The sequence below is a fragment of the Sphingosinicella sp. LHD-64 genome, from assembly GCF_031157375.1.
In the GTDB taxonomy this organism is placed as follows: Bacteria; Pseudomonadota; Alphaproteobacteria; order Sphingomonadales; family Sphingomonadaceae; genus Allosphingosinicella.
This window is the reverse complement of sequence record NZ_JAVIFV010000001.1, coordinates 787,485-844,277: the sequence shown is the minus strand read 5'-3', so window position 1 is coordinate 844,277 and position 56,793 is coordinate 787,485. Positions and strand designations below refer to the sequence as shown.

At 67.5% G+C, this 56,793-nt stretch carries 50 protein-coding genes and 1 pseudogene (2 of these 51 running past the window's edge); 26 read left to right on the top strand and 25 right to left on the bottom strand.

What is annotated here, in order from left to right; all coding sequences use genetic code 11:
* From RCO27_RS04070 to RCO27_RS04035, 8 genes are all read right to left on the bottom strand, one after another.
* A protein-coding gene (locus RCO27_RS04070) for a hypothetical protein (protein ID WP_309001353.1) crosses the window boundary here: on the bottom strand, positions 1-290 show its 5' portion. The gene continues 49 nt to the left of window position 1, outside the view; only the first 290 of its 339 coding nucleotides appear in the window; its start codon is at positions 288-290; the stop codon falls past the left edge of the window.
* 65 nt (positions 291-355) lie between these two features.
* Positions 356-1,348: a type II secretion system F family protein gene (locus RCO27_RS04065; RefSeq protein ID WP_309001352.1), complete on the bottom strand. Its 993-nt coding sequence runs from the start codon at positions 1,346-1,348 to the stop codon at positions 356-358.
* Positions 1,349-1,358: 10 nt separating this feature from the next.
* Positions 1,359-2,333 (bottom strand): type II secretion system F family protein, encoded by a 975-nt coding sequence (locus RCO27_RS04060; RefSeq protein ID WP_309001912.1) that lies wholly within the window; start codon positions 2,331-2,333, stop codon positions 1,359-1,361.
* A 21-nt stretch (positions 2,334-2,354) separates the two neighbouring features.
* Positions 2,355-3,635: a pilus assembly protein CpaE gene (locus RCO27_RS04055; RefSeq protein ID WP_309001911.1), complete on the bottom strand. Its 1,281-nt coding sequence runs from the start codon at positions 3,633-3,635 to the stop codon at positions 2,355-2,357.
* A 1-nt stretch (position 3,636) separates the two neighbouring features.
* A complete protein-coding gene (locus RCO27_RS04050; RefSeq protein ID WP_309001351.1) occupies positions 3,637-4,293 on the bottom strand; it encodes a CpaD family pilus assembly lipoprotein in 657 nt (218 codons plus the stop codon).
* 32 nt (positions 4,294-4,325) lie between these two features.
* Complete coding sequence (locus RCO27_RS04045) at positions 4,326-5,846, bottom strand: type II and III secretion system protein family protein (RefSeq protein WP_309001350.1); 1,521 nt, start codon at positions 5,844-5,846, stop codon at positions 4,326-4,328.
* A 1-nt stretch (position 5,847) separates the two neighbouring features.
* Positions 5,848-6,876: a Flp pilus assembly protein CpaB gene (cpaB, locus tag RCO27_RS04040; protein ID WP_309001349.1), complete on the bottom strand. Its 1,029-nt coding sequence runs from the start codon at positions 6,874-6,876 to the stop codon at positions 5,848-5,850.
* 54 nt (positions 6,877-6,930) lie between these two features.
* Entirely contained in the window at positions 6,931-7,413 is a 483-nt protein-coding gene (locus RCO27_RS04035; RefSeq protein WP_309001348.1) for a prepilin peptidase, read from the bottom strand.
* A 51-nt stretch (positions 7,414-7,464) separates the two neighbouring features.
* On the opposite strand from RCO27_RS04035, the gene RCO27_RS04030 reads away from it, so the two are divergent.
* Complete coding sequence (locus tag RCO27_RS04030; protein ID WP_309001347.1) at positions 7,465-8,394, top strand: alpha/beta hydrolase; 930 nt, start codon at positions 7,465-7,467, stop codon at positions 8,392-8,394.
* On the top strand, positions 8,391-9,503 hold the full coding sequence (locus RCO27_RS04025; protein ID WP_309001346.1) for an FAD-dependent oxidoreductase: 1,113 nt from the start codon (positions 8,391-8,393) through the stop codon (positions 9,501-9,503). The genes RCO27_RS04030 and RCO27_RS04025 overlap by 4 nt, the downstream gene beginning before the upstream one ends.
* Here RCO27_RS04025 and rnhA read toward each other — a convergent pair.
* Positions 9,479-9,928, bottom strand: coding sequence for a ribonuclease HI (gene rnhA, locus RCO27_RS04020; RefSeq protein WP_309001345.1), 450 nt, complete (start codon positions 9,926-9,928; stop codon positions 9,479-9,481). The two genes, RCO27_RS04025 and rnhA, sit on opposite strands and share 25 nt — an antisense overlap.
* Positions 9,929-9,948: 20 nt before the next feature.
* Entirely contained in the window at positions 9,949-10,899 is a 951-nt protein-coding gene (ispH, locus tag RCO27_RS04015; protein ID WP_309001344.1) for a 4-hydroxy-3-methylbut-2-enyl diphosphate reductase, read from the bottom strand.
* A 192-nt stretch (positions 10,900-11,091) separates the two neighbouring features.
* On the opposite strand from ispH, the gene RCO27_RS04010 reads away from it, so the two are divergent.
* Complete coding sequence (locus RCO27_RS04010; RefSeq protein ID WP_309001910.1) at positions 11,092-11,682, top strand: hypothetical protein; 591 nt, start codon at positions 11,092-11,094, stop codon at positions 11,680-11,682.
* 171 nt (positions 11,683-11,853) lie between these two features.
* On the opposite strand, the gene RCO27_RS04005 is transcribed toward RCO27_RS04010, so the two are convergent.
* From RCO27_RS04005 to RCO27_RS03990, 4 genes are read right to left on the bottom strand one after another with little or no spacing between them, the layout of a single operon-like run.
* Positions 11,854-16,113 carry a hypothetical protein gene (locus RCO27_RS04005; RefSeq protein ID WP_374990352.1) on the bottom strand — a complete coding sequence of 1,420 codons (4,260 nt, stop codon included), beginning with the start codon at positions 16,111-16,113 and terminating at the stop codon, positions 11,854-11,856.
* 4 nt (positions 16,114-16,117) lie between these two features.
* The gene (locus RCO27_RS04000; protein ID WP_309001343.1) at positions 16,118-18,178 is read right to left on the bottom strand and encodes a hypothetical protein; all 2,061 of its coding nucleotides are present in this window, start codon (positions 18,176-18,178) and stop codon (positions 16,118-16,120) included.
* Positions 18,175-20,142 carry a heme-binding protein gene (locus RCO27_RS03995; RefSeq protein ID WP_309001342.1) on the bottom strand — a complete coding sequence of 656 codons (1,968 nt, stop codon included), beginning with the start codon at positions 20,140-20,142 and terminating at the stop codon, positions 18,175-18,177. The genes RCO27_RS04000 and RCO27_RS03995 overlap by 4 nt, the downstream gene beginning before the upstream one ends.
* Positions 20,139-21,518, bottom strand: coding sequence for a multiheme c-type cytochrome (locus tag RCO27_RS03990; RefSeq protein WP_374990351.1), 1,380 nt, complete (start codon positions 21,516-21,518; stop codon positions 20,139-20,141). The genes RCO27_RS03995 and RCO27_RS03990 overlap by 4 nt, the downstream gene beginning before the upstream one ends.
* Positions 21,519-21,781: 263 nt before the next feature.
* Here RCO27_RS03990 and RCO27_RS03985 point away from each other — a divergent pair, with 263 nt between their 5' ends.
* The 4 genes from RCO27_RS03985 to vapC all read left to right on the top strand — a co-directional run bounded on the left by RCO27_RS03985 (position 21,782) and on the right by vapC (position 25,650).
* Complete coding sequence (locus RCO27_RS03985; protein WP_309001340.1) at positions 21,782-23,428, top strand: acetolactate synthase large subunit; 1,647 nt, start codon at positions 21,782-21,784, stop codon at positions 23,426-23,428.
* A 100-nt stretch (positions 23,429-23,528) separates the two neighbouring features.
* Positions 23,529-24,962 (top strand): aldehyde dehydrogenase family protein, encoded by a 1,434-nt coding sequence (locus RCO27_RS03980; RefSeq protein WP_309001339.1) that lies wholly within the window; start codon positions 23,529-23,531, stop codon positions 24,960-24,962.
* A 95-nt stretch (positions 24,963-25,057) separates the two neighbouring features.
* Positions 25,058-25,237 carry a type II toxin-antitoxin system VapB family antitoxin gene (vapB, locus tag RCO27_RS03975; protein WP_309001338.1) on the top strand — a complete coding sequence of 60 codons (180 nt, stop codon included), beginning with the start codon at positions 25,058-25,060 and terminating at the stop codon, positions 25,235-25,237.
* A complete protein-coding gene (gene vapC / locus RCO27_RS03970; protein WP_309001337.1) occupies positions 25,237-25,650 on the top strand; it encodes a tRNA(fMet)-specific endonuclease VapC in 414 nt (137 codons plus the stop codon). Before vapB ends, vapC begins: the two co-directional genes overlap by 1 nt.
* A gap of 4 nt (positions 25,651-25,654) precedes the next feature.
* Here vapC and RCO27_RS03965 read toward each other — a convergent pair whose 3' ends face one another.
* Positions 25,655-26,341, bottom strand: a complete 687-nt coding sequence (locus RCO27_RS03965) for a cyclic nucleotide-binding domain-containing protein (protein ID WP_309001336.1) — start codon at positions 26,339-26,341, stop codon at positions 25,655-25,657.
* Between the two features lie 167 nt (positions 26,342-26,508).
* Between RCO27_RS03965 and RCO27_RS03960 the strand changes: the two genes are divergently transcribed.
* The 3 genes from RCO27_RS03960 to RCO27_RS03950 all read left to right on the top strand — a co-directional run bounded on the left by RCO27_RS03960 (position 26,509) and on the right by RCO27_RS03950 (position 31,595).
* On the top strand, positions 26,509-28,659 hold the full coding sequence (locus tag RCO27_RS03960) for a M3 family metallopeptidase (protein ID WP_309001335.1): 2,151 nt from the start codon (positions 26,509-26,511) through the stop codon (positions 28,657-28,659).
* 132 nt (positions 28,660-28,791) lie between these two features.
* Positions 28,792-30,894: a TonB-dependent receptor gene (locus RCO27_RS03955; protein ID WP_309001334.1), complete on the top strand. Its 2,103-nt coding sequence runs from the start codon at positions 28,792-28,794 to the stop codon at positions 30,892-30,894.
* Between the two features lie 44 nt (positions 30,895-30,938).
* Positions 30,939-31,595, top strand: coding sequence for a phosphatase PAP2 family protein (locus tag RCO27_RS03950; RefSeq protein WP_309001333.1), 657 nt, complete (start codon positions 30,939-30,941; stop codon positions 31,593-31,595).
* Between the two features lie 210 nt (positions 31,596-31,805).
* Here RCO27_RS03950 and RCO27_RS03945 read toward each other — a convergent pair whose 3' ends face one another.
* From RCO27_RS03945 to RCO27_RS03935, 3 genes are read right to left on the bottom strand one after another with little or no spacing between them, the layout of a single operon-like run.
* Complete coding sequence (locus RCO27_RS03945) at positions 31,806-32,489, bottom strand: hypothetical protein (RefSeq protein WP_309001332.1); 684 nt, start codon at positions 32,487-32,489, stop codon at positions 31,806-31,808.
* Positions 32,490-32,496: 7 nt separating this feature from the next.
* Positions 32,497-34,512 carry an adenylate/guanylate cyclase domain-containing protein gene (locus tag RCO27_RS03940; RefSeq protein WP_309001331.1) on the bottom strand — a complete coding sequence of 672 codons (2,016 nt, stop codon included), beginning with the start codon at positions 34,510-34,512 and terminating at the stop codon, positions 32,497-32,499.
* 39 nt (positions 34,513-34,551) lie between these two features.
* A complete protein-coding gene (locus RCO27_RS03935; protein WP_309001330.1) occupies positions 34,552-35,622 on the bottom strand; it encodes a phosphotransferase in 1,071 nt (356 codons plus the stop codon).
* Between the two features lie 301 nt (positions 35,623-35,923).
* Here RCO27_RS03935 and RCO27_RS03930 point away from each other — a divergent pair, with 301 nt between their 5' ends.
* From RCO27_RS03930 to RCO27_RS03910, 5 genes are all read left to right on the top strand, one after another.
* The gene (locus tag RCO27_RS03930) at positions 35,924-36,058 is read left to right on the top strand and encodes a hypothetical protein (RefSeq protein ID WP_309001329.1); all 135 of its coding nucleotides are present in this window, start codon (positions 35,924-35,926) and stop codon (positions 36,056-36,058) included.
* 71 nt (positions 36,059-36,129) lie between these two features.
* Entirely contained in the window at positions 36,130-37,128 is a 999-nt protein-coding gene (locus RCO27_RS03925) for a HEAT repeat domain-containing protein (protein ID WP_309001328.1), read from the top strand.
* Positions 37,116-38,054, top strand: a complete 939-nt coding sequence (locus RCO27_RS03920; protein ID WP_309001327.1) for a transposase — start codon at positions 37,116-37,118, stop codon at positions 38,052-38,054. The genes RCO27_RS03925 and RCO27_RS03920 overlap by 13 nt, the downstream gene beginning before the upstream one ends.
* A gap of 89 nt (positions 38,055-38,143) precedes the next feature.
* Entirely contained in the window at positions 38,144-38,698 is a 555-nt protein-coding gene (locus RCO27_RS03915) for a tetratricopeptide repeat protein (RefSeq protein WP_309001326.1), read from the top strand.
* Between the two features lie 124 nt (positions 38,699-38,822).
* Positions 38,823-39,449, top strand: a complete 627-nt coding sequence (locus RCO27_RS03910) for a superoxide dismutase (RefSeq protein WP_309001325.1) — start codon at positions 38,823-38,825, stop codon at positions 39,447-39,449.
* A gap of 110 nt (positions 39,450-39,559) precedes the next feature.
* Here the strand turns inward: RCO27_RS03910 and RCO27_RS03905 are convergent, their stop codons facing one another.
* The 6 genes from RCO27_RS03905 to dapF are packed head-to-tail and all read right to left on the bottom strand — an operon-like array spanning position 39,560 to position 44,957.
* A complete protein-coding gene (locus tag RCO27_RS03905; RefSeq protein WP_309001324.1) occupies positions 39,560-40,327 on the bottom strand; it encodes an ABC transporter permease in 768 nt (255 codons plus the stop codon).
* The gene (locus RCO27_RS03900) at positions 40,324-41,256 is read right to left on the bottom strand and encodes an ABC transporter ATP-binding protein (RefSeq protein ID WP_309001323.1); all 933 of its coding nucleotides are present in this window, start codon (positions 41,254-41,256) and stop codon (positions 40,324-40,326) included. Before RCO27_RS03900 ends, RCO27_RS03905 begins: the two co-directional genes overlap by 4 nt.
* Before the next feature lie 14 nt (positions 41,257-41,270).
* Positions 41,271-41,909, bottom strand: coding sequence for a septation protein A (locus RCO27_RS03895; protein ID WP_309001322.1), 639 nt, complete (start codon positions 41,907-41,909; stop codon positions 41,271-41,273).
* On the bottom strand, positions 41,906-42,805 hold the full coding sequence (ftsY, locus tag RCO27_RS03890; protein WP_374990363.1) for a signal recognition particle-docking protein FtsY: 900 nt from the start codon (positions 42,803-42,805) through the stop codon (positions 41,906-41,908). Before ftsY ends, RCO27_RS03895 begins: the two co-directional genes overlap by 4 nt.
* 23 nt (positions 42,806-42,828) lie before the next feature.
* Positions 42,829-44,169 (bottom strand): tRNA (N(6)-L-threonylcarbamoyladenosine(37)-C(2))-methylthiotransferase MtaB, encoded by a 1,341-nt coding sequence (gene mtaB / locus RCO27_RS03885; protein WP_309001320.1) that lies wholly within the window; start codon positions 44,167-44,169, stop codon positions 42,829-42,831.
* Entirely contained in the window at positions 44,166-44,957 is a 792-nt protein-coding gene (gene dapF, locus RCO27_RS03880) for a diaminopimelate epimerase (RefSeq protein ID WP_309001319.1), read from the bottom strand. The genes mtaB and dapF overlap by 4 nt, the downstream gene beginning before the upstream one ends.
* Before the next feature lie 112 nt (positions 44,958-45,069).
* On the opposite strand from dapF, the gene RCO27_RS03875 reads away from it, so the two are divergent.
* The 11 genes and pseudogenes from RCO27_RS03875 (at position 45,070) to RCO27_RS03825 (ending at position 56,716) form a co-directional block, all read left to right on the top strand.
* The gene (locus RCO27_RS03875; RefSeq protein ID WP_309001318.1) at positions 45,070-46,980 is read left to right on the top strand and encodes a CHASE3 domain-containing protein; all 1,911 of its coding nucleotides are present in this window, start codon (positions 45,070-45,072) and stop codon (positions 46,978-46,980) included.
* A 155-nt stretch (positions 46,981-47,135) separates the two neighbouring features.
* The gene (ffh, locus tag RCO27_RS03870; protein WP_309001317.1) at positions 47,136-48,605 is read left to right on the top strand and encodes a signal recognition particle protein; all 1,470 of its coding nucleotides are present in this window, start codon (positions 47,136-47,138) and stop codon (positions 48,603-48,605) included.
* Positions 48,606-48,712: 107 nt separating this feature from the next.
* Positions 48,713-49,246 (top strand): annotated as a pseudogene (rpsP, locus tag RCO27_RS03865) (30S ribosomal protein S16); the annotation flags it as partial.
* A gap of 258 nt (positions 49,247-49,504) precedes the next feature.
* A complete protein-coding gene (rimM, locus tag RCO27_RS03860) occupies positions 49,505-49,990 on the top strand; it encodes a ribosome maturation factor RimM (RefSeq protein WP_309001316.1) in 486 nt (161 codons plus the stop codon).
* Between the two features lie 60 nt (positions 49,991-50,050).
* Positions 50,051-51,580 carry a serine hydrolase domain-containing protein gene (locus tag RCO27_RS03855; protein WP_309001315.1) on the top strand — a complete coding sequence of 510 codons (1,530 nt, stop codon included), beginning with the start codon at positions 50,051-50,053 and terminating at the stop codon, positions 51,578-51,580.
* 144 nt (positions 51,581-51,724) lie between these two features.
* Positions 51,725-52,066 (top strand): hypothetical protein, encoded by a 342-nt coding sequence (locus RCO27_RS03850; RefSeq protein ID WP_309001314.1) that lies wholly within the window; start codon positions 51,725-51,727, stop codon positions 52,064-52,066.
* A complete protein-coding gene (trmD, locus tag RCO27_RS03845) occupies positions 52,063-52,809 on the top strand; it encodes a tRNA (guanosine(37)-N1)-methyltransferase TrmD (RefSeq protein ID WP_309001313.1) in 747 nt (248 codons plus the stop codon). The genes RCO27_RS03850 and trmD overlap by 4 nt, the downstream gene beginning before the upstream one ends.
* Entirely contained in the window at positions 52,806-53,192 is a 387-nt protein-coding gene (rplS, locus tag RCO27_RS03840; protein ID WP_309001312.1) for a 50S ribosomal protein L19, read from the top strand. Before trmD ends, rplS begins: the two co-directional genes overlap by 4 nt.
* Before the next feature lie 162 nt (positions 53,193-53,354).
* Positions 53,355-55,583, top strand: a complete 2,229-nt coding sequence (locus tag RCO27_RS03835; RefSeq protein ID WP_309001311.1) for a S9 family peptidase — start codon at positions 53,355-53,357, stop codon at positions 55,581-55,583.
* A 189-nt stretch (positions 55,584-55,772) separates the two neighbouring features.
* The gene (locus tag RCO27_RS03830; protein WP_309001310.1) at positions 55,773-56,390 is read left to right on the top strand and encodes a PadR family transcriptional regulator; all 618 of its coding nucleotides are present in this window, start codon (positions 55,773-55,775) and stop codon (positions 56,388-56,390) included.
* 2 nt (positions 56,391-56,392) lie between these two features.
* Positions 56,393-56,716, top strand: coding sequence for a DUF2218 domain-containing protein (locus RCO27_RS03825; protein ID WP_309001309.1), 324 nt, complete (start codon positions 56,393-56,395; stop codon positions 56,714-56,716).
* On the opposite strand, the gene RCO27_RS03820 is transcribed toward RCO27_RS03825, so the two are convergent.
* On the bottom strand, positions 56,713-56,793 hold the final stretch of the coding sequence (locus RCO27_RS03820) for a glycosyltransferase family 1 protein (protein ID WP_309001908.1). It continues 1,098 nt past the right edge of the window; 81 of the gene's 1,179 nt are visible here — the last part of the coding sequence; its start codon lies beyond the right edge, outside the window — the gene reads right to left on this strand; its stop codon occupies positions 56,713-56,715. The genes RCO27_RS03825 and RCO27_RS03820 overlap by 4 nt on opposite strands.

Here is a 56,793-nt window from a genome sequence, read left to right as displayed (position 1 = left end):
TCCGCAGCACGACGGTCCGCGACCCGCCGCTCGCCGACCCGCCTTTCCTTGGCCACCTCGTCGGAGTGGCGCCGGTCGGCATCGCGGGCGGCGGCGCCGCGCAGCGAGTCCATTTCCGCCGCGTCACGGCGCAGCTGGGCATTCTCCGCCTCGACCTCCTCGCGCCGCGTCACCTCCTCGCGGTAGCGCCGCTTCCATTTCGGGCTGGCGAGAAACGCCATGCCGAGGAACAGGCCGAGCAGGAAGACGAGCAGCAGGATCAGCCACTGGTCGGGTGTGAAAGCGAGCATGACGGTCTCCTCCGTCGATCGTTACGGAGGTTCAACTGATCGCGTCGCGCGATGGTTCCCTTGGCTTAGGAGAGCAGCGCGTCGTTGATCGAGCAGGCTGCCGGGCCGAGGATGACGATGAACAACGTCGGCAGGATGAAGAGGATCAGCGGCACAGTCATGATCGCCGGCAGACGGGCCGCCTTCTCCTCGGCACGCATCATCCGCTCATTGCGGAACTCGGCGGAAAGGACGCGCAGGGCCGACGCGAGGGGGGTTCCGTATTTCTCGGTCTGGATCATCGTCGTCACGACCCCGCGTACGGCATCGAGATCGATGCGGTTGGCGAGATTCTCGAAGGCGAGGCGCCGATCTGTGAGAAAGCCCAGCTCGATCGAGGTCAGTGCGAATTCGTCGCCGAGCTCCGGATAGGCCTTGCCGAGCTCGCGCGCGACCCGGCCGAAGGCGGCGTCGACGGTGAGGCCGGCCTCGGCGCAGATCACCAGCAGGTCGAGCGCATCGGGCAGGCCCTTGCGGATGGCGTGGGTGCGCTTCTGGATCTTGTTCTTGAGCCAGATATCCGGCGCCTTGTAGGAAAGCAGCAATGTGCCGGCGACCAAGCCGTATTTCTTGAGCGCGCTCCAATCGGGAAACCAGTCCAGGACATAGACGCCCACGACGGCGACCGTGCCGAAGACGATCGGCAGCACGAGACGCGCGAAAATGACGACGAAGGCGAGATCCTTGGAGCGGATGCCGGCCTGAACGAGCGCGCGCTGCGCTTTGACGACCTGCTCGTCCTGCAAAACTTTCAGCGAGGCAAGGAAGCTCCTGACCTTGTCCGCCATCTCGTTGCGGTTGGTGATGTTCTTGCGCCGCTTGGAGGTGGAGGCGACGATGCCGGCCTTCAGCTGCTCGCGCCGCTCGTTGAGGGCGCGCACGCGCTTGGTCATGGGATCGCGAACCGTCGTCGCGGTGTAAAGGGCGACAAGCACGGCGAAGGTCGCGATCGCGGAGAGCGCGCTCGCCACCATCACCATGTCGATGCCCATGATCGTCGGTCCGGTCGAGGGGGCCATCACGTGTTTCCTAGATCTCGAAGTTGATCATCTTGGCCATGATGAAGGCGCCGATGCCCATCCAGACCACCGCGCCTGCACCGGTGATCATCAGCCGGGTATCGATGAAGAAGCCCTGCATGTACGAGCTGTTGATGGTCCAGATCAGGCCGAAGACGACGAACGGAAGCGCGCCGATGATGTAGGCCGATGCCTTCGATTCCGAAGACATCGCGCGAATCTTGAGTTTCATCGCGGCGCGCTTGCGCAGCACGTCGGCGAGATTCGACAGGGTTTCGGCGAGATTGCCGCCGGTCTCACGCTGGATCTGCAGCGAAATGACGAAGAACTGGAACTCGGGCGTGCCCAGGCGATCGGCGACGTCCTGCAGCGCGGCCTCCATCGTCCGGCCGATCTTCATCTTGTCGGAAACGTTGCGGAATTCGGTGCCGACGGGATCCCCCAGCTCCTGGGCGACGACCCCGATCGTCTCGGAGATCGGCAGGCCCGAGCGCAAGCCGCGTACCATCAGCTCGATCGCATCCGGGAAACGCGCGGTGAATTTGTTGATGCGCCGCTTGATCAGGATGCCGACGACGAAGTGCGGCAAGCCGATGCCAGCGAACAGCGCCAAAGGTAGAGCGAGAAGGGCCGGAATCCCCCTGAGCAGAAGCAGCGCACCGACCAGCAAGACGATGCCCGCGCAGGCCATCGCATAGTGGCCGAGTGTCCAGGTCCGGCCGGTCTGCTCCAGCCTGAGGCGCAAGAGGGCTGGATTCGGAATGAACCGCTGAGCGAGGCTCTCCGCACTGCTCTGGCGTGCCGCGAAGAGGCGCTTCATCTGCGCCTGCGCGGCAACTTCGGACGACTTGCTGTGGCGCTCGCGCACGCTCTCCAGCCGCTTCGCCTGCGCACGAGCAGTCGATGGGCCGGAAAAGGCGGCCACGAACAGAAGCAGCGTGACCAGCGCCCCGCCCGCCAGGATCAAGAGCTGAAAACCAGGCATCATGCCTCCGTGTTCGTCGAATCAGGCTGCCTCGGCTTCGCGAGGCTTCTTCGAGACAAGCGCCTTGAAGTTGCCCAGCTTGCCGAGCAGCGAGCTGGAGGCCGGGCCCGCCTGCGTGCTATCTTCGCCAGCCTGTTCAAGCGCCGCCGTCAGCAGCTGATTGAAGGGCTGCGACAGCTTGGCGGCCTTGGCCGACTTGGCCAGCGGCTGGCCGAGCTTGGCGGCCTGCATCGCAGCCTTCGGATCGAAGGGCAGTGCGACATCCACCTTGCGTTCGATCGAATGCTCAAAGTCCTTGCGGGTCACTTCCTGTCCGGCGGCCAAGGATTTGTTGGCGACGACGATCACCTTCGCCTGCGGCGCGTTGGCCTTGAGCCAGGACAGAATCCGGATTGCATCGCGGGTCGCCGCCAGGGTGAACTCGACGACGACGACGACCGCCTGGACATCGTTGAGCAGGTGCGGGAACTGCACGAGCATGTTGCGCGGCAGATCAACAACCGTGCCTTCGAATGCGTGACGAATCTCTTCCTGAAGCTGGAAGAAGGCCGATCCGTCGGTCAGCATCGCCTGGTTGATAGGGGCCTCGGCCGAGAGCACGCAGAGTTTGTCGCTCGCTCGCACCATCGCGCGCTCGATGAACAGGCCGTCGATGCGGCTCGGATTCTCGATCGCATCCGTGAGGCCCCGGCCAGGCTCGAGGTCGAGGCCGAGCGCCCCGGTCCCGAAATGCACGTCGAGGTCGAGCAGGGCAGTCGAGCGGCCTGCCTTGTCGCCCATCAACCAGGCGAGCGACGAGGCGATCGTCGAAGCTCCGACGCCGCCACGCACGCCGATCACGGCCGCCATCACGTTCGGCTTCTCGCTGGCCGCTTCGCTCACCCGCGGCCCGGAAATGGTGAGCTGCGCGTTCGCGAAGGCGTCGCGAAGCTGATCGGGGCTGAACGGCTTCAGGAGGTAGTCCTGGATGCCGCTGGCAACCAGGTCGCGATAGAGGCGCACGTCGTTGACCTGGCCGGCCGCAATCACGACCGTCCCCGGCTCACAAACCTCGGCAAGCGCGTTGATGTCGCTCAACGGATCGCCGCTCTCGGAGAGGTCGACGAAGAGGATGCTCGGGCTCGCCGACACGGAAAGGGTCTGAACCGCATTCCGGAGGCCGCCCTTGTTCACTTTTTCGGGCGACCAGCCGTGCTCCACGGCGATCGGGCGCAGGAGATCGGCAGTCGCCTCGTCGCAGACGAAGGCGGTGAAGGGGTCACGAAGCGAGGCCGTACGGCCGGTACTGGAGGGCGCGTTCATCTTAGTTCCCTCTCGTGGTGGAGGTTTGCTGGAGACCTTGGGTGCCGGTCGGCTGGCGCTCGCGATAGACCCGGATCGCGCGTGCCGCCGTGCGGGAGCCGCTCGCAACCGATCCGTCCTGACCGGCGACGAGATCATCGGGGTTGGCGACCATGCCGGCCAGATTCGAGTTCGTCGCACAGCCGAAGTTGGACGAGGTCGTGCTGACCGGCGCGATATCCAGATTGTTCCAGACCGGGCACCCCGACACGCTGGCCGAGGCGCGGCTCGCAATCACACGCACGGTTCCCGGTTGAACCGCGCCGGCGGTGACCGGGGCGCCGTCGCCCAGGAGAAGGCCGTAACGGCCCGCAACATTCGAAATGTCGTCTCGCGCGCGGACGCTTTCGTAACCGGCGGCTTCGTCGATCGTGACGGTGTCGCCATATCGCAGGTGGATCGACGCGAACCAGGCATCGAGCCTCGCCTGCTCCGGCAAGGACAACCCGCCATCGCCCGCCGACGCGTCGAACACATAGTCAGTGCGCTGGACCACCGGCTGATGGACGGAATACAGCGTCGGATTGTTGAGGGCGCTGACATGATCCTGCACCGGGGTGCAGCCGGTCGCGCCGATCCCGAGCAGGGTTGCGGCCAAGGCATGTTTGCTGCGGACCATGATCGTCATGTCCTTTCTCGCTCGGATTTCCATCAGAAGTCGAAGCCGGGCTGGGCGGCCGGCACCGAAGCAAGGCGCTGTGCCTCCGCTGCCGGCGCAAGCGCTGCAGGCTGGACGCTTGCCCCCTGCTCGATGCCCGGACCAACCGTTGCCGGCGGCGCGGCAACCGGCATGGGACGCCGCTCACCGGTCCGCCCGTCGTGCGACTGATCGCCGAGCAGCCGCTGCGCGTCATTGGCCGTACGGAAGCCGTCCGTGGGCAATGCGATCTGATTGGCCGAAACCGGCCGGACGAGATAGGGCGTCACCACGATGACGAGCTCGGTCTCGTCGCGCCGGAAATTGTTGGAGCGGAACAGGGCGCCGATGATCGGGAGGCTACCGAGAAACGGCGTACGCTCGACGGAGTTGTTCGCGTTGTTGCGCATGAGCCCGCCAATCACGAGGCTCTGGCCGGAGCCGAGCTCCACCGTCGTTTCGGTCCGACGAATGGTCAGGGACGGAACCTCGAACCCGTTGAACTCGATGGCGCCTGCGGACGACAATTCCGACACTTCGGGCCGAACGCGCATCGAAATGCGGCCGTTTTCGAGGACGAAGGGTGTGAAGGCGAGCCCGACGCCATATTGACGATACTCGACCGTCACATTGCCGAGCGACTGGGAGATCGGAATGGGGAACTCGCCGCCAGCCAGGAAGCTGGCCGTTTCGCCGGAAAGCGAGGTCAGCGTCGGCTCGGCGAGGATGGTCACCAAACCGTTATTCTCCTGGAGGTCGGAAGCCACCGCCCCGCTAAGGCCGAACAGATCGGAGATGTTGGCGACCGCCGTCGTGCCGTTGCCGGAGGCGGCAACGACCTGACCGGCATCGTTGAGGAAGTCCCGGCCGCGCGCGAAGAGGAAGTCCCCACTGGAAAGCTGGAAGTTCATGCCGACGTTGCGGACAAGCGAGCGGCTGACCTCGGCGATCGTGACCTTCAGCATCACCTGCTGGGGCGTGGCGATCCGGAGACGATTCACCGGCAGGATCGGGAAGGGGCCGTTCGAGGACGGATCGACGCCGGGATTGAGAATGGTGCGCACGAGCTGTTCGGCCTGCGCACTATCCTCCGGCGATCCGACCGTCCCGTTGAGGACGGCGAGTTGCCCGACATTCGTCACCGTGATGTCGGACTCAGGCATCGCCGCCCGCAGCATCTCGCTGACCGAGCTTATGTTCTGGCTTACCCGGACACGGGCGCCATAGACCACACGGCCGTCGGCGGCAGTGGCGATTACCGTCGCTTCGCCGGCGGTCTTGCCGAACAGACCGATCTGCCGCGGCGTGTTGACCTGAACATCCGCCACCTCGGCATTCGAGGTCCAGACATTCGCCACGTTGCGCGGAAGCGAGATCAGTTCGCCTTCGCCCACGGACAGCAGCACGTCACGGGTCGGACGATAGGCGGTCGGGCCTTGCGCGGCTGCCGGCACCGTCGTGACGGCCGTGGCGGCAATTGCCCCGGCAAGGGCCGTGCCGAGCGCCGCGCGCTTGAACATGTTGAACTTCGACATCTTAGCGTGCTCCCACCGGAACGACCGTCACGTTGTTGCCGCGCGCAACACGGACAACCGGTCCAAGCGGCCGGCCTTCCGAATCCGTCGGGACGGTCGTGCCCCCCTGTCCGGCATTGTTGTTTTCGCCGCGCGGGCGTGCCGGAACGGTGCCGCGCTGGAAGCGTGAGACGTCGGAACCGACGGTATAGGTCGGATTGGTGTCGATCGGCCGGTTGGCGATCGCGAGCAGCATCCGCCGCTCGGCGCGCGGATCGTCGCTTTCCGGGACCTGCACCTCGCCGGACGCGATCGCGCGCTCCAGCTCGGCGGTATTGTCCGCGAGCGAGCGGAGCGACAGCGAGAGCTGCCCGATCTGCTGCGCCACCGCGATCTTCTCGGTGATCCTGGGGGTCGCCTCGAAGGTGACGGTCGACGTGCTCTGCGCCACCTGATTGCCCTCCTCGTCGCGCGCGTTGATGCGCTGGTCGACGGCGAGGACGCGGATGTTGCGGATGATCGTCTCGGAAACGCGGAGCGGCGCGCCATCGCCGCCGCCCGCGACGTCCTGGGTAAGCACCAGATCGACGCGATCGCCGGGGAAGACGAAGCCGGCAACGCCGCTCGTCGCGGAGACCGCGACGGTCACGGCGCGCATCCCGGGTCCGAGCGCAGCGGCAAGGAAGCCGCGTTCGCCCGGGCGGACGAGCGAGCCCTGGCTGAGCGGCTGGCCAGCCGCGACCTCGGTCCGTACGACGGTGCCAATCAGGCTGGAGGGATCGGTCGAGCCTTCGCCGCCGCGGATGAAGTAAGCGTCCTGCACAAGGCCTTCGGGCCAGGGCTGATAACGGAGGGCTTCTGCGTCGATGATGGTGCCGACGGGCAGCGCCCGGGTCGCGACGAGCACCTGCGGTCCTTCCGCAGCCGGAGTCATCGGGCCGGCCACCGCCTGCGGTGCCGAGGCGCCGGAGAACATGTTCTTCGCCATCACGGCGGTAACGCCGGCGATGATGAGCGCGCCGATCAGCAGCGCGATTTTCTTGACGTCCATGGCGTCTGTCGCCTCCCCCACTGGGCTCGAGAGAATTTCAGCTCAGCCCACTCATCATCCAAATTGGTAAAGAATCCGTTCGCTAAGGACGGGGGCGATGACCCACAGGCCTCCGAAAGCGATCGCCACGCCGTACGGCACCTCGATCGGCGTCTCGCTCCGCGCGAGCTTCCGGCGGATCAGCAGCGCCACCGTCAGCACTCCGCCGGCGATCGACATGATGACCAGCATCACGAGCAGCGCCTGCCACGGCAGCCACAGGGCAAGCGCGCCGATCATCTTCACGTCGCCGCCGCCCATTGCGCCCAGGGCAAAAACCCCTGCGAACAAAGAGAAAATCAGGAGAGCGACACCGATCTGCAGCACCGCGTCCGGCCAGAGCGGCAGGTTGCTCGCCCACCAGAACGGCACCGCCAGCACGGCGATGGCGAGATTGAGCCAATTGGGGATCGTGCGGGAGCGCAAATCGGTCCAGGTCGCGACGAGCAGAAGCGCGGCGAGCAGGGCCAGAAGCCCCCATGGCAATATGGTTGACATGGCGGCAAGCCTCTAGACGCTCATGCTTTCCAAACCGTAACCATGTTGGCCATGAACGACCTTGCCGCGCCGCGACGCACCCGCCCATCGGACGCGGTTTTCAGCCAGTGGCGGGCTCAGGACGGCTGGCCGCTGCGGCGGATGGATTGGGCGCAGCCGCCTGGCGTCGAGGCCCGTGGAAGCCTGATCTTCGCGAGTGGGCGCGGGGACTTCATCGAGAAATATCTGGAGATCTACGGCTGGTGGCATTCGGCCGGCTGGAACGTGACCGCGTTCGACTGGCGCGGTCAGGGCCATTCGCGCGGGGACATCGTCGGTGGCAATCTCACCGATTTCGGCCCGTTGATCGAGGATTTCGGCGCGCTGATCGCGGACTGGCGGGCGGGTTCGCCGGGGCCGCATGTGGCGGTGGGCCATTCGATGGGCGGCCACCTGCTGCTGCGCACCCTGGTCGACAAGCGGCCGGCGCTCGACGCGGCCGTGCTGATCGCGCCGATGCTGCTGGTCAACAGCAAGCCGATCCCGCCCGTGCTCTCGCCCTGGATTGCCGGCTTCATGAGCCTCATCGGACGGCGCGACCGGCGGCTGGCCAGGGCACCGACCCATGGTCCGCGCCGCCAGCGGGCGCTGACCGGCAGCTCGCCGGAACGCTACGAGGACGAGACCTGGTGGTGGGGCCAGGAGCCGGCGTTCAACATCGGCGTGCCGAGCTGGGGCTGGCTGCGCGCCGCCTTCCGGTCGGCCGCCGCGACGTTCACGCCCGCGAAGCTCGCCGAGGTCGAGCTGCCGGTGCTCATCCTCGCGACCGAGATCGACCGGCTGGTCTCGATCGGTGCGATCCGGCGCGCCGCAGCGCTGCTGCCGCAGGCCGAGCTTCATGTCTATCCCGACGCCGCGCACGAGATCCTGCGGGAAGGCGATCCGATCCGGCTGGATGCGCTGGAGCGGATCGACGCCTTCCTGGCCGGGCGTGCGCGATGAAGCGCTGCGACGTCGCCATTGTCGGCGCCGGCATGGCGGGCGCGAGCCTCGCGGCGGAGATTGCCGGCGAGGCGTCGGTGCTCTTGCTCGAGGCGGAATCGCAGCCGGGCTATCACAGCACCGGGCGCTCCGCGGCCTTCTGGTCGGAAACCTATGGTGGACCGTTCGTCCAGCCGCTGACCTCCGCATCCGGCCCCTTCCTCGCCGATCCGCCAGCCGATTTTTCCGAGCGTCCATTCTTGGGGCCGCGCGGCGCCGTGCATATCGCGCGCATGGAGGGAAAGACCGCGCTCGACGCCTTGGCCGGGGAGTTCGCTGCTGCGGGCGTCTCCCTGGGCAGGATGGGTCGCGCCGAAATCGAAGCCGTCATCCCCGAATTGAAACCGGGCTGGGATCATGGTCTGTCGGAGCCGACCTGCGCCGACATCGACGTGGCGGCGCTGCATGTGGCCTATCTCAGGCGTGCCCGCGCCCGAGGGTCGATGCTGGTCCCGGAGGCCCGCGTGCTGCGCGGCCGGCACGACAGGCACTGGCGGCTGGAGACGACGGCGGGGATATTCGAAGCAGAGGTCCTCGTGAACGCCGCCGGCGCATGGGCGGACGAGCTGGCCGGGGCGGTTGGGGCGCGGCCGGTCGGCATCCGGCCCTATCGCCGGACGGTCGTGCAGCTGCGCACCGATCCTCCTGCACCGGCGGGGCTGCCGCTGGTGATCGACGCGCTCGGGCGTTTCTATTTCAAGCCGGAGGCGGGAGGACGGCTCTGGGTCAGCCCGCATGACGAAACGCCCTGCGATCCGGGCGATTGCGCGCCGGAGGAGATCGACGTCGCGATCGCGATCGACCGGCTAGAGACCGTCGTCGACTGGCAGGTCGACCGGGTGGAACGGAGCTGGGCCGGCCTGCGCAGCTTCGCGCCCGACCGGCTGCCGGTCTACGGCTTCGATCCGGACCAGCCCGGCTTCTTCTGGTTCGTGGGGCAGGGCGGTTTCGGCATCCAGACCGCGCCGGCGGCCGCCAGGCTCGGCGCTGCCCTGCTGCTCGGCCACGCCCCGGATCCGATGGTCGCCGGGATCGACCCTGCGCCTTATGCGGCGGGGCGCTTCGCCTGAGCTTCGGCAGCGGCGCAGGCAAGAGCATCGGCGCGTTCGTTCTCCGGATGGCCGGCATGGCCCTTCACCCAATGCCATTCGATCCGGTGCGGCGCCGCCGCCTCGACCAGCTCCTGCCAGAGCTCGGCATTCTTGACCGGCTTCCTGTCTGCGGTCCGCCAGCCGTTCCTGCGCCAGCCGTGGATCCATTTGGTGATGCCGTCGCGCACGTACAGGCTGTCGGTATAGAGCTGCACCCGGCACGGCCGGGTCAGCGCCTCCAGCCCGCGGATCGCCGCCATCAGCTCCATCCGGTTGTTGGTGGTCAAGGGCTCGCCGCCCGACAGCTCCTTCTCGCGCGCACCCGCGCGGATGACGACGCCCCAGCCGCCAGGGCCCGGATTGCCCTTGCAGGCGCCGTCCGTGAAGATCTCGACCTCGGTCACCTCGGGATCGCTTGCCTGGATCAGGCGGCCTGGAGGCCGGCGGGAAGCTTGAACACCATCCGCTCCTCGACGCCGTCCATCGGCTCCTCATGCACGTCGTAGCGTTCGGCGATGCGGTCGACGACCTCGCGGACCAGGACCTCGGGGGCCGAGGCGCCGGCGGTGATACCGAGCGTGCGCACGCCTTCGAGCCAGCCGAAATCGACGTCGCTCCCGCGGGCCACCAGGCGGGCGCGAGCGCCCTCGCGCTCGGCGACTTCGACGAGGCGCAGCGAATTGGAGCTGTTCGACGCGCCGATCACCAGCACCGCGTCGCAGCGCCGGCCGATCGCCTTCACCGCGGCCTGCCGGTTCGAGGTCGCGTAGCAGATGTCCTCGCTGCGCGGCACCAGGATGGACGGGAAGCGCCGGCGCAGGATCTCGACGATCTCCGCGGTGTCGTCGACCGACAGCGTCGTCTGGGTCAGGAAGGCGAGGTTCTCCGGGTCGGCCGGCACGACGGTCCCGGCGTCGTCGGCGGTTTCGATCAGGGTCATCCGCCCTTCCGGCACCTGGCCGAACGTGCCGATCACCTCGGGGTGGCCGGCATGGCCGACGAAGAGGATGTGGCGGCCGTTGCCGATCAGCCGCTCGGCCTGGCGATGGACCTTGGAGACGAGCGGGCAGGTCGCGTCGAGATAGTTGAGGCCGCGTTCCTCGGCCTTGGCCGGCACCGCCTTGGGGACGCCATGGGCGGAGAAGACGACCGGGACGCCGTCCGGCACCTGATCGAGCTCCGGCACGAAGATCGCGCCCTTCGCCTTGAGCGTCTCGACGACATATTTGTTGTGGACGATCTCGTGCCGGACATAGACCGGCGCGCCGTAGCGTTCGAGCGCGAGCTCGACGATGCGGATGGCGCGGTCGACGCCGGCGCAGAAGCCGCGCGGCGCGGCGATCAGCAAGGTCAAGGGCGGCTTCTGGTCGACCATTCCGGGCGCTCTACGATGAATGGGTGGCCGCGTCCACCGGAGCCGACCACCCGCTTGCCTGCACGAAACCCGCTTCCTATGATCCCGCGCCTGCCCTAGGGCAGGTGGGTATTCAGCAGCTGAAGTTCGAGAGGTCCCTTGCGCCCGTATCATCTCAAAGCGGCTGCGGCCGTGCTCGCCACTCTCGGCCTGATGGGCTGCGCCCGCGAAGGCGACATCTTCCAGACGGGTATCCTCACCAGCTACACGGCCTGCCCGGCGGTCGCGATTCCGGCGCCGACCGGCGACGTGACCCTGTTCAATCCCGAGAACAGCACCGACGCGAGCGCGATCGACGTCGTCGCCAACATGACCAACGTCCGCAGCACCTGCGACGAGACCGGCGAGAACATCGTCACCACCGCCAGCTTCGACGTGCAGGCCCGGCGCAGCAATGCGAGCGGCGCGCGCGAGGTCGTGCTGCCCTATTTCGCGGTCGTCGTGCAGGGCAACAGCAACGTCACCGCCAAGCGCGTCAGCCGCGTGTCGCTGCGTTTCGAGGACGGCCAGTACCGTGCCTCCACGAGCGCCCAGGCGACGAGCCAGGTGCTGCGCTCGGCGGCGACCCTGCCGGAGGACATCCGCCGCCAGATCACCCGCGAGCGTCGCCCGAACGACCCGCAGGCGGCGATCGACCCGCTCTCCGATCCCGCCGTGCGCGCGGCGGTGGACCGGGCCAGGTTCGAGCTGTTCATCGGTTTCGAGCTGACGCCCGAGCAGCTGCGCTACAACGCCACGCGGTGAGATAAAGGCGCCGTTTCGGCCGCGCCGCTAGAGTCGGATTACCGCCGTTCGCCCTGAGCCTGTCGAAGGGCTGCCTTTTCTTTCGACAGAAGGGAAAAGCAGGGCCTCGACAAGCTCAACCCGAACGGAATTGGTGATTCAACCAGGCAGACACAGACGCCAGCCGGCGCCTCAGCGCGCTGCCAGGCGCGGGCCGACCCAGTCGTTCATCGATCCCCGGTCGCTGACCCGGTAGGGCTGGCCGCTCCGGTTGAGGAACAGGCGCTCCATCTCCTGACGGTTGAACGGGCGCGAGCCGAGGCGGCCGAACACCGCGATCTGGTGGCCGGTCTCGTCGACGGCGCGGTCGCGGTCGAGGCCCTTGGAGAGAGCGATCGCCGGCGTCGGCGTGCGGGCCCAGGCGATGAGCTCGGGGATCGGCCGGGGCGAGAAGCCGTAGACCTGGTTCGAGGTGGCGAACGAGGTCAGCTGCAGCACCTTGAGGCCGTTCCGCCCGTCCGCGACATAGGCATAGAGCGCGGCGTTGGTGGAGCCGACGACCACGTCCTCGACGTCGTTCATCTGCCCGTCGAGAGTGACGAACATCGGCGGCTGCGGGCGCAGCGGATTGGTGACGTTGATGATCGCCAGGCCTTGGCTCTTCGCAGCGACATAGGCGTAGGTGCGGGCGAGGTAGATGCGGCGGGCGTCCTGCAGCGGCACCGTCGCCGACGGCACCGCGACCGGATCGGCCATGCGGGTCACGTCGAACAGCTTGAGGCCGTCGGCGTCGGTTACCCAGAGATAGCGGAACTGGATCACCGAGGCACGGCCGTCGTTGAGCGGCCGGGTCGCGACGAGGCGCGGCGTCAGCGGCTCGTTCAGGTCGACGACGACGAGGCCGGCATCGGCGATGATGTAGGCATAGGTGCCGGCCAGCGTGATGTGGCGGGCGCCGGTCAGCACACCGTTCTCGTTCCACGCGGTGCCGCCGGTGGTGAGCTCGGCGCGGCGCAGGAAATTGTCGCGTGGCTCGCCGTTCGCCATCGTGTCGACATTGACGAGGATCAGGCCCTCCTCGGCGTCGGTCACCACCGCATAGCGGTAGAGCTCGTGCATCCGCTGCTCCTGATTCTCCTCGAGCAGGCTGATCGTCGTGCCGTTGGGCTGCGGCCGCTGGGTCTCGGCCATCATGTCGTTGCGGTCGGGCCGGATCGGCTGGTTGGTCGGCAGTGCCACGCAGGTCGCGTTGCTTGAGCGGACCCGGGTGTTGTGACCGAGGCGCGAGAACGGCCCGGTCAGGATGCGCTCGGACACGCCCTTGTTGCCGATCGAGGCGATGTCATAGACCATGAACCCGCCCCGGCCTTCCGCCACGAACATATATTCGCCGCGCGCCTGCAGGCAGCGGACCGGATCGCGCGTGCCCTGGACGATGTTGGCGAACTGCTCGAAGCCGCCCGGCTCGCCCGAGAAGTTGCGGTCGAACGCACGGCCGCGGGTCCAGTTGATGAGCTCGCGGTTGTTCCGCTCGACATGCATCCGGTAATAGTCCGGATAGGCATAGCGGTGGAGGTAGGAGCCGAGCACCGCCTGCGGCTCCTCCCATTCGGTGACGCGCACCGCCTCGAACCCGCCCTCGAGGCCGAGCCAGGCGTGCATGCCGACGAAGTTCACGAAGTTCGTCCCATGGAGCAGCAATTGCGCCATGATCGCATTGTTGTCCTCGTTCTCGCTGATGTGGCAGTCGGTACAGGTCTTCGTCTCCGTCCGGCGCACGGTGTGCGGGAAGTGCGGCGCGAACGCCTGGGACGAATAGCCCGACGCCGCGATCGGCGGCTGCTGGACGTAGATCCGCTCGCGGTTGACGTTGGTCGAGGACAGGATCAGCGCCGAGGTCGACCGGATCGGGGCGATGATGTTGCCCTTGGTGGTCTGGTGGCGGCCCAGCTGGAACATCTCGTCGCGCGCGACCTGCGGGTTGTAGGTCGCGAAGTTGCGTGTCTCGTCGCCGTCATAATGATGGATGACGGTGCGGTTGTTCGCCTCGATCGGCAGGTGGCAGCCGGCGCAGCTCGTGGTCCACGACAAGTGGCAGGTGAAGCAGGCCATCTCGCTGTCGGGGTGGGCGAGCTCGGTGTCGGGCACGCCCGAGCCGAAGACGAAGCGGCCGGTCTCCGCGCCGGTGCGGCTCATCAGCTTGGCGCGGGCGGAGAGCTGGTTGAAGCAGGGCCCCGGCGTCGCCTGGTCGCCGCGCGCCTCGCAGGGCGGCAGGCTGGCGTCGGCGCTGTCGCGGACCTGGCTCACCTCCCATTCGAGGTTCGGATCGACGATCGAGCGCTGGATGAGGACGCGGCGGCCCTCGCGCTCGACCCATTCGAAGCGGCGGCGGCCGTCCTCGTTGCGGATCAGCTCGAGATTGGTGCCGGCCGGCGGCGCGGCGAGATTGGAGGTCCTGAGGTTGGCATAGTCGCGCACCGTGCCGTGGCAGTCCTTGCAGCCGATCTCGATCGCATTGGCGACCTCGCCGTAGAGGAAGCCGTTGCCGTGCGCATCGCGGGCGAAGTGGCAGTCGGCGCATTGCAGGCCGCGCTCGGCGTGGATGTCCATCATATGGACCGACCGGCCTGGATTGACGCCCACGGGCACGAACAGGCCCTCGCCTTCGCGGCGGAAGATGTCGGGATCGTCCGGCGGGATGATCTGGCCCTCGGCGTCGACCAGATTGCCCTCGCGATCGCGGCGGAAGATCGCGCGGAAGTTCCAGCCGTGGCTGTGATAGTCGGCGAACTGGGTCTGGCGGGCGAGCGGGTTCACCCGGTCATAGACCTCGCGCAGGAATTCGGGATCGGCCCACAGGCCACGCTCGGCCGCGGCCTCCGGGTTGCGGTCGAGGATCTCGTGCCGCACGTCCTCGGTGGGATAGCTCTGGTTGCGGAAGGCGCGCTCTTCCCCGGCATTGCGTGCCGGCAGGCGGTTCTCGGGCCCGGGCCACATCAGGTCGGCGTCGGACTCATAGTCCCACATCGTGTAGCCGAGATAGGAATTCAGGAAGATGTTCGGCTGGTGCATGTGGCAGCTCATGCACTGCGAGGTCGGGATCGCCCGGGTGAAGACGTGGCGCAGCGGATGGCCGCGCTCGCGGACGGCGGCGTGGTTGGCGTCGGCGGGCGCCTCCGCACCCGGCCGGGTCTGGCGGTTCTCGTCCGCGGTGTCGTCGCCGCCGACCGGCTCCTCGGCCGCTTCCTCGCTATGGGCCTCCCCCTCGCTGTGCGCCGCCTCGCCTTCGCCATGCTCGCCGCGCGGGGTGAGGCGGGCGATGACGGGGTCGACGGTCGCGGTCTGGCCGTCACGGCCATATTGCGCATAGGTCAGGCTGTGCCTGGGCTCGCGGTCGTTGGCATAGACGACGTGGCAGCCCGCGCAGCCGGAATGGCGATAGTCGCCCGGCTGGTCGTTGGTGCCCATGAACCACATGAACGGGTCGTTGAGGCGGGTCTTGTGGACGTTGAGGACCGGGATCGAGACGCGAAGGCCGGTGCCGGCGCCGCGGTTCGACTGGCGGATGTCCGGACGCCCCGGCTCCTCGAGGCGCTGGATGATGCCGGTCGGGTTGGGAAGGCCCACTTCGGCGAACTGGGTGTTGATGTTGCGGCCGCCCCGCTCGAACACGCGGAAGACGTCGCCCGGTGGCACGACGTGCCATGTCGGCAGCGGATACATCGACGCGATGACGCCGCGGGCGCGCTGCTCCTCGGTGATCTGGCCGCCCACCGGCGACTGGATCAGCGCCGGCAGGCCGTCGCGGGTATAGGCCTCGCCCAGCAGGTAGTTTTTGAACGGCACGATGCCGTTGTTGTAGGAGGCGCCGCCCCACAGCATCGCGCCGGTGGACATCAGCGACCGCTCGGCCGCCTCGATGATCTCCATATGACAGGCGCCACAGGAATCGCGCACGGCGCGATAGTCGGACGGGTTGACGAAGCGCACATATTCGGGCGCCTCGACGTTGAGCAAAGTGTAGGTCCGGCTGGGATTGGCCGAGGAGGGCCAGTGCCAGGTTTCCGGATAGCGCGGCAGGACGTGGGCCGCGTCGCGTGCGGCGACGTAGGCCGGGTCGCTCGCCGATTCCGGGGTCGAGCCGGCGGGCGCGACGACCTGCGGGTTGCCGCCGTGGCAGTCGGTGCAGCCCAGGATCACCGCCGGCGAGCGGTGCATGGTGTGGGCGTCGCTGGAAGTGTGGCAGGACTGGCAGCCGGCGCTCTTCGTCTCGGCCTCGTTCCAGTCCTGCGTGCGTGGCGCCGGCGCGGCGCGCACCAGGCTGTAGTCGCGCACCACCGGCTTTTCCTTGGCGGCGGCACCGAGCTGGGTCGCGCCCATGAAGGCGGAGGCCGCGAGCGCAGCCCCGATGAACGCGGTCTTCGCAATCTGGCTGACGCGCATCACCCCCATCACCTCAGTACGTCAGGATCGCATTGAACAGGACAGAATAATAGCGCTCGTCGCGCCGGGCATTCTCGAACAGGTCGCGGAAGCCCTCGCCGGGCTGCAGGATCGCGCCGGAGAGCCGGAACACGACGTTCTGGATGAAGGTCGGGCGCCAAATCACTGCGGCGGATAGGTCCCACCCGATGTCGCGGTTGATGTTCTGCTGCTGGCGCAGCACTTCGAGCACGCCGGTCCGGTGGAACCAGAGATGGTTGGCGTTGACCGACAGGCGCACCGCCGGCGTGATGTCGAAATCGGCGCCGACGCCGAGCAGCATCGTGCCCGGATTGACGAAGTTCGACTGGCCCTGCTCCTTCGACGACCTCAGATCGTTGAGGATGCCGTTGCGCCCAGAGAGATTCACCGCGCGGGCGCCGCCGATCAGCGGGATCGACTGGCGGATCCAATAGCTGGTATCGGCGCCGGCGAAGATCGGATTCTCGAAGATCGCATCGAAGCCGCGCTGCACATTGTCGAACGGATTGTCGTCGCCGCTGGCAAACAGCGCCGCGCCGCGGACGCGGATCCAGTTGAAATCGTAGGACGGTTCGGCCGCGGCGAAGAAGGATTCGAGCCGCGCCTCCTCGCCGGTGAAGTTGCTGTTCCGGTCCGATCCGAACAGCGCGTAGCCAAAGGCGGTGAGGTTCAATCGGCCGATGCGGCCGTCGACGCCATAGCCGAAATACCAGGCGTCATAGTCGCGCGGCTGGAGGTTGCCGATCAGCGCGGGACGGACCGGGAAGCCGTTGTCGTCGACCTCGATGCTGTCGCGCTCGCGGTTGATGTTCCAGGTGACGCTGAGCTCGCTGGTGAGGCCCACCACCGGAAAATCCTGGCGGTAGACGTTGCCGTGCAGAATCCAGTCCTGCCGCGGCGTCTGGAACAGGTTGTTGAGGCCGGAATTGGTATCCTTCTCCAGCCGCCAGATCGCCGCCAGGTTGAACTGCCAGCGGTTGTTGTCACGATTGCCGAACAGGCGGAAGCCCAGGTTACTGTCCTGGAACAGGAAGCCACGGAAATCGAGCTGGAACGGCTGGATGCCGACGCGGATCGACCAGAAATCATAGCGATAGGAGGTGTTGATGACGTGATAGTCGAGGAACGCCTCCTGGACGCCCAGCGCATAATCGAAGCGGTTGGAGCTGACCGACGGACGCACGTCGAGGATGCGCCGGTCGGGCACGTCGACATAGTTCGCCTGCGCGGCCAGGGTGATGCGCCATTCGACGTCGGGCGGCTTGTAGGCGGTCGAGCCCTTGATCAGCGCGGCGCTGAAGATGAAGGTCTGGACCGCGACGAGGCTGTTGTTGCGGCCGAACACGTCGTTGCCGCCCGGCCGGTCGGTGTTCTGCTCGCCGCCCGGCAGCGGGAAGGTGCGCGGCTCGATGACGGTGTCGGAGACGGCGCTGCCGACGAAGAACCAGTCGGGGCCGGTGAGGCCGAGAAGGCGCGGGGTGCGGCAGGGTGCGCTGCCATAGGGCGCGGGCTCGCCGCGGGCGGCGGCCTCCTCGCGCAGCTGGCGCCGGCGCTCCTGCTCCTCGTCACTCGGGATGCAGATCGGGCGGTCGCCTTTGTAGGTGTTCTGGTTGTAGGGGTCCCACCAGCGCTCGCGCACCAGGCCGAGCGACTGGATCAGGCGCCAGCGGTCCGGGACCGGAAGATGGTCCGTCGGGAAGGCCTGGGGCGGCGGCGAGCGGATCGCGCCGGGATTGAACTGTTCGATCTCGCCCGGCAGCGGCCGCTGGATGTCGGGGCGGCGGCGGCCGTCGATCAGCTCCTGCTCGACCGGCGTCGCCGGCGGTTCGCCGCGCTCGTTGACCTGCGGCGGCGCGGCCGGCTCGACTTGGGCCGGCGCAGCGGCTTGGGTCTCGCCCTCCGGCGGGACGTCCTGCAGGACGCCCGCCAGCCAGGCCATGGTGAGGGTGCTGGCCGCGCTCGGCGCAGCCAACGGCTGCGCCGCCGGCTCGGCCGCGAGCGCCGCCGGTCCCGCCGTCGTCATCAAAGAGAGGAAGGCGGTGGCGAGCGTCATTTGCCCTGGCACACATTCTGTTCGTTCGAGCCGACGAACGGCGCGAATGGGCAGCGGACATAGCGCAGGTTCGAGGTGCCGCCGTTGCCAGCCGGCACGAATATGCGATCGGCGCGGATGCTGGTCGGCGCGTTGCCGATCGCACCGCCCAGTTTCAGGCCGGCATTGTGGAGGCCGAGGAAGGCGATCATGTCGCTCTGGTCGTTGCCGTCGCCCGATGCGGCGATCGCGCCGACGAGCGTGCCGTTGCGGTAGATCGGCACGCCGCCCGCGAAGAGAGTGAGGCCGTTGTTGAAGCGGTTGAAGCCGGGCCGGATCGTTGGCGCATCCGAGCAGGTCTGTGGCACGTCAGCCGGGTTGAGCCCAAGGATGAAGCGAATGTGCTGGATGATGTCGTCTTCGATCAGCTGCGACTGGAGGCCGGTCGAGAAGATGTTGAACCGGTCGATCGGCACCGACAGCGGCCCGGGCGGGGTGGCGAGCTCGCCGTCCGGGAAGTAGGGGCGGGCGAGGTTGCCGATCGAGCGCAGCGCGAAGGCGGTGCCGCCGGTCAGTGCATTGGGATCGCCGAGGAAGGTGCGGACCGCAGCGACATAGGCCCGCACCTCGGGATCGGGATGCGCCTGCAGGTAGGCGGCCGCGCTCGGGCTCGAGAAGAAGACGGTGGTGCGCGCCTTCTGCGGCACCGCGTCGATCGCGTCCGGCAGCGCGTCGGGACCGCGCACCAGGCCGAGGATCTCGCCATTGGTGTCGACGACCACGATCGTGTTCTGGGCGCGCGCCTCGGGCTCGCCCGGCGCCTCAATGCGCAGCTGCGCACGGGCGGCGCGCTGCACCTGAAAGGCTTCCTCGAGCATGGTCCGCACCTCGGCGGCGCTGAGCGCGCCGGCGCCGTCGGTGCCCGGGCGGACGGGGAAGCGGTTGTTGCCGGCGCCGTCGCTGACCACCCAGACTTCCGGGACGCCATATTCGCCGGCCGCCGCCGGGCGCACGCCCGATTCCTCGGTGCCGTAGATCGTGCCCTGCACGACGCCGGCCGCCGCGTCGTAATAGCCGGGCACCGAGACGAGGTTGCCGGCCGTGCCGTTGATGGTGGCAAAGGCGGGCGCGCTCGCCGGATTGCTCCGGAAATCGGCAGGGGTCGCGTCGGAATAGCGCAGCAGGAAGCCGTCGACCGTGATCCGGTTGGCGCGGATCTCGGGCCTCGGCTCGAAGCCGGTCGTCGCGGCGAGCGCGATCGTCTCCTCGATGCTGCGATCGTTGTCGCGATATTCCCGGTCGAAACCGTAGACACCGTCGCCGACCACCGCGACCGCGCCGACCACCGCGCCGTTCTTGTAGAGCGGGAAGGAGCCCGGATCGGCGCCCGCGCCCAGTGGCCCGCGATGGGTGCCGGCCCGGTTCGGGAAGCGCGACGAGACATCGGAGCAGGGCAGCTGGCTGAACTGGACGCTGAACAGCGGGCCGCTCTCGAGCCCGCCGGTGGCGCCCGACGGCGGCAGCGTCTCCTGGACGATGTCGTTGGCGGTGCGGGTCGAGAAGGCCGCGCCGACCGAGGAGAAATAGGAGGAGGTCAGCGCCTTGGAGATGCCGCCGGCCAGCGCCGCCGGCGCCGGCAGGTTGAGGCCCTGGAGCGCGTCGTTCTGGCCGTTCGGCGCCTGCGGCGTGCGCAGCGTCAGGTTGGCGCCGTTCATCGCGAACACGGCGAGCACGTTGCCGACGCGGTCGATCACGACGAAGCCGGAGGGCTGACCCTGCGCCTGCGCTTCAGCGACGCCCTGGGCGATGATCCTCTGGATGTCCGCAACGGTCAGCCGCTCGAGCGCCGGCGTCTGGAAGGACGCGGCCGGCGGTGGCGGCGGCGGCGCGGGCGGCTGGGGGGTGTTCGAATCACCACCTCCACCGCCCCCGCAGGAGCCGACGATAAGAGCGGCAATGGCGATACTGGATACGCTACGCTTCACCTGAGTCTCCGGATGGCCGCCGCGGCGCGGCCAAGGCTGGCACGGAAATCCCCCGGACTGTAGGCATTGGGGTCGCGCACCGCGCGATAGGCCCCGTTGATGTCGGCGCGAATGGTGTTGGCGGTCGCCTCGGACACCTCGCCCTGGTTGACCAGGGAGGAGAGCAGGGTGTCGGTCGCCATCACCGCCTGCACGCTGCCCGCATAATCGGTGAAGCGCGGATTGATCGCGTCGCTGGTGATCGAATCGATGATCGCGAAGGTGGTCTGGCGGGTGACGTTGGCGGAGGTGAAGGCCTCGACCATCGCCTGCGCAGTCTGGCGCAGGCGCCCGGCGGCGACCACCGCGGAGCTGCGCTCGCGCGCGATCGCCTGGTGGAAGGCGCGGCTGTCGCGCTCGAACTGCTGGGCGAGGCCCGGCGCCATCACCCGCGCCGCCGCCGCCAGCATGATCATGTTCTCGTCATTGTAGGGCGGCATGCCCGACGGGATCGGGCGGCCCGGATTGGCGACCGCGGTCGGGCGGTAGTTCACGTCGTCCGAAATCTGCCGGTGGCAGGAGTGGCAGTCGAAGAAGTAGAATTCGGGGAACATCCCCTCCATGCCGCGGCGCTGGCTGGCGAACAGCGAGAGCGAGCGCTCCAGCGCCATCGCCTGGCCGACCGCCCAGGTGCGCACCGCATCGGCGCGGCCCTTGCGTGTCCGGTAGTCGTCGTCTTCCTGATGGTGCGCCTGCAGCGTCGTGAACAGGTCGAGCTCGAACGAGATGCGCGGATGGCCGGCGGCCATGATCCGGTGGGTGACGAACTGGCCCTCGTCGGCGCTGCCGAAATGGCAGTCGAGGCAGACGCCGGCGCGCACCCGCGGGTTCTCAAGCGGGATCAGGCCGCGCGCCACGTTGTTCGCATGGGTGCCGCCGACCGCATAGTGGCTGGAGAGCCAGCCCGAGGCGGCACCATGGCACGATTCGCAGCCGACGCCGTCGGAGAGCTGGAAGCGGGTGCCGCGCTGGCCGGCGGGCGTCGCGTGACAGCCGAGGCACATCGGCGCGCTGGTCGCCTCGCCGATGCCGAGCCGCTGGGCGATCACCTGGCTGCGCGGATCCTGGAGCACCGCATAAGCGCGGCTGTGGGCCCCCGCAGCGCTCGACGGATCCTGCCAGAGCATGATCTCGTCCTGGCGGACGACCGGGCCGTCGGCCTCGCTGCGGCCATGACAGGTCGAGCCGCCGCAGGTGGCGACGCCGACGAAGGTCGCGCCGCTCGTCTGGTCCTGCAGGGTCGCCTCGGCGCCCTGCGGATGAAACAGAACAAGAAGAAGCGCCGCGAGGATGCCCGCAGCGCCCAACCCGACGGCCAAATTCCGCCTGCCCCCCATTTGCCCTCCATGCCGCCCCTGTACAGCGCGGACGGTCAAAGATGCCTAGGCGAGGTTATGGACCGAAACAACGCCTCCATGCAACCGCAAAGCGGGCATGACGTGCCTGAAAGGCGGTCGAAGCGGCGGCGGCGAAGCCGTTGGTGACAGTCGAAACAATCCCCGGTAGAGCTAAAGTTTCATGGGGGGCACGCAGCCGGGCGTCACGGCCCGGTCACGTGCCGGCATCATCCGCGCAAGAAAAGCAATCGGAGCCGGCGAAAATGACCAAAGCCTCGGACCTGTTCATCCAGTGCCTAGAAGAGGAGGGCGTCGAATATATCTTCGGCGTGCCCGGCGAGGAGAATCTGGACATGCTGGATTCGCTCTCGCGATCCAGGCAGATCAAGCTCATCCTCACCCGCCACGAGCAGGGCGCCGGCTTCATGGCCGCGACCTATGGCCGTCACACGGGGAAAACCGGCGTGTGCATGGCGACGCTCGGGCCCGGCGCGACCAACTTCGTGACGGCGGCGGCCTATGCGCAGCTCGGCGGCATGCCGATCCTGATGGTGACCGGCCAGAAGCCGATCAAGAAATCGAAGCAGGGCCGGTTCCAGATTCTCGACGTCGTCGCGATGATGGGCCCGATCACCAAATATACCCATCAGCTCGCCTCGGCCGACAATATCCCGAGCCGCGTCCGCGAGGCCTTCCGCCTCGCCGAGGAGGAGAAGCCGGGCGCGACGCATCTCGAATTTCCCGAGGACGTCGCCGACGAGAAGACCGATTCCACGCCGATCAAGCCGAGCCTCGCCCGGCGCCCCTCGGCCGAGCCCAAGGCGGTGCGCGCGGCGGTGAAGCGGCTGGAGGATGCCAAGGCGCCGGTGCTGGTGATCGGCGCGGGCGCGAACCGCAAGATGACCGGCCGGATGCTGCTCCAGTTCATCGAGAAGACCGGCATCCCCTTCCTCACCACCCAGCTCGGCAAGGGCGTGATCGACGAGCATCACCCGCTCTTCCTCGGCTGCGCGGCACTGTCATCCGGCGACTTCGTCCACAAGGCGATCGAGGCGTCGGACCTCATCGTCAACATCGGGCACGACGTGATCGAGAAGCCGCCCTTCTTCATGAGGAACGGCGGCACCGAGGTGATCCACATCTCGACCCGTTCGGCCGAGGTCGATCCGGTCTATTTCCCGCAGATCGAGGTGATCGGCGACATCGCCAACGCGATCTGGCAGATGAAGGAGGACATCGTCCCCTCAGGCCGGTGGAATTTCGACAAGATGCTGAAGGCCCGCAAGGCCGAGGTCGAGCACACCGCCGCGATGTGCGACGACATGCGCTTTCCGCTCTTCCCGGCCTGCCTCGTCAAGCAGGTGCGCGAGGCGATGCCGTCGGACGGCATCATCTGCCTCGACAACGGCGTCTACAAGATCTGGTTCGCCCGCAACTATGCGGCGCGCCAGCCGAACACGGTGCTGCTCGACAATGCGCTGGCGACGATGGGCGCGGGCCTGCCGAGCGCGATGGCCTCGGCGATGGTTTATCCCGACCGCAAGGTGATGGCGATCTGTGGCGACGGCGGCTTCATGATGAACAGCCAGGAGATGGAGACGGCGGTCCGCCTGAAGCTCAACATCACCGTGCTGATCCTGAACGACAGCTCTTACGGCATGATCCGCTGGAAGCAGGCGAACATGGGCTTCGAGGACTGGGGACTGGAGTTCGGCAATCCCGACTTCGTGAAATATGCCGAAAGCTACGGCGCGTTCGGCCATCGCGTGGAGAGCGCCGAGCAGCTGCCCGGGCTCTTGAAGCACACGCTGGACACCCCCGGCGTCCACCTGATCGATTGCCCGGTGGACTATTCGGACAATGACCGCATCCTCAACAACGAGATCAGGGAACTGAGCGCGAAATTGTAGGGCTCGTCATCCCGGCGAAGGCCGGGATCCCGGGACCAGAATGTACAGCCCGTCTCCACGAGACCCCAGCCTTCGCTGGAGTGACGGTCGGAAAGAAGCCATGGTGAAGCTCAAGGACGTCTACCCGCTCTACCTCAACAACAAGGCGGAGCAGCCGAACACAGACCTGGAGGTGACCGACAAGTTCACCGGCGAGGTCGCGTTCCGCTGCGCGCAAGCGGACGCGAAGACGATCGACGCGGGCATCCAGGGCGCGGTCGAGGCGGCCGAGCCGATGGCGCGGATGGCAAGCTATGAGCGCCAGGCGGTGCTCCAGCATTGCGTCGACCGCTTCAAGAAGCGGTTCGACGAGCTCGCCTATGCGCTCTGCGTCGAGGCCGGCAAGCCGATCAAGGATTCGGAAGGGGAGGTGACCCGCCTCATCGACACCTTCCGCATCGCCGCCGAGGAATCGGTGCGGATGACGGGCGAGGTCCAGCCGCTCGACATCAGCCCGCGGGCGAAAGGCTATCAGGGCATCTGGAAGCGGGTGCCGATCGGACCCTGTTCGCTGATCTCGCCGTTCAACTTCCCGCTCAATCTCGCCGCCCACAAGATCGCCCCGGCGATCGCGGTCGGCTGCCCGTTCGTGATGAAGCCGGCGAGCCGGACGCCGCTGGGCGCTCTCATCATGGGCGAGGTGCTGGCCGAGACCGACCTGCCCAAGGGCGCCTTCTCGATCCTCCCGGCGCACCGCGAGGGCGCGGACCTGTTTACCGAGGATGAGCGGCTGAAACTGCTCTCCTTCACCGGCTCGCCGGGGGTGGGCTGGGACCTCAAGGCCAAGGCGGGCAAGAAGAAGGTCGTGCTGGAACTGGGCGGCAACGCCGCGGTCATCATCGACAGGGACGCCGACCTCGCCGATGCGCTGGAGCGGACGATCTTCGGCGCCTTCTACCAGTCCGGCCAGTCCTGCATCGGCGTCCAGCGCATCCTCATCCACGCCGACGTCTACGACCGGTTCCGCGACATGCTGGTCGCCAAGACGAAGACGCTCGTCGCCGGCGACCCCAAGGACCGCAACGTCTTCATCGGCCCGATGATCTCGGAAGGCGAGGCGAAGCGCCTCGATTCGTGGATTCAGGAGGCGGTGGGGAAGGGCGCCACCCTGCTGTGCGGCGGCAAGCGCGAGGGCGCGATGCTCGAGGCGACCCTGCTGGAGAATGTCGATCCGGCGACCAAGATCAATGTCGAGGAGGCGTTCGGCCCGGTCGCGTTCCTGATCAAATTCTCATCGTTCGACGAGGCGCTCGACATCGTCAACGACAGCAAGTTCGGCCTTCAGGCCGGCATCTTCACCCGCGATCTCTTCCAGATGTTCGACGCCTGGGATCGGCTCGACGTCGGCGGCGTCGTGATCAACGACGTGCCAAGCTACCGCGTCGACAACATGCCCTATGGTGGGGTGAAGGACAGCGGTCTCGGCCGCGAAGGCGTGCGCTTCGCGATGGAGGACATGACGGAAATCCGTAATCTGGTGATCCGGCGGACCTAAGTCGTTTGGTATATCCCATTGACATATCCCGGCGCCAGGACTAGGTTGCGCCTATGACGCGTACGAGGCTTTTCCGCTCGAACCGCTCTCAGGCGGTGCGCCTGCCGAAGGATGTCGCCTTTCCGCCGGAGGTGACGGAAGTCGTTGTGCTGCGTCAGGGCAAACGACGGATCATTGTGCCTGCCAACAGCACATGGGATGATTTCTTCGATGCGCCCGGCATCGACCTGCCGGAGCGCGATCAGCCGGAAGCTCAGGAGCGCGCGCCGCTCTGATGCTGCGTTTCATGCTGGATACGAATCTGTGCATTCGGTTGCTCCGCGATCGGCCAGCCGGTTTGCGACCGCGCTTCAGCGCTGAGGCCGACAGTTTGTGCATTTCCAGCATCATTCTCATGGAGCTGCTCTACGGCGCCGAACGATCGGCACGACCGCAGCACCATCGCGCCGAAGTTGAGCAATTCGCCGGCCGATTGCAGGTGCTCCCATTCGATGCCGAGGCCGCGGACCATGCCGCCCAGATACGGGCGGAACTGGCGCGCGTTGGACAACCGATCGGCTCCTACGACTTGCTGATAGCAGGCCATGCGAGAAGCCGAGGCTTGACGGTCGTAACCGGCAATCTGGGCGAGTTTTCTCGCGTCGAAGGGCTACGCGCGGAAGACTGGCTGACGCCGCCTTCTAAATAGCTCGTCAGCTTTCTGTAGTCTGCGCTCCGCTCGCCTCTATGATCGTCCGGTTGCTCGCCCTGAGCTTCGCCTTGAGCGCCGTCGCGAAGGCGTGCTCGACGGCGCGGCGGATGTCCTCGTTCGCCTCGACATAGGGCCTCAGATCGTCGGCGGGTGCGCACCAGAAGCGGGCCGGGCCGCTCAGCGTCACCGTCGCGCTGGCCGCCTCGCCGGACAGCACCGAAAGCTCCCCGACCAGGTCGCCCGCGCGGCACATGCCGACGCGACGGCCGCCGCTCGTCACCAGCGCCTCGCCCTCGGCGAGATAGTAGAGCCGCTCGACCGGCTCGCCTTCGCGGGTCAGCACGTCGCCTTCCTTGCCGGAGAGCCACAGGCCCTGATCCATCAAATGGCGGGCCTGGCTGTTCGACAGGCCCTCGACCAGGCTGTCGAGCAGCGCCTTCTCCTCGGCGGAAAAGCGGATGTTCCGCCCGGCGAGCGCATTGCGCAGCAGGAGGAAGAGCGCCACGGCCAACAGGATCCCCATCCAAGCGGCCGTGATCGTGTCGTGGGTCCACAGCAGCGCGCGTAGCAAGCCGGCCGCGGCTGCCAGCGCGATCAACAGGCGCAGGGTGAACGGCCGTTGGGCCAGCACGGCCAGCACGATCAGCGCCAGGCTGGCGTGGAGCAGAAGCGATTCAGGCGACAGCATCCGGCTCCCCGGCCTCCTTTTCCGCCGCTCTATGCGCCAATCCGGCCGGCGCGAAAAGAGGGGCAGCCGGGCGTTGCATCGCGTCGCGTGTTGCCCCACTATGACAGCATTCTCAAGGCCGGCGCCGCATCGGGTCCGCCGGCGTCAATCGACGATGGAGAGATAGAGTGAAGGCAGTTCTTCTGGCGAGCGCGGCCCTGATGGCGGTTGGCGCGAGTGCGGTGTTTGCGCAAGGGACGACGGGCGGCGGCGCGCCGGCCAGCACGACGGCGCCGGTGCCGGGCAATGTCCTGCTCGCCGACTGGACCGGGCCGTCGGACGGCGTGCCGCCGTTCGATCGGGTACGGCCAGAGCTGTTCCCCGAAGCCTTCCAGTTCGCGATCGACGAGCAGCGGCGCGAGGTCGCGGCGATCACCGCCAGCCGCGAGGCGCCGACCTTCGCCAACACGATCGAGGCGATGGAGCGGGCCGGGCGGCGGCTCGGCCGGGTCGGCGCGGTGTTCGGCGTGATGAGCAGCAACATGTCCAACCCCGAATACCAAGCGGCGCAGCGCGAATGGGGGCCGCGGCTCGCGGCCGCCTCGGATGCGATCATCCTCAATCCCGAGCTCTTCCAGCGGGTGCGCGCGGTCTACGAGGCGCGCGAGCGGTCCGGCCTCGATGCCCAGCAGCAGCGGGTGGTGACCCGCTATTATGAGCAGTTCACCCGCCGCGGCGCGAATCTGAACCCCGAGCAGAAGCAGCAGCTCTCCGCCTACAATCAGGAGCTGGCGCGCCTGTTCGCCCAGTTCAGCGAGAAGCTGCTCGCCGACGAGCAGACCTTTGTCACTGCGGGCGAGACGGATATGGCGGGCGTTCCTGCCGACGTGCGCAATGCCGCCGCTGCGGCGGCACGCGAGCGCAATCTGCCGGCCGGCCAGTTCGCGATCGTCAACACGCGCTCGGCGGTCGATCCGGTGCTGACCTTCGCCGACAACCGGTCCTTGCGCGAGCGCGTCTGGCGGGCCTTCGTCAACCGCGGCGACAACGGCAATGCCAACGACACCAACGAGACGATCCGCCAGATCGTCCGCGTCCGCGCCCAGCGCGCCCGCCTCCTCGGATTTCCCAGCCACGCCCACTGGCGGATGCAGGACACGATGGCCGGCACGCCCGAGCGCGGGCAGGAGCTGATGATGCGGGTCTGGCCGGCCGCGGTTGCGCGGGTGCGCGAGGAGGTTGCCGAGCAGCAGGCGATCGCGCGGGCCGCGGGCCAAGACATCACGATCGAGCCCTGGGACTATCGCTATTACATGGAGAAGGTCCGCCAGCAGCGGTACAATCTCTCCCAGGACGAGATTAAGCCCTATTTCCAGCTCGACCGGATGATCGAGGGCATGTTCTACATGGCCGACCAGCTCTACGGCTTCCAGTTTCAGGAGAATACGGGCCAGGTGCCGGTCTGGCATCCCGACATCCGCACCTGGCGGGTCACCGACCGGGAGGGCAATGACGTCGGTATCTTCTACGGCGACATGTTCGCGCGCACCGGCAAGCGCTCGGGCGCCTGGGCGACGACCTATCGCAGCCGCTCGGGCCTGCTCGGCGACCGGCTCGTGCTCGGCTCGAACAACAACAATTTCACCAAGCCGGGCGCGGGCGAGCCGGTGCTGATCAGCGTCGACGACGCGACCACCCTGTTCCACGAGTTTGGCCACGCCATCCACTTCTTCCTGTCGAACACGCGCTATCCCAATCTCGCGCGCACGCCGCAGGACTTCGTCGAATATCCGAGCCAGGTGCACGAGAACTGGCTGCTGACCCCGGAGATCCTCAGCCGCTTCGCCCGCCACTACCAGACCGGCGAGGTGATGCCGCAGGCACTGGTCGACCGGATCGTCGCCGCCCGCCAGTTCAACCAGGGTTTCGAGACGGTGGAATATCTGTCGTCCGCGCTGGTCGACATGGCGTTGCACGTGCGGCCGGACGGCGAGGTCGATCCCGATGCGTTCGAGCGCGAGACGCTCGCGGCGATCGGCATGCCGCGCGAGATCGTGATGCGCCACCGTCTGCCGCAGTTCGGCCATCTCTTCTCGTCGGACGCCTATTCGGCCGGCTATTATTCCTACCTCTGGTCGGAGACGATGGACGCCGACACCTGGGCGGCGTTCGGGGAGGCCGGCAATGTCTGGGATCCGGCGACGGCGCGCCGCTTCGCCGAGACACTGCTGTCGACCGGCAACGAGACCGATCGCGCCGAAGCCTATCGCGCCTTCCGCGGCCGGGACCCGGACGTGAATGCGCTGCTCAGGAAGCGCGGATTCCCGACGGGGGAGTAGCGGGAGAGCGGGCGCGATCCCGTCTTTCAGCATTCGGGGCTACTCGGCGACGGTCATGTCGGATCGACTTGCGCTGTCGCAAATGTATCAATATATCATCTCAATCTACTGCGTCTCCGGGGGAGAAGCCGATTGCTCGAAGCGCCTATTCTGGCAAGCGGCCTGTTTGCCGTTTCGACTGCGGCGGCGGCACAGGATCGCTATCTCGACGAGATCGTCGTCACCGCAGCGGGAATCGACCCAGAGCGGCTGGACGCGCCGGCGCCCGTCGCCTCGGGCCTGGGCCTCACCGCGCTCGAAACCCCCGCCTCGCTGGACGTGGTCGACCTCGCCGACCAGGCGCGGCGCGGCGCGAGGACCCTCGCCGAGGCCACGCGTGGCGTGACCGGCCTCACCTTCACGACCCGGGCCGGTGCGCCCGGCGTGTTCGCGTCGCGCGGCTTCACCGAGAACGCGCTGGTTACGCTCTACGACGGCCTGCGCGTCCAGTCCGCGACGATCAGCGCCCGACCCTACGATCCGTTCAACTTCGAGCGGATCGAGGTGTTGCGCGGGCCCGCCTCGCTCGTTTACGGCGAGGGCGCGACGGCAGGCGCGGTCAACTATGTCCGCCGCAAGCCGCGCCTGGGTCCGCTCCAGGTCGAGGGGCTGGCCGAGATCGGCGAGCAGGACCGGCTCCATGCCGGCCTGGCGCTGGCCGGCGGGATCACGGAGACGATCGGCGTCAGCCTGTCGGGCAGCTATCAGGATTACGGCTCCTTTATCGAAAGCACCGACACCGAGACGGGCCATGTCGTCGCTTCGCTCGGCGGCCAGATCGGGCCGGAAACCGGCTTTCTCGTCGAAGCCGACTATCTGACCACCCGCACCGACGACCCCTATTTCGGCAGTCCGGTGATCGCGGGGCGGATCGACGCGCGCGTCTTCCGGAGGAACTACAACCAGTCGCCGGACAACCGGATGGCCGACGACGTGCTGTGGCTGCGCGCCCTCGTCACCCATACGTTCAGCGATGTCCTGGACTATCGCGGCCAGGCCTATTTCTACGAAGCGGACCGCGACTGGCGCGTTTTCTATGCTTTCTCCTACGTTCCCGGTACGCCCGAGCAGATCGAGGCGCGCAACGTCGAGACCTTGGCCTACGACCACGGCCTTTGGGGCACGCGCCATGACCTCAAACTCACCGCCGATCTCGGCCGCGTCGAGAGCCGCACGGTGCTGAGCTTCGATCATAGCGACACCGATTTCTCCAGCCCCCGCCGCGACGGTGCGCCGTCGACTGGCGTACCGCGTCCGCGCTTCGACGTCGACGCGCCGCAGCCGGCGCCGTTCCTCCAGGGGCCGCGCCTGCGCCAGCGCGAGGCCGACATCGCGCAGACCGGCGTCTCGCTGGAGCAGCGGCTGGCGCTCGGGCGGCTGTCCTTCATCGGCGGGGTGCGGGTCACCTGGATCGACGGCACGATCGCGCGGCCCGAGGCGATCCCCGCCGTCGCGCCGTTCGACGTGCGCTACAATCCGATCGACTGGCGCACCGCGCTCGTCTTTCAGCCGACGCCGCACTCGTCGCTCTATGCCACCGTCACCAGTGGCGCCGAGCCGGTCGAATCGCTGCTGCTCCTGCCGCTCGCCCAGGCCGACTTCCGGCTCTCCAAATCCACGGGCTACGAGATCGGCTACAAGTTGGAGGCCGGCGGTTTCGAGCTGACCGCAGCCGGCTACATCCTCAACAAGGACCGGCTTCCCAGCGTCAATCCGGCCGACCCCAACCTGCCGCCACAGGTCGGCGAGCAGCGCGCCAAGGGCTTCGAGCTGTCGGGCCGGTATCGCGGTCGCATCGTCTCGCTGGGCGCCAACCTGGCCTATGTCGACGCCGAGTTCCGCGAGTTCAACGATTTCGGCGCCTTCCGCGACGGCGTGCGCCCGGCCAACGTGCCGGAATGGGTGATGAACGCGGAAGCGGAGATCCGCCCGATCGAGCCTGTCTCGATCGGGGCGTTCCTCCAACATGTCTCCAGCCGCCCGAGCAGCAATGCCAATACCTTGTTCCTCCCCGGCTACACGACGGTCGACGCCTTCGTGGAATGGCGCGTGTCGCCGCGGGTGCGGCTGATCGGCCGTGCCGTCAACCTGCTCGACGAACGCTATGTCGAATGGGCGACGCAGACCTTCGGCCAGAACAATCTCTACTTCGGCTCGCCGCGCCGCTTCGAGACGTCGGTCGGCTTCCGCTTCTAGGGGACATGCCGATGCGAACCCTCCTCGTCGCGCTTGCGGTTTCGATGTCGGTCGCCCAGCCCGCAGCGGCCCAGACTTTCATTGATGCGGAGCGGGACGGGCTCGTTGCGCTCGCGTCCGCGCCGCCCGCCGATAACAGCCTTGCCGGCACCGCCGACCTTGAGGCGGTGTTCATCGTTGAAGCGCTGCGCACCCCGGAGCTCGCCCGGGAAGCCGCGCTCGACGGCGACATGCCGCCGCTCGATTGGGCCCGGCGTGCCCTCGGGCCGGGCTATGATCCCGCGCGCCAGCCGGCCGCCTTCGCCCTGTTTGAGGCGGTGCGCGCGGACATGACCCGTACCGTGGATGTCATCAAGGCGCGGGGCCCTCAGCGCGCCCGTCCGCACCAGCGCGATCCGCGCGTGCGCCCGTCGCTGTCGATCGAAGGGCATGGCACCAACAGCTGGCCCAGTGGCCGCGCCGCCGCGACCCGGGTGTGGGCGGACGTGCTCGCCGATCTCTTCCCTGAACGCGCCAACTCCCTACGCGCGGCGGCCAGCCGATCCGCGCAACTCCGGGTGATCGGCGGGGTCCACTATCCGACTGATCTTATTGCGGGCTTCCGCCTCGCCGACGTTTTCCTGGAGCGTCTGCACGCCAACCCGCTCTACCAATGCCGGCTGGCTGCGGCGCGCGAGGGGCGCGTGGGAAGCAATTGCTGACCAACGCGCCGAAGCGCGTGCCGGGCGCCAATGCGTTCCTGAGGGGAAGCGCGGTGTCCCGGTAGGGAAGTAATTTCGTCGGCGTTCCCCCTACGTTGTCCCGGACTTGATCCGGGATCCATGAACACGGCTTGCGCGAACTGGGGCGCTCCGTGTTCGTGGACCCTGAAACGAGTTCAGGGTTGCGATTGAAGAACGATCAGGTGCCGCCTATTGCGCCGGCGCGCTGTCGACCAGGAGGTCGAGCTGCTCCTGACAGCCGTTGGCGATCAGCGCCTGCGCGACGCCCTGCATGTCGCCCGGCGCCGAATTCAGTTGCCGGAAGGTGATGCTGGTCGGCGCCGCGGCGTCGGACTGGCGCAGCTGATAGGGCGTGCCGGCGGTGATCGGCAGGTCGCGCGGCCAGGCCACGGTGGGGCTGCCCGCCGCCCACTGGACGGTGCGCGAGGCGCCGCCCGGGCCGGAGATCGACAGGCGGGCCGCGCGGCTCGGTTCGGCACGCCAGAGCGTCACGTCTCCGGGATTGGCCAGGCAGACCGTGCCGCTCTGCGACACGTCGACCTGCCAGATCGTGCTCGGCGATGCCGGCACGATGCCGGCGCTGCGTACCGCCCCGATGCGGGCGACGCGGCCTCCCGCATTTGTGGTGCGCTGGCCGGCCTGGGCCGCGCTCGCCGGGGTGAAGTTGCCCGGCCCGCGGAAGGTGCGGGTGCCGCGCGCGTCGAGCACGACCAGCGTGTCGCCGCTGCGCAGGGCGATCCGCGCATTGTCGGGCAGCGAGCGGCCGGCCGGGTAATTCCCCGCGGATGGGCCCGACGAGCGGACGACCAGGACGTTGGCGCTGGCCGAAGCGGCGCCGGCGACGAACAGAGCAGTGAGCGCAAGACGGCTCAACCGGACCTTATTTTGACCCCAAAACATAGTGCCCTCCCGGACCCGCTTCCCGGATCCTATAGATGAATTCGAGTAGTGCTGCATCCTGGTTATGTTCATCTGCGATTGCAGAAAGCTGAACGAGCGCCTCTGTGTCGCCGCCGTCGAACCGTTGCCAGAGCGCGACGAGCCGAGCGCGAAGATTTTCTTCCATCTTTGGAACGGGTTCCCAGACCTCGACCGGCGTCGCGCGGCCGCTGAGCACGATCCGGCCCATCGGCCGGAAGACGTCGATGGAGGCCTGATTTCGGGCTTCCGAGCTGATCAGAGCGGTGGTTTTGAGCGCCTTGTTGGCCGATTCGAGTCGCGCCGCGGTGTTCATGCCGTCACCGAGCGCCGTGTACTGGATGCGCCCCTCGCCGCCGAAATTGCCGACCACCGCCTCGCCATAATGGAGGCCGACCCGGGTGATGCCGATCGGCGGCAGGTCCTCGCCGCCTTCTTCCGAGAAGAGATTGCCCTCCTCGTACATCTCGATCGCGGCGCGGACGGCGCGGTCGGCATCGTCGGGCCGGGCGATCGGTGCCCCCCAGAAGGCGACGACGGCATCGCCGACGAACTTGTCGATCGTGCCGCCATGCTTCAGCACCACGTCGCTCATCCGGTCGAGATAGGTGTTGAGCAGGCTGGAGAGCTGTTCCGGCGTGATCGCGTGGGAGAGCTTGGTGAAGCCCTCAAGATCGGTGAACAAGGTGTAGATATGCTTCTTCTCGCCGGTGAGCGCGAGGCGGCTGGGATCGCGCATGATCTGCGCGGCAACGTCGGCAGGGAGGTATTTGCCGAGCGCCGACTGGGCGAAGCGGCGCTGCTCGGAGCCGACCGCCCGCGCCGCGGTGCCGACGCCGATGAAGGCGAGCAGCCAGCCCGCGCCCCAGCCGAAGGCCGGGAGGGTGAGCGTGTCGATGCCGCTCTGCTGGAGGTAGAAAGGGAAATAGCCGAAGAAAGCGATCTGCGCCGCCAGCGCCAGCGCGAGCTTCCAGCCGCGCGCCTCGATCAGGCTGGTCAGCGCGCCGGCCGCGACCACGCCGATCGCGGCGAGCCACAAGGCCCAGGGGCGGATCGGCGCCGGCATCCGCCCGTCGAGCATCTGGGCGAGGATCTGGGCGTGGACCTCCAGACCCTTGGTCCAGTTGCCGGTGACGCGGGTCATCGGCGTCTCGTAATTGTCGAGGTCCTGGATGTCGCCGCCGATCAGCACGTAGCGCCCGGCGATCATGTCGCGCACGCCGTCCGGGAACTGGGCGACGAACTGGATCGGGAGGTTGGTGAAGACCGGCACCTCGTCGCTCTCGGCCGTACCCGGCACGCGGAAATCGATGGCGCCGCGATACTGGCCGAACGCCGGATGACCCGGTGCCATCGCCCGGGCGAGCAGCGGCGGCAGGCCGTCGGGCTGGCCCGGCCAGCGGCGGATCACGCCGTCGGCGAGATCGGTTTCGAGCCTTATGCTCGCGGGTCGCACCGGGCCGGACGAGACCTGTCGCAGGAAATCGGTCAGGAATTCCTCCTGCCAGGGGAGGATCTGGTCGGGATTGTGCCGCGCCGAGGCGAAGGCGAGGAACGTCGGCGTCCGCATGTTGCGCATCGCCACGATCAGTTCGTCGTCCTCGGGCTGGGCCTGGTCGATCAGGATGTCGATGCCGATCGCGCGCGGGCCCATGCCGTCGATCGCCGTGAGCGCCTGCGCGAGCATCGCCCGATCGAGTGGCGAGCGCTTGCCGAGTTCGGCGAGCGTGTCGTCATTGTAGGTGACGAGAACGATGCGGTCGTCCTGCTGCAGCACCCGCTCCGCCTCGCGGTCGAAGCGCAGGTCGTACAGCGCGCGCTCGGCGTCGCTGGCGAGCGGCACCTCCCAGCCGAAGCGGGCCAGATAAATACCGGCGACGAGGAACAGCAATGTGAGCAGCAGGCGCACGGCTCCGATCTGCCGCAGGTTGCGTCTGAGCCTCTCCGTCCAGCCGCTGCCGTTTCCCGTTTCCGGCACGAGCTCCCCCTCCGCCTGCCGCAAGACTAGGCAATCCGGTTAGCGTGCGCCAGCCTTCTTCGCCTGCGCCCAGGCGAGGTCGGCGAGCGGCTCCAGCCCGGCGGCCATGCTGGCAGCGTGGGCGGAAGACGCGGTGCCCCGCGCCACCCGGCCCTTGATGCCATGGACGATGCCGGCCAGCCGGAACAGGTTGAACGCGACGTAGAAATCGAGGTGCGGAATGCCGTCGCGGCCGGTACGCCGGCAATAGGCCGCGACATAGTCCGCCTCGCCCGGGATATTCAGCGCGGCAAGGTCGAGGCCGACGAGGCCGGAACTCACACCGTAGGGCATCCGGTACATCATCAGGTGATAGCTGAAGTCGGCGAGGGGGTGGCCGAGGGTCGACAGCTCCCAGTCGAGGACGGCGATCACGCGGGGCTCGGTCGGATGGAAGATCATGTTGTCGCAACGGAAGTCGCCGTGGATCACACGCGGCTGCGGCTCGTCCGGCGGCACGTTGGCGGGCAGCCACTCGACCAGCCGGTCCATCGCGGCGACCCGTCCGGCGTCGGCATCCTCGACATATTGCTTCGACCAGCGCGCGATCTGCCGCGCGAAATAATTGCCCGGCTTGCCATAGTCGTCGAGGCCCGCCGTTTCCGGGTCGATGCTGTGGAGCGCGGCCAGCGTCGCGTTCATCGCGTCGAAGTAGAGCGGGCGGTCGGCGGCCGCGACCTCGGGGAAGTCCGGTTCCCAGTAGATCCGCCCCTCGACCATTTCCATGACGTAGAAAATGGTGCCGATCACCGTCTCGTCGAGGCAAAGGCCGTAGGTCTTGGCGACCGGAAAACCCTGCGCGCCGAGCGCGGTGATGACGCGATATTCCCGGTCCACCGCATGGGCGCCGGGCAACAGCTTGCCGGGCGGCTTGCGGCGAAGGACATAGCTGCGCGCCGGCGTCACCAGCTTGTAGGTCGGGTTGGACTGGCCGCCCTTGAATTGCTCGACCCGAAGCGGCCCGGCGAAGCCGTCCACGTGATCCGCCATCCAGGCCTCAAGGCCGGCGACATCGAACTGGTGGGCGGCCCTCACGTCGCCGGTGCCGCTGTTCTGGGTGCTGCGGTCCATTTTCCACATTCTCCTGCGTGAGACGGTTATTTCGACTGGCGGACGCCGCAATGGCAAGCCCGTCTTCCGGTGCATCGGGCCATGGTAAAAAAATCGGTAACCATGCGACATGTTTTCGCGCGGGCCGGGACTAAGGCATCGGGAAGGGGCGAACGCCGTCCCGGTCGGACCAGCTTGAGGGCGCCTTTGCTTTATTGGCGCCGGATGCTGGAGCAAGCCGCCGGCAGTTTCTTGGCCGAGCTGTCGACGTTCGCCTCTCTCCCCCCTTCGTCTGTATCGACGCTCTCCAGAGGGGATTGTCATGAAAAGGAAGATCGACCTCGCCGCGATCCCGGAGCTGAAGACCAGCGTCGCGATCCACGGTTCGGTGAAGCAGCAGGAGGTCGGCGGTCCGATCTGCCTGGGCATCGCCATTTCCCTGTTCATCGCGCTCTGAGCGCGGGGCTATTTGGGCGGAAGCGACACCCCGCGCTTCCGCCCGCTTTTCCGCAGAAAAGGGACGAGGCGATGATCCCCGGCCCGGCGTTGCGCGGCTGGCTGGCCGATCGTTCGGCGCAGGATGAATCGCACCGGCGTGTCGAGGCCTGCGCCCGCCGATGGAGCGGGCATCCGCTGATGACCGACATCGATCGCGCGCTCGCCGCATTGCCGGCGCGCACGCCCGAGGCGGTGCTCGCGGCCGCCCGCCGCTTCCTGGATCGCGGCGACGATCTTTCGGCGCTGGTGCGCGACCTCATCGCCTCCAGCCGCGCCGACGGCTTCTTTCGTCCGCCCTTCCAGCCGGCGACGAGCGAGATCCACACCGGTCTCCTCCTGTTCCACAATGACGATCTGTCGCTTGCAATGGGCGTGACCGGCGTCGAGATGCTCGCCGCCAAGAAGGCCGGCCCGCGCGGGGCGACGTCGATCGGCTTTTCGGGCCTCGTCACCCTGTTTCGCTACGTGAAGGCGGGCGGCGCCACGCTCTCCTTCTGGGAGGCGCCACGGATCGGCGAGAATTTCGTCGCGTCCGAGGCCGGCACGGCCCGCCTCGTCGGCCGCCGGCGGATCGAGGATGGCGAGGAGATCGTGATCGACGGCCGCCGCCAGAGCTTCGTCATCGAGCACGCCACCAGCGACATGGTCTATTTCCAGGCGCTGGTGCGCACCGGCGCCGCGCCGCTCGCCGCCGAATATGACAGCCGGACGCTCGCGCTCATCGGGACGAGCAGCACCGACGAGGCGAGCTCGCGCATCCAGCTCATGGTGTCGCTGCTGCGCACGATGGAGCGTCAGGATGCGTTCCCGCTCTTCGAGGAGCTGCTGGGCGCAATGCCCCAGTTCTACACCCGCTGGCACATCATGCGCGAGATGCTCGCGATGGATGCCAACGCCGCGCTTCCCGCGCTCCGGCGACTGGCGGCACGCGATCCGCACCCGGAGGTCCGCGCGGCGGCCGGCCAGACGCTCGACCTGTTCTTTCCGGAGGCGACCGCCGATCAGGAGGGTCTGCTGTGCCGCGCGTGATCGATTGCCCGACGGAGGAGAGCTGCGAGCTCGGCGAGCTGGTCGAGCGGCTCGAGACGGGCCCTTTCGATCCCCGGGACGAGGACGGGTTCTGCGCCTGGGGGCATGAGCTGAAGAAGCTCGCCAACAACCGCCGCTTCCTCGCCGACCTCATGATCGCCGAACTGAAGCAGCGCTGCCTCGGCCAGGTCCGCGACAATCACTATACCGCCCAGGTGGTGCTGCTCCATGCGAGCGCGCAACGCTTCGTCATCCGCGCCAATTTCTGGCCGGCACTCAACGACAGCATGGTCCGCCACAGCGGCACCGACCCCTTTTTCTACCACAAGCCGCACGACCACAATTTCTCGTTCCTGACCGTCGGCTATCTGGGGCCGGGCTATTGGAGCGACTATTACGAATATGATTATGAGAAAGTCGTCGGCATTCCGGGCGAGAAGGTGGACCTGAGGTTCATCGAGCGGTCAAAGCTCGATCCCGGCAAGGTGATGCTCTACCGCGCCCATCGCGACGTGCACGACCAGCTTCCGGCCGACGAGATGTCGGTCTCGATCAACATTCTCGAGACCGCGCACGCCGCGATCTTCCGCGACCAGTACGGCTTCAATGTCCGGGACGGCACGATCGAGCGGATCATGACGCGTACGTCACTCGAGCCGATGCTGGCGCTCGCTGCACATTATGGCGGCGAGGAAGGGACGGATCTGCTGGCCGAGTTCGCGCGCAGCCATCCGAGCGACCGGGTGCGCTGGTGCGCGCTGCACGCCCGTGCCGGGGCGGCAGCGACGCTCGACGCGCGGATCGCTCTGTTCGAAGACGCGGCGGACAGCGGCAGCCTGCTGGTCGCCGGCATGGCGCAGCGCGAAGTCGGCCGGCTCGAAGCGGGGCGCGGCTGGATCGAAGGCGCGTATCAGCCGGCCGCCTGACCTCCTCGAAGATCGCGGTTCATATGATGGTACGAATGGGGCGCCGGTGCTATAACCGGCGCGTGGGCTGACAATTGGGGGAGTCGATCGTGACTGCTCGAAAGCTCCTTGCGGCCGCCTTGCTTGCGGTCATTTCCGTTCCCGCCGCCGCGAGCGTCCAGGTGATCGGCAGCAGCAGCGCCAGGCTCTGCTACGAGGCCGCGGATTCGGCGCTCACGCCCAGCGCCGACGATCTCGGCCGCTGCAACACCGCGCTGCGCGACGAAGCGTTGAGCCGAGCGGACATGGTCGCCACCCATGTCAACCGCGGGATCCTGTTCATGCGCCGCGGCCTGACCGAGCGTGCGATTGCCGATTTCGACATGGCGATCGCGATGGACCCGGCTCAGGCCGAGGCCTATCTCAACAAGGGCGCCGCGCTGATGCGGCAGGAGAATGCCGGCGACGCCTTGCCGCTGTTCACGGCCTCGCTGGAGCGCAACACGATGCGGCCGGAGCTGGCCCATTACGGGCGGGCGATGGCCAACGAGACGCTCGGCAATGTCCGCGAGGCCTATAACGACTATCGCCGGGCGGCGGAGCTCAGCCCGGAATGGCAGGAACCCCGCGTCGAATTGCAGCGTTTCCGGGTCGTCCGGCGCTAGGCGTCATCCGTCTCGTACGATCGGCGAGCCGGCCGTTGCCACGGCCGGCGGCGCTTGGCTAATGGGCACTCCTCCCCGACGGACCGTCAACCCCGGCGGTCCGCAACCAGAAGGATTGTTTTCCATGGCGTTCAGGCTGCCCGATCTCCCCTATCCCAAGGACGCGCTCGGTGAATTCATGTCGGCCGAGACCTTCGACTATCACCACGGCAAGCACCACAAGGCCTATGTCGACAAGGTCAACGGCTGGATCGACGAGAAGGAGCTCGGCGGCGCGTCGCTCTCTCAGGTCATCCAGGTCGCGAAGGAGCGCGGCGACAAGGGCCTGTTCAACAATGCTGCCCAGATCTGGAACCACAGCTTCTTCTGGCAGTGCCTCGCGCCCGCCAACGGCCAGAAGCCCGAGGGCAGGCTCGCCCAGCTGATCGACGAGGCTTTCGGCGGCACCGATGCGCTGCTCGCCAAGCTGAAGGACGAGGCGGTCGGCCACTTCGCCAGCGGCTGGGCCTGGCTGGTGCTGAACGGCGGCAAGCTCGAGGTCACCTCGCTGCACGATGCCGACACGCCGGTCGTCCATGACGGCATGAAGCCGCTGCTCACCCTCGATGTATGGGAGCATGCCTATTATATCGACTATCGCAACGCCCGCCCGACCTTCGCCGAGAAGGTGCTCGGCAACGTCATCAACTGGGAGTTCGTGGCGCAGAATCTGGACGGTGAGGGCGTCGGTCGCGCCGATCAGGACCAGTAGAACTGCACACCGTCATTGCGGGTGAAGCGAAGCAATCCAGAGGGGTCGTCGGACCCAGGCTGGATTGCTTCGTCCCCCGGCCTTCGCCGGGGTCCTCGCAATGACGAAGGTTACGTTTTCAACCGATACCCGGTCTTGAACATCCAGGTGACGATCGCGAGGCAGATGAAGAAGAAGCCGAGCGTCGCCGCTAGGCTCAGCTCCACGCCGACGTCCGCCGTCCCGTAAAAGCTCCAGCGGAAGCCGCTGATCAGGTACACGACCGGGTTGAAGTGGGTGATGGTCCGCCAGGGCTCCCCCAGCATGTCGAGCGAATAGAAGGCGCCCCCGAGAAAGGTGAGCGGCGTCACGATCAGCATCGGGATGAACTGGATCTGCTCGAAATTCTTGCCCCAGATGCCGATGATGAAGCCGAACAGGCAGAAGGTCACCGAGATCAGCACCAGGAAGGCGATCATCCACAAAGGATGCTCGATCCGGATCGGCACGAAGAGAGCGGCGGTCGCCAGGATCACCAGCCCCAGCACGATCGACTTGGTCGCCGCCGCGCCGACATAGCCGATCACCGTCTCGAAGGCCGAGATCGGAGCAGAGAGCAATTCGTAGATCGTGCCGATGAACTTCGGGAAGAAGATGCCGAAGCTCGCGTTGAAGATGCTCTGCGTGAACAGGGAGAGCATGATGAGCCCGGGCACGATGAACGCGCCATATTCGACGCCGCCGGTCGCGCCTGGGCGGATCGACCCGCCGATCGCCGCGCCGAACACGACGAAATAGAGCGAGGTGGTGATGACCGGCGTCACCAGGCTCTGCCAGAGCGTGCGCAGCGCGCGGGCCATCTCGAACTTGTAGATCGCCCAGATGCCGTGAATGTTCATGCTGCATCCTTCTGGTGGACGAGGCTCACGAAGATGTCCTCGAGCGAGCTCTGGCTGGTGTTGAGGTCCTTGAAGCCGATGCCGAGGTCGCTCATCCGCCGGAGCAGCGACGGGACGCCGGTCCGCTCGGCATTGGCATCGAACACGTAGAGCAGCTCATGGCCCTCGGCCTGCAAGGTCAGGTTCCATTCCGCCAGCTCAGGGGGAATCGTCTCCATCACCTCGGAGAGGTTGAGCGTCAGCTCCTTCTTGCCGAGCTTCTTCATCAGCGCCGACTTCTCCTCGACGACGACGAGCTCGCCCTTGTTGATGACGCCGACCCGGTCGGCCATCTCCTCCGCCTCCTCGATATAATGGGTGGTGAGGATGATGGTGACACCCTTCTCGCGCAGCAGGCGGACCAGATTCCACATGTCGCGCCTCAGCTCGACGTCGACGCCGGCGGTGGGCTCGTCGAGGAAGAGGATTTCGGGCTCGTGGCTGAGCGCTTTGGCGATCATCACCCGGCGCTTCATGCCCCCCGAAAGCTCCATGATCTTGGACTTGCGCTTGTCCCAGAGAGACAGGTCCTTCAGCACCTTCTCGACATGGGTCGGATTCGGCGCAAGGCCGAACAGGCCGCGACTGAAGCTCACCGTTCCCAGAACGCTTTCGAAGGCGTCGGTGTGGAGCTCCTGCGGCACCAGCCCGATCCTGCGCCGCACGGCCCGATAATCGCGCTGGTGGTCGTGGCCGTCGACGGTGACGGTCCCGGCCGTGGGCGTGACGATGCCGCAGACGATCGAGATCATCGTCGTCTTGCCAGCGCCGTTCGGCCCCAACAGCGCGAAAATCTCGCCGCGCCGGATGTCGAGATCGAGCGGCTTCAACGCCTCGAGCCCCGACGCATAGGTCTTGGCGAGGCCCTTGATCGATATGACCGGGTCCATGATCCTCTCTTCTGTCACTGGGTTGGCGGCACCGGCGCGTCCGTCTCCGCTTCCTCCAGCGCGAGGCCGTGACGCATCAGCATCGGCACGTTGGCGGCGGCGAAGACGAGGGTCGCGGGAAGGAAGAACCAGAGCTTGAAGCCGACCCAGAAATCGGTCGTCTGGGTGCGCCAGATGGCCTCGTTGAGCACGGCCATGACGATGAAGAAGGCGGCCCAGTTGCGGGTGAGCAGCTGCCAGCCGCGATCGGAGAGGCCCGGATAGGCGGTGCCGAGCACCATCTTCAGGAGGTTGCGCCCCGTCGTCATGCCGAAGATCAGCAGCGCCGCGACGATCAGGTAATAGATGGTCGGCTTGATCTTGATGAACGTTTCGTTGTGCAGCCAGATGGTGAGGCCGCCGAGCACGACCACCATCAGCCCCGAGAACCAGAGCAGGGGCGAGATGTGCCGATATTTGATTTGCGAGATCAGCATCGCGACCATCATCGCGATCATGAAGGCGCCGGTCGCGACGAAGATCTTGATCGTGTCCGGCACCGGCGCGAAGAAATTGGTCACGAAGAAGACGACCAGCGGGCCGAGATCGATGAGCAGGCGGGCGCCCGCACCGGGCGCGTTGGGCTGGCTCTTGGCTTCGGTCTCGTAGCTCATGCCGCGACTCCCGCGATCGCGCGGGCCGCCTCGGCCGCATCGAAGGGGCGCAGGTCGCCCATGCCCTCGCCGATGCCGATGGCATGGATGGGAAGGCCATATCTGTCCGCCGCCGCGACCATCACGCCGCCGCGGGCGGTGCCGTCCAGCTTGGTCATGACGAGACCGGTCACGCCCGCCACCTCGCGGAACGTCTCGATCTGCGACAGCGCATTCTGTCCGGTGGTCGCGTCGAGCACGAGCACGACATTGTGCGGCGCCGCCGGATTGAGGCGGCCGAGCACACGGCGGATCTTGGCGAGCTCGTCCATCAGGTCCTTCTTGTTCTGCAGCCGGCCGGCGGTGTCGACGATCAGCACGTCGATGCCCTCGGCGGTCGCCTTCTTCACGCCATCGAAGACGATGGCCGAGCTGTCCGAACCCTCCGGTCCCTTGATCACCGGCACGCCGGCGCGGTCGGCCCAGATCTGGAGCTGCTCGATCGCTGCCGCGCGGAACGTGTCCGCGGCAGCCAGGAGAACCGAATAGTCCTGCTCCATGAACAGGTGGGCGAGCTTGGCGATCGTGGTCGTCTTGCCGGAGCCGTTGACGCCGACGACGAGGATCACCTGCGGGCGCGGGAAGGCGTCGATCTCCAGCGGCTCGGCGACCGGCGCCAGGATTTTCCCCAGCTCCTCGGCGACCACGATGCGCACCGCCTGGTCGTTCAATCCCTTCTCGAACCGTTCGGAGGCCAGGCGCGTCCGGACCTTGGCAGCGGTCGACGGGCCGAGGTCGGAGGCGATCAGCGCCTCCTCGATCTCGTCGAGCATCGCCTCGTCGAGCGCCGCTTTGGTGACGAGGCCGGTGAGATTGTCGCCGAGCCGTTCGGAGGTTTTCTGAAAGCCGAGCCGCATCCGCTCGAACCAGGAGGTGTCGGTCACGCAGGAATTCCGATCAAGATGTCCGCTACGCAACCCACGATATCCGTCTCCACTATCTCTCCGACCGAACCGGCGACTCGCACCGGCGCGAAATTCTCGGCATGGCCGCGGCCATTGCGCTCCATCAGCACCTTCTGGCGCGTCCCCACCAAGCCTTCCAGCCACATCCTGCGCTGCCGCGCGCTGGCCTCGCGCAGCCGCCGGGCACGCTCCTTCACCACGGCCGGTGCCACCTGCGGCATGCGGGCGGCCGGTGTGCCCTTCTTTGGCGAGAAGGGAAAGATGTGCCCCATCACGACGTCGCATTCCTCGACAAGCCGCAGCGAATTGGAGTGCATCTCGTCGGTTTCGGTCGGAAAGCCCGCAATCAGGTCCGCGCCGATCGCGATCTCGGGCCGCGCGGCCTTCAGCCGCGCCACCGTTTCCAGGGCCTGGGCACGGCTGTGGCGGCGCTTCATCCGCTTCAACACCATGTCGTCGCCGGCCTGGAAGCTCATGTGGAGGTGCGGCATGAATCGTGGTTCGTAGGCGGCCAGCTCGAACAGCCGCGCGTCCATCTCGATGCAGTCGAGCGAGGAAAGGCGCAGACGCGGAAGGTCCGGCACGTGCGTGAGGATGCGTTCGATGAGCTGGCCCAGCGTCGGCGCGCCGGGCAGGTCGGGGCCGTAGCTGGTCACATCGACGCCGGTCAGCACCATCTCCCTGAAGCCTTCGCCCACAAGCGCCTTGATCCGCTCGACGACCAGCCCGGCCGGAACGGAACGGCTGTTCCCGCGGCCATAGGGGATGATGCAGAAGGTGCAGCGGTGATCGCATCCGTTCTGCACCTCGACGAACGCTCGCGACCGCTCGGCGAAACCGGCAAGAAGATGCGGGGCGGTCTCACGCACCGCCATGATGTCGGAGACGCGGATGTCGGCCCTTTCCGTCATCCCGGCGAAGGCCGGGATCTCAGACCGGAAAGGCGCCGGCGCAAACTCCCCCTGAGATTCCGGCCCCTTCGACTGCCTGCTAGGGCAGGCGCTCAGGACAGGCTTCGCCCGGAATGACGAGGGATCGAACTTCTCCCGATTCCCTAGTACCCGGCTGACTTCGGGCATCGCCGCGAAGGTCTCGGGCTCGACCTGGGCCGCGCAGCCGGTCACGAAGATCCGCGCATCGGGCCGTGCCCGCTTCGCCTTGCGGATCGCCTGGCGGGTCTGACGCACCGCCTCGTTGGTGACCGCGCAGCTGTTGACGATGACGAGATCGTCCTCGTCACGGGCGAGCGCGCGCATCGCCGCGCTGTCCGCGGCATTGAGGCGGCAGCCGAGCGTGATGACCTCCGGCCCGCTCACGTCGTCATCTCGCCGGCGAAGACGTGGGTTGCGGGGCCGGTCATGCGGATCGTCCCGCCCGGTGCCCAGGCGATGGACAGCGTGCCGCCGGGAAGCCGCACCTCGACCGGGCTCCGCACCAGTCCCTTGCGGATCGCCGCGACTGCGGTCGCGCAAGCGCCGGTGCCGCAGGCGCGCGTCAGGCCCGCCCCACGCTCCCAGACGTGGAGACGGATCGCGCCATCCTCGACGTTGGCGACGTTGACGTTCACCCGCTCGGGAAACAGCGGATCCCGCTCGATGACCGGTCCGAGCCGCGCCAGGTCGGCCGCATCCGCATCGGCGACGAAGAAGACGACATGCGGGTTGCCGACATTGACCGCGAACGGCGCGTCCAACTCCTCCCAGGCAACCGGCATCTCGCCCGTGTCCATCGGATAGGCAAGGGGGATCTCCTCCCAACCGAAGCGTGGGCTCCCCATGTCGACGCTGGCGCCGGCCTCGTCGAGCTTGCCTTCGAGCAATCCGCCCTTGGTCTCGATCGTGACGTCACGGCCTTCGAGCAACACCACGCAGCGCGTCGCATTGCCGCAGGATTCGACCTCGCTGCCGTCGGCGTTCCAGATGCGCATCCTGACGTCCGCCTTTTTGGACGCTTCCAGCACGATCACCTGATCGCAGCCGACACCGGTATGCCGATCGGCGATGGCGCGCGCCCGCGCCGCGTCGACCGCTGCGGCGCCGTCGCGCGCGTCGATGACGACGAAGTCGTTGCCCAGCCCGTGCATCTTGTGAAAGCGCAGCGCCATGATGCTGCGCGATCTAGGGTCGCGGCGCCCCCAAGTCCACCTCGTCCGGCTTTGATCCGATTTGTTGCGCCGGTGCCATGAGCCCCTTAGTGTCGATCCGAAAAGGGGTGCAATGGCCGCGGACGACAACGGATTTGCCGGATCGCAAAGGCGGCCCGCGCGCGATTGGTCGCTGATCGGCCTGTCGGCCTGCTTTCTACTGCTGGTCGCGGCGGTGCTGGCGACGATCTGGCTCACCATCCGCATGCAGCAGGCCTCGGAGCTGGTCACCCACACGCTGGAGGTCGAGAACGAGCTGTCGATCGTCCTTTCCCGGCTGCAGGACGCCGAGACCAGCGGGCGCGGCTTTCTGCTCACCGGGCGAAGCGACTTCCTGCAGCCCTATGACGAGGCGGTCGCCGCTTTGCCGCGCGAGCTCGCCCGGCTGCGGGAGCGGATCGGCGACAATCCCCGACAGGTGGCGGCGCTGACCCAGCTGCAAGTCCGTGCCGGCCAGCGCCTGCGTCACATCCGGATTTCGGTCGACAATTACTGGCGCGGCACGCCGACGACCCCCGAGCATTTCCTGCGCGGCAAGGCGATCATGGACGAGGCGCGGGACGCGATCACCGCGATGAAGGAGGAGGAGGCGCGGCTGCTCGAGGCGCGCACCGCCACCGCCGGCCGCCGCGCCGCCTTGCTGGCCTTGTCGCTCGTTGCGAGTGTTGTGCTCGTCCTTGCCTTCGGGCTGCTCGCGCTCCGCGGCAACCGCCGCCGACTGGCCGACGCAGTCGCGGCGCGTGATGCCCTGACCGAGGTCAATCGACAGCTCACCGCCGAAGCGGAAAATCGCGAGGTCGCCGAGACGAAGGTCCGCCAGATGCAGAAAATCGAGGCGGTCGGGCAGCTGACCGGCGGCATCGCGCACGATTTCAACAACATGCTGACGCTGGTCATCGGCTCGCTCGATCTTGGCCGGCGCAAGCTCGAAAAGGGTGAGCTCGCCAAGGTCGAGAAATGCATGGGCAATGCGATGGAGGGCGCCCAGCATGCCGCGCAACTTACCGCCCGGCTGCTCGCTTTCTCGCGCCAGCAACCGCTCGCACCGCAGCCGCTCGACGCCAACAAGCTGGTCGGCGGCATGTCCGAGTTGCTCCGCCGGACGATCGGCGAGCAATTGCGGATGGAAACCGTGCTCGCCGGCGGACTGTGGCGGACCTATATCGATCCCAACCAGCTCGAAAGCGCGATCGTCAATCTCTGCCTCAACGCGCGCGACGCGACTCTGGACGGCGGCAAGCTCACCATCGAGACGGCCAATGCCCATCTCGACGAGGATTATGCCGCCGATCATCCGGGCATCGAGGCGGGGCAATATGTCCTCATCTCCGTGACCGACACCGGTGCCGGCATGCCGCCGGAGGTCATGGAGCGCGCCTTCGATCCCTTCTACACGACCAAGGGTCCGGGCCGGGGCACCGGGTTGGGGCTCAGCCAGGTCTACGGCTTCGTCCGGCAGTCGCAGGGCCATCTGAAAATCTATTCGGAGGCCGGTCACGGCACGACCGTGAAGCTCTATCTGCCGCGCTATCGGGGCGACGAGGACGTGCCGGCCGAGGTTGCCGAGGTACCCGATCTGCCGCGCGCCCGCGACCATGAGATCATCCTCGTGGTCGAGGATGACGACCGGGTCCGCCATGTCTCGGTCGATGCCCTGCGCGAGCTCGGCTATACGGTGGTGCAAGCCTCGGACGGCAATCAGGCGCTGGCCGTGCTCGCCGTGCAGCCGCTGGTGGGGCTCCTGTTCACCGATGTCGTGATGCCGGACATGAACGGACGCCAGCTCGCGCAGAAGGCGCAGGAAGCCAAACCCGACCTCAAGGTGCTCTACACGACCGGCTACACCCGCAACGCCATCGTCCATAACGGCATGCTCGACTCCGATGTCGCCTTGCTCGCCAAGCCATTCACGGTCGAGCAGCTTGCCCGCAAGGTCCGGCAGGTGCTGGACGAGACCGTAACCGCGGAGGATGTGACGGCTTAGCCCCAAGCCTTGCCTTTCCTTGACCTTGCCGCTATGGGCCCCACGTCCCGTAAGGGTGAAAGCTGAAGCGTCACGGACGCACGCTGGCCGGCGAGGTTTCGCCCGCCGGCGTTTTCCGTTTTGCGCTTCGGCGAAACGAAACAAGGAGCGCGCGCATGTTCGAAAGTCTGGGAGATCGCCTGTCCGGCGTGTTCGACCGGCTGCGTGGCCGCGGCGCGCTCAGCGAGGATGATGTCCGCGGCGCGATGCGTGAGGTTCGCATCGCGCTGCTCGAGGCCGATGTCGCGCTTCCCGTCGTCCGCGAGTTCGTCGACCGCGCCACGGAGCAGGCGGTGGGCCAGCAGGTGCTGCGCTCGGTCACGCCCGGCCAGCAGGTCGTCAAGATCGTTCACGACGCCCTGGTCGAGATGCTGGGCGCGGAAGAAGCGGGGCTCGAACTCGCCGTCACCCCGCCCGCGGTCATCATGATGGTGGGCCTGCAGGGCTCCGGTAAGACGACCAGCACGGCGAAGCTCGCCAAACGCCTGACCGAGAAGGACCGCAAGAAGGTCCTGATGGCGTCGCTCGACGTCAATCGCCCGGCGGCGCAGGAGCAGCTCGCCGTGCTCGGCCGCCAGACCGAGGTGGCGACGCTGCCCATCGTTCCCGGCCAGCCGCCGGTCGAGATCGCGCGGCGCGCGCTCAATGCGGCGAAGCTGCAGGGCTACGACGTGCTGATGCTCGACACGGCGGGCCGCCTGCACGTCGATCAGGCCCTCATGGATGAGATGAAGGCCGTCGCCCAGGTCTCTCAGCCGCAGGAGGTCCTGCTCGTCGCCGACGCGATGACCGGCCAGGACGCGGTCAACGTCGCGAAGAGCTTCGCCGACCAGATCGACCTTACCGGCGTCGTCCTCACCCGCATGGACGGCGATGCCCGCGGCGGCGCGGCGCTGTCGATGCGCGCGGTCACCGGCCGGCCGATCAAGTTCGCCGGTGTGGGCGAGGCGATCGACAAGCTGGAGGCGTTCCACCCGGAGCGCGTCGCCGGCCGCATCCTCGGCATGGGCGACGTGGTCTCTCTCGTCGAGCGCGCGCAGGAGACGATCCAGGTCGAGGAGGCCGAGGCGCTCGCCAGGAAGATGGCGAAGGGCCAGTTCGATCTCAACGATTTGCGCGCCCAGCTCCAGCAGATGCAGCGCATGGGCGGCCTCGGCGCGCTCGCCTCGATGATGCCCGGCATGGGCAAGATGAAGAATCAGGTGAATGCGAGCGGAGTGCTCGAAGGCAATGTGCTCGGCCGGCTCGACGCGATCATCACCTCGATGACGCCCAAGGAGCGGGCCAAGCCCGACCTGATGAACGCCAAGCGCAAGATCCGCGTCGCCAAGGGCTCGGGCACGACGGTGCAGGAGGTCAATCGCCTGCTCAAGATGCACCAGGAAATGTCCACCGCGATGAAGAAGATTCGCAAGATGGGCGGCCTCGCCAAGCTCGGCGCGATGTTCGGCGGTGGGGGCGGCATGAGTGGGCTTGGAGGTCTCGGCGGTCCCGGCGGCCCGGCGCTGCCCCCCGGCGGCTTGCCCGGCCTCCCCGGCGGCCAGGGCGGGGCCCCGTTCAATTTACCAGGCAAGTTCAAAAGATGACGCGACTCCGATCGCGTCATCCCGGCGCAGGCCGGGATCCAGACCAACCAAGAAACTGGACCCCGGCCTTCGCCGGGGTGACGAAATGAGAAGAAAGGACTGAACACATGGCAGTAGCAATCCGGCTGGCGCGCGGCGGCGCGAAGAAGCGGCCTTATTACAAGATCGTCGTCGCCGACGCCCGCAACGCGCGCGACGGCAAGTTCATCGAGCGGATCGGCAGCTACAATCCGCTGCTCGCCAAGGACAATCCCGAGCGCGTGAAGATCGACGCCGATCGCGCGAAGCACTGGCTCTCGGTCGGCGCCCAGCCGAGCGATCGTGTGCTCCGCTTCCTGGACGCCGCCGGCATCAAGGAGCGCGCCCAGCGCAACAACCCGAACAAGGGCCAGCCGGGCGAGAAGGCCAAGGAGCGCGCCGAGGAGCGGGCCGGCAAGGAAGCCGCCGCCGCGGAAGCCGCCGCCGAGGCGGCCGCTGCGCCCGCCCCCGCCGAGGAGGCCGTGACCGAAGCCGAGGCCGAGACCGTCGAAGTCGTCGCCGAGGCGATCGAGGAAGTGACGCCGGAAACGGCCGAGGACGCCGCTCCCGCCGAGGAAGCGAATGAAGCTCCGGCGGAAGAGGTTGCCGCCGAGGAAGATTCGGCTCCGGAAGCCGCTGAAGCTCCGGCCGCCGAGGCGGCCGCGCCCGCTGGGGAAGCCACCCCGGCCGACGAAGCCACCAACGAGGGCGATTCCGCCGAGGCTCCGGCCGAGGGCAGCGACGAAGCCGCTCCGGCGGAAGGTGCCGAGAAGGCCGAGGGTTGAGACCCTCCCTCGTCATTGCGAGGAGCGTAGCGACGAAGCAATCCAGACTGCGTCGGAGGCCGCGCTGGATTGCTTCGCTCCGCTCGCAATGACGAAGTGAAGGAACCACAGGTCATCCTCGCCGCCGTCGCCGGAGCGCATGGCATCGGCGGCGAGGTGCGCCTGAAGATCTTCGCCGAGAGCGTCGACAGCCTGAAGGCGCACAAACGGCTGTTCGCGGGTGAGCGCGCGCTCACCCTCAAATCGGTCAAGCCAGGCAGCAACGGCGCCATCGCCCGCTTCGCCGAAATCGCCGACCGCAGCGCGGCCGAGGCTTTGCGCGGGCAGGCCCTCTCGATCCCGCGAACCGAATTGCCTCCGCTCGACGAGGATGAATATTATCACGCCGACCTGATCGGCCGGCCCTGCATCGACGCGGCCGGTAAGCCGCTCGGCGTCGTTGTCGCGGTCGAAAATTTCGGTGCGGGCGATCTGCTCGAGATCGAGAAGCCGGATGGTAAGTCCGCCCTGATCCCCTTCCGCCCCGGCATCGCCGACCCCGTCGACGGCGGGATCGTCGCCGACCCCGCCTTCCTCGCCTGAGCCGCTGGCGCGCTGGCCGGGGACCTTGTATCTCCCGCCGGCAGGAGAGGGAGGAAAAGGATGCGCCACGCATTGATCGCCGCATTGTTGCTGGGGGCAGCGACGCCCGCTTGGTCGCAGGCCGCACCGGCGCAAACGGCGCCTGCCGCAACGCCCCCAACTGTCGAACAGGTCGCCGCCCGGATGGACGAGACCTTCCGCCGCTATCAGCAGGAACAGCACGTCCCCGGCCTCGTCTGGGGCATCGTCCGGGACGGCCGGCTGGTCCATTTCGGTGCGGCCGGGCGGCACGATCTGGAATCAGATCGGCCGGTCGACGTCGACAGCCTTTTCCGTATCGCCTCGATGTCCAAGGCCTTTACTGCGCTCGCCATCCTGAAGCTGCGCGACGACGGGCGCCTGAGGCTCGACGCGCTCGCGGAAGAGTATGTTCCAGAACTCAGGAACTGGCGGTATCCGACCACCGATACGCCCCGCATCCGCGTGCGCGACCTGCTCAGCCATGTCGGCGGCTTCGTCACCGACGATCCCTGGGGCGACCGCCAGCAGGTCCTTACCGAAGCCGAGTTCACCCGCATGCTGCGCGCGGGCGTCCCTTTCACCCGGGCGCCGCAGACGCGGTTCGAATATTCGAACTTCGGCTACGCGCTGCTCGGGCGGATCGTCACCAACGTCTCCGGCCGGCCCTATCAGGACTATATCCGCGAGGAGGTCATGCGCCCGCTCGGCATGGCCTCCACCGGCTACGACATTTCCGCCTTCCCCCGGGAGCGACGCGCGATCGGCTATCGCTGGGAGAATGAGGCGCATGCGCGCGAGCCCGACATGCGCGACGGCGTGTTCGGATCGATGGGCGGGGTCCAGACCAGCGCGAGCGACTATGCCCGCTGGGTCGCTTTCCTCCTCTCCGCCTGGCCGGCGCGGGACGGGCCGGAGCAGGGGCCGGTGCGCCGATCGAGCGTACGCGAGCTCGCCCAAGGCCTCAACTTCGTCTCGACGCAGACCCGCCCGGGCCTGAGCGGTGGCGAGCCCTGCCGCTTTGCCATGGCCTATGGCATGGGCATGATCGCCGCGCAGGACTGCGATCTCGGCCTCGTCGTCCGGCACAGCGGCGGTTATCCCGGCTACGGCTCCTATATGATGCTGCTGCCGGAGCACGGGACGGGTGTTTTCGCTTTTTCCAGCCGGACCTACACGGCGCCAGGCGCGCAGGTCATGGAGACCGCACTCGAGCTGCGCCGGGCCGGATTGCTCGTCGGCCGCGCGATTCCGGTCAGCGAGGCGCTTGCCGCCAATTATGCCGCCGCCGCCGCGATGTTCGGCGCCGGCAGCATCGAGCCGGGCCGCGCGCGGCTGGCAATGAACTTCCTGATGGATCGCTCGCCGGAAAACTGGGCGCGCGAGTTCGCCCGTCTCAAAGGCGCGGTCGGCGAGTGCCGCACGGATGCGCCGATCACCGCCACCGGCGCGCTTGCCGGCACCTTCACCTGGGCCTGCGCACGCGGCAACCTGCAGGGCCAGCTCCTGCTCGGCCCGACCAATCCGCCGACGATCCAGGCTCTGCGCCTGCGCGTCGCCCCGGCACAGTGAGTGCCGTCATGGATCAGCTCCATTGGATGCCATCGCAAGCCTCCGGTCTGGTCCTCGCTGGTGGAACGATGGTCGCGGCCAGCTGCTCCTCGCGCCGACCTTGCAACTTGGAGGTTCCGCGTCATCCCGGTAGGATCGTTGGTCATGGTCGGTCCCATTCTTGACGCGATCCTCAGCATCCTCGTCGTGGGCCTGCTGGTCTTGCCGGTGCCGTTTGCGATGATCGCCGCCTCTCTCCTGCATCGACGCTGGCCGACGGCACCGATCGGCTGGCTGACATTGGGGTCGAGCTTCGTCTCGGCTTTGCTGATCGTCGCGATCGGTGCGGGGTTGATCGCCTTGTTCATCAGCACGGACGATCACGGCGATGCCGGTGCACTTGCGGCAGCCGGTGTCTATATGCTCGGACATATCGGCGTCGCCGTCAGCCTCACGCTGGGTGCGCTCGCGGCTTACCTTTGGCTGCGCCGGATTCGTTCCCGATGAGCTGGGCCGCGACGGTTCTCACTCTCTATCCTGAGATGTTTCCCGGGCCGCTGGGCGTCAGCCTGGCCGGGCGGGCGCTGGGACAGGGAATCTGGTCGCTGGAAACGGTGCAGATCCGCGATTTTGCTGCCGACAAGCACCGCTCGGTCGACGATACGCCGGCTGGCGGCGGGGCCGGGATGGTGATGCGGGCCGATGTACTCGCCAGCGCGGTCGACAACGTCCTGGCCCGCCGCCCCGACGCGCCGATACTGGTCATGAGCCCGCGCGGCAGGCCCCTCACCCAAGGCTTTGTTCGCGAGCTCTCCGCCGGTCCGGGCATCTCGATCCTGTGCGGCCGGTTCGAGGGGATCGACGAGCGGCTGTTCGAGGCGCGGCCGCTCGTCGAGGTCTCGATCGGCGACTATATTCTCTCCGGCGGCGAGATGGCGGCGCTCACCCTGCTCGACGCTTGCGTTCGGCTGCTTCCCGGGGTAATGGGCGCGGCTTCAAGCGGTGAGGAGGAGAGCTTCGAAAGCGGCCTGCTCGAATATCCGCATTATACCCGACCTTATGAATGGGAAGGGCGCACGATCCCCGAGGTGCTGCGGTCGGGGGATCATGCGAAAATCTCCGCATGGCGGCAGTGCCGGGCGGAGGAAGAGACACGGCTAAGGCGGCCGGACCTGATCGCGCGCCACGGGGGCGCACGAAGGCCACCGCCCTCTGGCGCGCAGCGCGAAGACGAAGGTCAGAAGAAATGAACCTCATCCAGACGCTCGAGGCCGAGGCCATCGAGCAGTTCAAGTCCACCAAGGCGATCCCGGACTTCCGTCCGGGCGACACGCTGAAGGTCGGCGTCAAGGTCGTCGAAGGCGACCGCACCCGCATCCAGAATTTCGAAGGCGTCTGCATCGCGCGGGCCAACAAGGGCCTCGGCAGCTCCTTCACCGTGCGCAAGATCAGCTTCGGCGAGGGCGTCGAGCGCGTCTTCCCGCTCTATTCGCCGAACGTGGATTCGATCGAGGTGGTCCGCCGCGGCGCCGTCCGCCGCGCCAAGCTCTATTATCTGCGTGGCCGCACCGGCAAGTCGGCCCGCATCGCCGAGCGCCGCGACGTCCGCCACACCGAGGTCGCCGAGGGCTGAGGCTCTGTCCATCACGCCGGCGAAGGCCGGGGTCTCGGGACAAGAAGTCACGGCGGGTCTCGCTGGGATCCCGGCCTTCGCCGGGATGACGGATCGAGGGCGGGGAGGGCGCTGGCTTTCCCCGCCCTTTTCTTTGCCGCGGGTCCGGCTAGGGTGCGCGCCATGCGCACGCTTCTTCCCCTCGCCGCGATGATCGCGGCCGCCGTCCCCGTCACCGCCGCCCAGGCCGGGCAACTCACGCTCGAGCGGATCTTCGCCAGCCCGTCGCTCTCCGGCCCGACCCCGCGGCTGCTGAAGCTGTCGCCCGACGGCCGGCTCGCCACGCTGCTGCGCAACCGCGCCGACGACCGCGACCGGTTCGATCTCTGGGCGGTCGACACGACCACTGGCGAGGCCCGGATGCTGGTCGACAGCGCTCGTGTCGGTACGGGCGCGCAACTCTCCGAGGAAGAGATGATGCGTCGCGAGCGCGCCCGGCTCTCCGGAGTGCGCGGCATCGTGAGCTACGACTGGGCGCCGGACGGCCGCGGCATCCTCGTGCCGCTCGACGGCGACCTTTATCTCGCTGGCCTCGACGGCAATGTCCGCCGGGTGACAGCCACGCCCGAGACCGAGCTCGACGCCCAGGTCTCGCGCACCGGCCGCTACCTCTCCTTCGTGCGTGACCAGAATCTCCATGTCGTCGAGGCGACCGGCCAGAACCAGCGCCGCCTCACCACCGACGGCGCCGGAACGGTGAGCTGGGGCTCGGCCGAGTTCGTCGCGCAGGAGGAGATGGACCGCCACACCGGCCACTGGTGGTCGCCCGACGACCGCTATCTCGCCGTCGCCCGGGTTGACGAGGCGCCGGTGCGCACCGTCACCCGCACCGCGATCGGCACCGAAGGCACCCGCGTCTACGAGCAGCGCTACCCCGCCGCCGGCACGCCCAATGCGCTGGTCGAGCTCTACGTGATGGCGCCTGACGGCTCGGGCCGGGTGAAGGTCGATCTCGGCGCCGACACCGACATCTACCTCGCCCGGGTGAACTGGAGCGCCGACGGCCGCACGCTCTTCGTCCAGCGCGAGAGCCGCGACCAGAAGCGGCTCGACCTGCTCAGCGTCGATCCCGCGACAGGGCGCTCGACAATCCTGTTCAGCGAGACGTCGAACACCTGGCTCAACCTCCACGACAATCTCCGCCCGCTGCGCGACGGCAGCCTGCTCTGGACCTCGGAGCGCTCCGGCTATTCGCACATCTACCGGTTCCGCAGCGGGCGCTGGACACAGCTCACCCGCGGCGACTGGGCTGTGAAGTCGATCGAGGGCGTCGACGAGACGTCGGGCCGGATCTACTTCACCGGCAATCTCGATACCCCGCTCGAGCAGCATCTCTACAGCATCGACATGAACCGGCCGGGCACGCCCCGGCGGCTGACCGAGCAAGGCTATTGGAACGTGGCGGAGATGGACGGTCGCGCCACCCGCGCGCTCGTCACCCGCTCCAGCCCGACCCAGCCGACCCAGGTCTATCTCGCCGACGCCCGCGGCGAGCGGCTCGCCTGGATCGAGGAGAACCGGCTGGACGATTCGCATCCCTACGGTCCGTTCCGTGCCGCCCATGTCGCACCGACTTTCGGCACGATCCACGCGAGCGACGGCACCGAGCTCCATTACCGCATGCTCTCCCCGGCGCGCGAGCCCGGGCGGCGCTATCCGGTCTTCGTCCAGGTCTATGGCGGCCCGGGCTCGGGACGGCAGGTGACACGCGCCTGGGTCAACCCTCTGCACGAATATCTCGTCCAGCAAGGCTGGATCGTCTTCTCGATCGACAATCGGGGCTCGCCCGACCGCGGCAAGGCGTTCGAGGACGCGATCTATCATGCGATGGGCACGGTCGAGGTCGAGGACCAGCTCGCCGGCGTCGCCTGGCTCAGGACTCGGGATTTCGTCGACGGCGACCGGATCGCGGTCAACGGCTGGTCCTATGGCGGCTACATGACGCTGCGGCTCCTGGAGGCCGCGCCGGGCACCTTCCGCGCCGGCGTCTCCGGCGCCCCGGTCACGCGCTGGGAACTCTACGACACCCACTATACCGAGCGCTATCTCGGCAACCCCGCGATCGATCCGGCACCCTACCAGGCCGCCGGCGCCGTCCCGCCGTCGAGCCGCATCACCGACAATCTGCTGCTCATCCACGGCATGGCCGACGACAATGTCGTGTTCGAGAATTCGACCGTGCTGATGGGCGCGCTGCAGGGCCGCAGCTTCCCGTTCGAGATGATGGTCTATCCCGGCGCCACCCACGGCGTCAGCGGCGAAGCCCGCCAGCTCCATCTGTGGCGCACGATCGAGAACTTCCTCAATCGCACGGTGCGGGATGGGGAGGTCGAGACGCCTCCCGCCCGGTAGCTCGTCATCCCGGCGGAGGCCGGGATCTCGGCGAGACTCACCCGCAGAGCTTTTCACCCCACGAGGCCCCGGCCTGCGCCGGGGCGACGCGCCGGCTTGGGTGGAGACGTCCGACAATTTGCAAGATATATCTTGACTGCATCAATCATTAAGATATATCTCAGCCTATCTTAGATAGGAGAAAGCCTCATGGGCAGATTCAGGATGCGCGGCGATTGCGGTCCGCGCGGCTTCGAGATTCCGGCAGGGCTGTTCGCCATGGGCTTCGGCGGTGGCCGGGCTTGGGGACGCGGCTGGGGCGATTGGAGTGACTGGGGCGGGCGCCATCATGGCGGCGGCCGCGGGCGCCGGCGGGTGTTCGACTCGGGCGAACTCCGGCTGGTGCTGTTGAAGCTGATCGCCGATCAGCCGCGCCACGGCTATGACCTCATCCGCGCGGTCGAGGAACTCACCCACGGCGCCTATGCGCCGAGCCCCGGCGTCGTCTATCCGACCCTCACGATGCTCCAGGATATGGGCCTCATCGAGGAGCAGCAGACGGAGGGCGCGCGCAAGGCGTTCGCGGTCACGATGGAGGGCGCGACCCATCTCGACGAGAAGTCGGACGAGGTCGAAAGCCTGTTCGCGCGGCTCGAAGGCCTGGGCAGCGACCAGCGCAAGGCCGGCGGCGCCCCGATCAAGCGCTCGGTCGCCAACCTGCTCTCCGCGCTCTGGCACCGCGCCACCCGCGACGACGTGGACGAAGGCACGTTGCACAAGATCGCGGAAATCCTCGACGAGGCCGCGCAGAAGATCGAGCGGCTGTAGCGATGGCGACGACCAGCACTGCGCGCGTCCCGACGAAGAGCGCCAGCCGCTATCTTCAGCAGCTGTGCAAGCACTGGGCGCACAATATGGCGGTCGAGTTCGACGCGGAGCGGGGGGAGGTGATCTTCCCCCGCAACGCGCGCGGCGCCAACTGGCCGGGCGACGCCGTCTTCACGATGGTCGCCGAACCGGATGCGCTCGATTGCCGGATCGAGGCGTCGGCGCCCGGTCAGCTCGACGCGCTCAAGGGCGCCGTCGAGCGCCACATCGACAGATTCGCGTTCCGCGAAGCGCCATTGACCTATGACTGGAAGGACGTGGCTTAAGGCACCGGGCTTGGTCTCTGCCGTCCGCCCTGGCTGTGCTGGCGGATGACGCGAAGATAGGAGTCGACCAGTTCCTG

Excerpts from the sequence above, each read along its gene's own strand:
- RCO27_RS04065 (WP_309001352.1), bottom strand. The coding sequence starts at position 1,348 with ATGGCCCCCTCGACCGGACCGACGATCATGGGCATCGACATGGTGATG.
- RCO27_RS04060 (WP_309001912.1), bottom strand. The coding sequence starts at position 2,333 with ATGCCTGGTTTTCAGCTCTTGATCCTGGCGGGCGGGGCGCTGGTCACG.
- RCO27_RS04055 (WP_309001911.1), bottom strand. The coding sequence starts at position 3,635 with ATGAACGCGCCCTCCAGTACCGGCCGTACGGCCTCGCTTCGTGACCCC.
- RCO27_RS04050 (WP_309001351.1), bottom strand. The coding sequence starts at position 4,293 with ATGGTCCGCAGCAAACATGCCTTGGCCGCAACCCTGCTCGGGATCGGC.
- RCO27_RS04045 (WP_309001350.1), bottom strand. The coding sequence starts at position 5,846 with ATGTCGAAGTTCAACATGTTCAAGCGCGCGGCGCTCGGCACGGCCCTT.
- cpaB (WP_309001349.1), bottom strand. The coding sequence starts at position 6,876 with ATGGACGTCAAGAAAATCGCGCTGCTGATCGGCGCGCTCATCATCGCC.
- RCO27_RS04035 (WP_309001348.1), bottom strand. The coding sequence starts at position 7,413 with ATGTCAACCATATTGCCATGGGGGCTTCTGGCCCTGCTCGCCGCGCTT.
- RCO27_RS04030 (WP_309001347.1), top strand. The coding sequence starts at position 7,465 with ATGAACGACCTTGCCGCGCCGCGACGCACCCGCCCATCGGACGCGGTT.
- RCO27_RS04025 (WP_309001346.1), top strand. The coding sequence starts at position 8,391 with ATGAAGCGCTGCGACGTCGCCATTGTCGGCGCCGGCATGGCGGGCGCG.
- ispH (WP_309001344.1), bottom strand. The coding sequence starts at position 10,899 with ATGGTCGACCAGAAGCCGCCCTTGACCTTGCTGATCGCCGCGCCGCGC.
- RCO27_RS04010 (WP_309001910.1), top strand. The coding sequence starts at position 11,092 with ATGGGCTGCGCCCGCGAAGGCGACATCTTCCAGACGGGTATCCTCACC.
- RCO27_RS04005 (WP_374990352.1), bottom strand. The coding sequence starts at position 16,113 with ATGGGGGTGATGCGCGTCAGCCAGATTGCGAAGACCGCGTTCATCGGG.
- RCO27_RS04000 (WP_309001343.1), bottom strand. The coding sequence starts at position 18,178 with ATGACGCTCGCCACCGCCTTCCTCTCTTTGATGACGACGGCGGGACCG.
- RCO27_RS03990 (WP_374990351.1), bottom strand. The coding sequence starts at position 21,518 with ATGGGGGGCAGGCGGAATTTGGCCGTCGGGTTGGGCGCTGCGGGCATC.
- RCO27_RS03985 (WP_309001340.1), top strand. The coding sequence starts at position 21,782 with ATGACCAAAGCCTCGGACCTGTTCATCCAGTGCCTAGAAGAGGAGGGC.
- RCO27_RS03980 (WP_309001339.1), top strand. The coding sequence starts at position 23,529 with ATGGTGAAGCTCAAGGACGTCTACCCGCTCTACCTCAACAACAAGGCG.
- vapC (WP_309001337.1), top strand. The coding sequence starts at position 25,237 with ATGCTGCGTTTCATGCTGGATACGAATCTGTGCATTCGGTTGCTCCGC.
- RCO27_RS03965 (WP_309001336.1), bottom strand. The coding sequence starts at position 26,341 with ATGCTGTCGCCTGAATCGCTTCTGCTCCACGCCAGCCTGGCGCTGATC.
- RCO27_RS03950 (WP_309001333.1), top strand. The coding sequence starts at position 30,939 with ATGTCGGTCGCCCAGCCCGCAGCGGCCCAGACTTTCATTGATGCGGAG.
- RCO27_RS03935 (WP_309001330.1), bottom strand. The coding sequence starts at position 35,622 with ATGGACCGCAGCACCCAGAACAGCGGCACCGGCGACGTGAGGGCCGCC.
- RCO27_RS03930 (WP_309001329.1), top strand. The coding sequence starts at position 35,924 with ATGAAAAGGAAGATCGACCTCGCCGCGATCCCGGAGCTGAAGACCAGC.
- RCO27_RS03925 (WP_309001328.1), top strand. The coding sequence starts at position 36,130 with ATGATCCCCGGCCCGGCGTTGCGCGGCTGGCTGGCCGATCGTTCGGCG.
- RCO27_RS03910 (WP_309001325.1), top strand. The coding sequence starts at position 38,823 with ATGGCGTTCAGGCTGCCCGATCTCCCCTATCCCAAGGACGCGCTCGGT.
- RCO27_RS03905 (WP_309001324.1), bottom strand. The coding sequence starts at position 40,327 with ATGAACATTCACGGCATCTGGGCGATCTACAAGTTCGAGATGGCCCGC.
- RCO27_RS03900 (WP_309001323.1), bottom strand. The coding sequence starts at position 41,256 with ATGGACCCGGTCATATCGATCAAGGGCCTCGCCAAGACCTATGCGTCG.
- RCO27_RS03895 (WP_309001322.1), bottom strand. The coding sequence starts at position 41,909 with ATGAGCTACGAGACCGAAGCCAAGAGCCAGCCCAACGCGCCCGGTGCG.
- ftsY (WP_374990363.1), bottom strand. The coding sequence starts at position 42,805 with ATGCGGCTCGGCTTTCAGAAAACCTCCGAACGGCTCGGCGACAATCTC.
- dapF (WP_309001319.1), bottom strand. The coding sequence starts at position 44,957 with ATGGCGCTGCGCTTTCACAAGATGCACGGGCTGGGCAACGACTTCGTC.
- RCO27_RS03875 (WP_309001318.1), top strand. The coding sequence starts at position 45,070 with ATGGCCGCGGACGACAACGGATTTGCCGGATCGCAAAGGCGGCCCGCG.
- ffh (WP_309001317.1), top strand. The coding sequence starts at position 47,136 with ATGTTCGAAAGTCTGGGAGATCGCCTGTCCGGCGTGTTCGACCGGCTG.
- RCO27_RS03855 (WP_309001315.1), top strand. The coding sequence starts at position 50,051 with ATGCGCCACGCATTGATCGCCGCATTGTTGCTGGGGGCAGCGACGCCC.
- RCO27_RS03850 (WP_309001314.1), top strand. The coding sequence starts at position 51,725 with ATGGTCGGTCCCATTCTTGACGCGATCCTCAGCATCCTCGTCGTGGGC.
- trmD (WP_309001313.1), top strand. The coding sequence starts at position 52,063 with ATGAGCTGGGCCGCGACGGTTCTCACTCTCTATCCTGAGATGTTTCCC.
- rplS (WP_309001312.1), top strand. The coding sequence starts at position 52,806 with ATGAACCTCATCCAGACGCTCGAGGCCGAGGCCATCGAGCAGTTCAAG.
- RCO27_RS03835 (WP_309001311.1), top strand. The coding sequence starts at position 53,355 with ATGCGCACGCTTCTTCCCCTCGCCGCGATGATCGCGGCCGCCGTCCCC.
- RCO27_RS03830 (WP_309001310.1), top strand. The coding sequence starts at position 55,773 with ATGGGCAGATTCAGGATGCGCGGCGATTGCGGTCCGCGCGGCTTCGAG.
- RCO27_RS03825 (WP_309001309.1), top strand. The coding sequence starts at position 56,393 with ATGGCGACGACCAGCACTGCGCGCGTCCCGACGAAGAGCGCCAGCCGC.